This window comes from Clostridium sp., assembly GCF_026168755.1.
GTDB lineage: Bacteria > Bacillota > Clostridia > Clostridiales > Clostridiaceae > Clostridium.
The window spans coordinates 1-57671 of record NZ_JAPFDR010000009.1; the positions used below are offsets into that span (position 1 = coordinate 1).

Genomic DNA, 57671 nt, shown 5'->3' on the forward strand with positions numbered 1-57671 from the left:
TGCTTTGTCCCAGCAGCTTAGCACACTACCGTTACCAGTAATGCACCTGCTGGTAGCATTATTTCAAGCAGCTGAAATAGTCCGAAGGGCTTATTATTGCCTTAGACAGCTCCTAACACAACTTCTTGTCGCACAAATACAAAATCTACTTTGGGACTTAATATTTCTAATTTAGTCACTCTAAATCAACTCCTTATCAAGCGTAATATCTTATCTATATTATACTATTTTGATAATATAAAGTAACTTTAAAATTTTTAAGCTATATTTCTAATTAATATATAATTGACTTTTATATTGGATTAAATTAGCATATTGTAATAAGCGTAATTGTTTTAAAAAATACCATACTATTAATATAAGCAATTATATCGATTATAAATAAAAATGGGAGGATTTTATGTTTTCAAATGTTTTAGTTAAAAGATTTGTCAAAAATTATGACAATGTATCTGACATAAAAGTTAGAGGTGCTTATGCTAATCTTGCTGGAATCATTGGAATAGTTACCAACTTAATTTTATTTATAATAAAGTTATCTGTTGGTTTATTTTCTAACTCTGTTTCAATTTTAGCAGATGCATTTAATAATTTATCTGATGCTGCATCTTCAATTATAACTATAATTGGTTTTAAGATGGCAAACAAACCTGCTGATGCAGAACACCCCTTTGGACATGGCCGCATTGAGTATATAACTGCAATGATTGTTTCTTTCATGGTTATGCTTGTTGGTCTTCAATTTGTTAAAACATCTTTTCAAAAGATTATTAATCCAACCCTAGTAACTTTTGAATTATGGCCATTTATCTTATTACTTATTTCCATTGGCTTTAAATTTTGGTTATCTAAATTTAATAAGTCTATTGGAAATAAAATTAATTCATCTACTTTAAAGGCAACAGCAACTGATGCCATGGGTGATGTTTTTACTTCAACTACTGTTGTTATTTCTTTCTTAATATCTAAATTTACAACCTTTCCTATTGATGGTTATATTGGTATTGTTGTAGCTTTAGCTATTGTTTATTCTGGTTTTTCTCTTATTAAAGAAACCTTGAGTCCATTACTTGGGGAACCACCTGATCCTGTTTTAGTTAGTGATATTACTGATATGGTTATGTCTTATGATAATATAACTGGAATCCACGATTTAATTGTTCATAATTATGGTCCTGGTAGAATTATGGCTTCTATTCATGCTGAAATTCCTAGTAATATAGATATTATGGAGATACATCATATTATTGATACTGCTGAAAGAGAAATTTCTAAAAAGTTAAATATATATTTAGTTATTCATATGGATCCTATTTGTGTTGATACTGCTGAAATAATCGAAGCTAGAAACATGTTGAAAGATGTTCTTAGTAAATATGAAGAAGTTAAGTCCTTTCATGATTTTAGAGTGGTTGGGGAAAATAATAATAAAAACTTAATTTTTGATATAGAAGTTTGTCCTAGCTGTTTAGCTAATGAAATTGCTTCAGCTAATTTATTGGATAATATAGAAAAAGATATTAAGGAAAAAGCTCCTGAATATAGATGTGTTATTACTGTTGACCTAGCTATTTAAACAAAACAATAAACGACGAGACTTAAATTTAAGCTTCGTCGTTTTTTATACTTAATACGCTACTCATTCTTAACAATGTTATAATATATTGCCTCTTCTTTTAATTCATAGTATATTCTTTTATCCTGTGGATTTCTATTATCATACCATTCAATTAAATCATTAATTGCCTCATAAAACCCACTATTTATAAGATTGCTGAGCTTCTTAATAATTATTAACTCCTCAACAGTAACTATACTACCATTTTGAATCTCCTTTAGTTTATCCTTAAAAAATATATATTTACATTGGTTTATTCCTAAGTTTTTTCCTTCCATTGCAACTTCAAATGCTTCTTTATACTTATCATTTTTGTTTAAATCATTATTATACAAATAAATAGCCAGTTGTCCGTAACACTCTAAATTTCCAAGTTCTATTCCTTCCCTATATAGTTTTATAATTTCATCATTATCAATATCTATTAAGCCTTCTTCACCTAAATATCCATTAATATATTTTGCTGTTCCTAAATCTATCTCTTTTATTTCTTCAAGCAATTCATATCCTTTTTCCTTATTTTCCTCAATGCCTATTCCTTTAAAGCAATAATATACTAATTTTTCTTTTCCTTTTATTGCATCTACGTCAATAAGTTTAAACACATAATAAATAGCTTTTATATCACTTCTTCTACCACCAATTCCTCTCTCATATATCTCTATTAATTTTTCTATTGCTTCAATATCATCTTCTTTTGCTGCTTTTTCATACCATTTAATTGCTAAATCTATATTTCTATTTAAAAAAATACCTATCTTATACCAATCTCCTAGCTTAATCATAGCTTTAATATATTTAGTTTCTGCAGCTAAAGTATAATAGTAATAAGCTTTCTCATAATTTTGCTCTATTCCAATTCCTTTTTCATATATATATCCATACTTAAATATTGATTCTTTTAGTTCATTCTCTACACCAAATTTTATATAAATTACAAGTTCATTTTTATTAATATCCTTGCCTTCCTTTAATTCATTTAGCATTATACAAGCTAAATAATCTGCTGCATAAGGTGAACCTAACTCATATGCTTCTTTTAATAATGCCTTAGCAATATCACTTGTCTTATCACCAAACTTATTTAATCTATAATATGCAACTGCTAAAACATACATAGCATGTGGTTCTTTTTTAGCCGCTGCTATCTCCATATATTCTATTGCTTTTTCTAAATCTTTTTCAACACCTTCACCATTGTAATACATTATCCCTAGCCGTTGAGTACACTTTAAATTTCCCTCTTCATGGCCTTGATTATATATTGAAATGGCCTGATTCATTAATCCTTCATCTTCATATACTTTTCCAACCTTAAAATATATGCTCCTATCTCCAAACTCCAGTGCCCTATTATATAATTCTAATGCAGTATAAACATCCTTTTTTACATTAAGGCCCTTTAAATACATTTCTGCAAGGGATTCTATACAGTTAGTATCTAAAGCTAAATATCCTTTGCTTAAATAATGAAATGCTTTTTTATAATTAACCTCTACGCATATTCCTTCTAAATATGATCTACCAACAACATAATAAGCATCCTCATAATCATTTTCTGCAGCTCTTTCAACCCAATAATAAGCACTTACTAAGTTTTCCTCACAACCCTCTCCATTTTTATACATTAATGATAAGGCATATTGTGATGCTGGTAGATTGTTTTCGGCAGCTTTTTTATGCCATTTAAATGCATTTTCTTCATCTTTATCTACACCTAATCCATTATAATATGCTCGTCCTAATTGATAATATGCACCTACATAATCATTTTCTGCACTCTTTTGAAACCATATAAAGGCTTTATTATAATCCTTAATAACTCCATTACCTTCAGAATATAAAACTCCTAAAGAATATTGAGCAAATGCGTTTCCTTTTATTGCAGCTTTGTAATACCATTGATATGCAATTTCATAGTTTTTCTGTACAGCTATTCCCTTATCGTAAAATAACCCAAGATAAGTTTCTGCATATTCATCTTTATATTTTGCTGCATCTAAGAAATATTTATAAGCCTTTTTAGTATCTTTTTTAACGCCCCTACCAAAATAGTAATTTTCACCCTTTTCAAGTAGTTGTCTTATATTTTCTTCTTTTTCTATCACATCATCACTTTTACTCTCAAAAATCTTAGATATATTTTCCTCTTTACTGCTTTTAGTTATTGATAAATATTTTTTAAATATTTCTTTCTCTGAATCCATTAAGTTATTTAATATTAAGGAATAATTCTCTTCCCCATAGCTAACAACAAACCAAACTAAAACTTCATATAATATTTTCATCTCAGAAAGTTCTTCTTCGACTGTTATAGTAGTATTAGAGTAATTCACTTTAACTTTCTTTGTCCAAAGAAGAATCTTATCTAATATATCAGTAGATATTAGATTTATCTCTTTTAACATTTCTAATCTTTTATGCCATTCAATCTTTTCATCATATAATATACTATTTTTCTTATATATATAATAAATAATATCATCAATTACAGCATTAATATTTTTCTCTATATCATCATGGGTTGTCTTTTTCTTTAACTCTTCTATATCTTCATATATATATCTAAATTCTATCTTTAAAAAATCATAATTGAAGATTCTATTCATATATCCTCCAATAATACTATTACTTCTACTATTAGTTTATTATATTGACAACACCATTATTACGAGAACCCAAATATTGTAATGGCCTCCGGGGTCAATCCATTATTTGGATTGACCCCGGAGGCTGTTACATATTTTTACAATACTTTTGATAAGAAATCTATTGTTCTTGGATTTTTGGGATTTGAGAATATTTCCTCTGGAGTACCCTGTTCTACAATATTCCCATTATCCATGAATATAATTCTATCTCCAACTTCTCTTGCAAATCCCATTTCATGAGTAACAACAACCATTGTCATTCCTTCTTTTGCAAGATCCTTCATAACATTTAAAACTTCTCCAACCATTTCTGGATCTAATGCAGAAGTTGGTTCATCAAATAGCATAACATCTGGCTCCATAGCTAATGCTCTTGCTATTGCTATTCTTTGCTTTTGTCCACCAGAAAGTGATGATGGATATGATTTTGCTTTATTACTTAGACCAACTCTCTCTAGTAACTCCATCGCTTTCTTTTCTGCCTGAGCTTTACTAATACCTTTAACCTTAATAGGAGCTATTGTTAAGTTTTCTAATACAGTCTTATGTGGGAAAAGATTAAACTGTTGGAATACCATTCCCATCTTTTCTCTAATTTTATTTATATCAACTTTTTTATCTGTAATATCATTATCTTCAAATATTATTTTACCTGAAGTTGGCTCCTCTAATAGGTTCAAACATCTTAAAAATGTACTTTTACCTGATCCTGATGGTCCTATTACAACTACCACTTCACCCTTTTTTATATGTTCATCTATTCCTTTTAAAACATCATTTTTTCCAAAACTTTTATGAAGATTATTAACGCGAATCACTTTTTTTCATTCTCCTTTCTATAAGAGATATAATTCTACCTAATGTAAATGTCATAACAAAATAGAATCCTGCTGCTACTATATATGGTTCTAATCCAAGATATGTAGAACCTACAACTACTTTTCCTGCAAACATTAATTCATTAACACCTATAATTGATGCCATTGAAGATTCCTTAATTATTGCAACGAACTCATTTCCTATTGCAGGTAATATATTTTTAACTGCTTGAGGTATTACAATTAATATCATTGCAGTGCTTTTTTTCATTCCTAAACTTCTTGCTGCTTCCATTTGTCCTTTATCAACAGCTTCTATACCAGCTCTTACTATTTCTGATACATATGCCGCTGAATTTAATGCTATTGCTATTATTGCTGATGTAAATGGACTTAAATCTATTCCAAAAAACATCTTTGATCCTGCATACATAATTAATATTTGTAATAGCATTGGTGTTCCTCTAACTACTTCAATATAAACTACTGCTATTACTTTTAAAGGCTTAATCTTCCAAATATGAAAGTTTGAAGTCTTCATAAAAAATAATAAAGAACCAAATATTGCCCCAAAAAATACTGTAATTAACGAAATTAATAATGTATATTTAACACCTTCTAAATAGTAAGTCATATATTGTGGCACAAAACTAAAATCAAAATTCATTTTTTCTCCCTCTCTTTTTGTTTTATATAAAATTTACTATTTAACAGATTCTTTTAGAAATTAAGAATCTTAACTTAAAAAGTAATCACTTATAATTCCTCAATTCCTTAATTACTTACTTAATTCTTAAATTTCTAAAAGTCCCTGCTATAACTAAATTCTACACTTTAAATAATTTACTCAACTATATTAACACTACCTGCTAATTCATTAGCTTTTACTATATACTCGTCCATTTTTCCTGACTCATTTAACTCTTTAATAACTTCATTTACTTTAGCTAATAATTCTGGATTGTTTTTAGCCATACCAACTGCATTTCCACCAGTTTTATCTTCGTATATTGGATTACCTACTGCTAATTCTGGATTAGATTTAACTGCCATTTCTGCTACTGGCTTTTCCATAATTACTGCATCAACTTTTCCTGCTTTTAACTCTAAAATTAAGTTATTAACATTGTTTAATAGTTGTAAGTCAGCATTTGGAACTTCACTTCTTGCAATTTGTTCTTGAGTTGATCCTAATTGAGCTCCAACTTTTGCTCCTTCTAAATCAGCAAAAGTTTTATACTTGTCCACATCTTCTGATCTTACTAATATTCCATGTTGTGAATTATAATAAATTTCTGAGAAATCTACTACTTTAGCTCTCTCTTCTGTAGGATTCATTCCTGATACTACTAAATCTATCTTTCCTGCTGGTAATGCTGCTACTAATGCATCAAAATCCATCTCTTGAATTACTAATTCAACTCCAATAGCATTTGCTATTTCATTAGCTATATCTACATCAAATCCTCCAATAACATCTTTACCATTTTCATCTATGTAATGAAATTCGTAAGGTGCGTAATCTGCACTCATTCCAACAACAACTTTTCCGTTTTCTTGTATTGTTTCTAATAAATCTTTAGTTCCTGTTGCACTTTTATTATTAGATGCTCCACATCCAACAAACCCCATAGTCATAATTCCTAATAATGCACTTGCAACTACTTTTTTTATTAATCCTTTTTTCATATTTAAATCCCCCTTATTACTCTGTATAAAGCATTTTCCTTAACTATGGCATAATTATACACTATAAAATCATATTTATGCAATACTTTTTTATATTTTTTATATTTATGCATAAATATCATATTGTAAATGAATATTTATATCTATAGAGCATCTAAAAATTATTTATTTTATTTTGTCTATTTTTTAGTACATGTTGAATAAAATATTATGAATAACTTATATTTATTTAGGAGTGATTTAATGTCTACATCAAAAGAAAGACACCTATTCCCTGGAGGAAATACTTCAAAGGGATTTTATTCTTTTTACAGGTATGTACTTCCTCAAGATGATGCTAAACGAATCCTTTGTATAAAAGGTGGCCCTGGAACTGGTAAGTCTCAATTAATGAAAAAGGTTGCAGCTCATTTTAATAAAAAAGGATATACAATCGAATATCATCACTGTTCTTCAGATCCAAATTCTTTAGATGGAATTTTAGTAAAGGAGTTAAACATAGCTTTATTAGATGGTACTTCTCCTCATATAGTTGATCCTATTACTCCTGGTGCTGTTGATGAAATACTTAATATGGGTGATGCCCTTGATATTGATATTCTTGCTAAAAACAAAAAAGAAATAATAGCTTTAAACAAAGAAATAGGTAAAAATTTCAAAAGGGCTTATAGATTTTTAGGTTCAGCTAAATGTATTCATGATGATTGGAGTAGCTTAAACTATGATTCCTTAGATTCTAATAAAATTTATAATTTGATTGAGAATTTAAAGAATAATATTTTTAAATCTGATAAGTTTGGATATGGTAATGAACGTCATTTATTTGCAACTGCAATTACTCCTGATGGAATCATTACTTATGCTGATTCTTTAAGCACTGACTTTAAAAAGAAATATGTCTTAACTGGTGGCCCTGGATTTAGTAAAACAGATATTTTGAAATTTATAGGTAGTTGCGGTCAAAAGAAAGGTTATTTTATTGAATATATGCATGATCCTTTTATTCCTGAGCGTATTGAGCATATATTTATTCCTGAGATTTCCACTTGTATTATAACTAATAATGAAATTAACCAAGCTAATTATACTGGAATAGAATATAAGTTGTTTGATTATACTAAATCTAATTTATCTTCATCAAAAAATAATGATATAAAATATAACAGTGATTTATTCTATAATTTAGTTAATAAGAGTATTTCCTTAATTCATAATGCCCATATTTTACATGATGAATTGGAATCATATTATATTAAAGCTATGGATTTCTCTGTAGCTGATAACATATATGAAAAAGTCATTAAAAAATTTGAAAAATATGAATAGTAATAGTCAATTTCTAATATCTAAATATTTAATGTTTTAAATTATATATTGGAATAAAAAATGAGGCCTTAAAAAGCCTCATTTTTTATAAATAATTATTTTTTTGTATTTTTATTTCTTAAAGTTAATACCCCTGCTGTTGAAAGTACTCCACTTATTGCAAGTGCTACTGCTACTGATTCTACACCAGTAACAGGTAATTTCCCTGGTTTATTACTTCCACCATTATTAGGCTTTTCTGGTTTAACATTTTCACTTGGCTTATTTCCTTCATTTGGTTTATTGCCTTCACCTGGTTTACTATCTTCACCTGGTTTATTATCTTCACCCGGTTTATTATCTTCACCTGGAACTACTGGCTTCTTCTCTAAAGAATCTATTGCCTTTGATAAAACAGATACAACTTCATTAACTTCTTCTTGAGTAGCTTCTGTATTTGCCATCATCTTCTTAGCATTTTCTAATGCTTCTTGTAATACATTCCATGACTCTTCTGTATAATCATCAGCTTTAAAAGCTTCAGCTTTATTAATTAAAGCACTTAATTCTTCTTTATTAATTTCAGACTCTTCCTTAGATGTTGAAGTTCCTATTTCATGAATAGTTGGAGCAACCCCATCCCATGCAATTTTTATTTCAAATACATTATTTAAGCTAGATGTATCAAAAGTATTTATAGCTTTTGATAAAGAACCAATTTCACTCCATCCATTTTCATTTCTTACAGAAACAACAGCATCTGAAATAGTTGATGGATTTTGCATTATTGTAACTTTAGTTATATTTGTATCTTCAGAAACTTTATATACAAGGCTTCCTGTTTTAGGTGCATTTACTTGTGGTTTAAATGCTGTAGCTAATTTACCATCTATTAATTTAGTTGGTTCAAACTTAGCTTCTGCAGCTGGTCTAATATCAAATGTAACATCATTATCAGAATATTCTAAAGCTAAATTTGTTACATTAAATTTAACTGTATCTTTTTCTTTATTTATGAAACGAACATATCTTGCTGCAACAGTTTTTGTTGTATCTTCTACAGCTGTCCATTCAACACCATTAATAGAAGTTTCTAATGTTAATTTATTTCTGCTTGTAACATCTGTAGTAATGTTTGTTAATTCTCTAATCTTATCTAATTTAATACCTACATATTGACCTTCAGCTAATGTAATATCATTTAATCCTGCAAGTGTTGCATTAGTTGGATAAATATCAACTTTATTTTCTGCTAATCCTTCAACATTTGTATAAACATTTCTTATTATGTGTTCTGCATCATCTTTATTTATTGAGAATTCACGAACTGATATCCAGTTACTTAAAATTTCACCAGTTGGAATAGCTCTTACATATTTAGCTGTTACATTTAAGTTATCTATAACTATTTTTTGAAGATTTGGCCCATATGCTTCACCATTTAAATCAGTCCAATTTTCACCATCCATAGAGTATTGGAATTTAACATAGTTAAATCCATCTCCAGCCCCTGGCTCACCATGTTCAAATATTATATTATTAATTTCTGTTGGTTTATTTAATTCTACTGCAACATAGTCTCCTTCTTTAGCAGCTCCACGTACCCACATACAAGATAATCTAGCATTATCTCCATCTACTATATTTTGAATATGTCCCCAATATAATTTTTCTCCCATATTTGTGTAAGGTAAAAGTGTTAATATATCTGTATCTGGATTTATTATTTGATTAACTTTTTCACTGATTATTCTTGATAAATCTTTTGCAAATGGTATTAATTCTTTTGTACCTGGTTCTGGTCTAGTTTGTCCATCATTTATAGCTGGTACTCTATGAGATCTTGAAGCAGTATATTCATCTTCACCTTGAACATAATACTTCATTGCTTCATCATAGTTACCTTTTTCTAAAGCAACTGCTGAATTTACATATGCAATTGTTGATTCTGCTAAGTCTCTTAATGAATCAACCCAACCTTTTATTTCATTCTTTAATAATTCATTTTTAGATTTTTTTGCAAAATTATTTGTAGCATCTAAAATTTCTTGATATTCATCTAAAACAACCTTACTATGTTCTAAAATAGATTCTCCAGCAAATAATTTTTTTCTGAACTCTTCAAGTATAGGGCTTATTTCTTTAGATTCTTCTAAAGCTAAACCATGCCAGTTTGGAGATGGATCACTCATATGCTTAGCAAATGTATATAACTCATCAGCTGCATCTTCATCTATATACTTGAAAGAATCTTTCCAACTCTTATCCATGTCAAAATCTGCTCTATTCCAACCATAGTCAGCTATTGCAAATAAAGCTACTTTTGAAGCTTGTGCTTCTTGCATTGGATTAGTTACTATACCTTTAAAATTATTAACTTCTGGATCTAGCATTTCACCTTTACCCATTAATAATCTTTTTGAGTTAATATCATTAACTGGCCAGTTTAACCACATAAATGCTTGACGTCCAACAGCTTCTTCAAAGAATTCAAAAGTATCTTGAGTTACATACCCAAGAATTGAGTCACCTGTCCACATTATATCAACAGTTTCTGGCATTGTACCTATAGTTTTTAAGTAAGCATTGTTAACATCTCCACCAGCAGACTCTTTTGTGTATACTTTAGGAACGAATATTAAATTCTTTACATCCTTTTTAGATAATCTCCACGCTTCTAAGTCCTTCATAAGTTTTACTTGATTTTTTTCATCACCTTCAGCATCATCTGCAAGTACACCAAATTGACGTACTCCTATGCTATATAACTGTTCAAATTTAGCAATAATTTTTTCTAATTCAGCTTTGTAATTTTCTTCTGTTGAGAAGTCCATTCCATCCTTCAAAAATGGATGAATTGTCCATATAAATTCATTTTTTGTTGCAATCCCAACATCAACCAGCCCTTTTATTTCAGCCAATTTTTCATCTGGATATAACTCTCTCCACTTAAGACTATGATATTGATCATCCTTTGGTGCAAAAATATAAGCATTCATCTTAAAGTCTCCACCAAATTCCATTAAGCTCTTTCTATTTTCATTGCTCCATGGAATACCATAATATCCTTCAACAAATCCTCTCCATTGTCCATCTGAAAAATCTTTTATTAATAAATTTCTAATTTCAGATCCATCTAATTGCTTAAATATTAGCTTTAATGTTGTAATTCCATAAAATGCAGCATCTGTGTCTTTTCCTAAAACAGCTACTACATTATCCTTTACTGATACTATATGAGAATCAAAATTATCAAAATGAGAATTATCATTTAAATTATTTTCTGTAAAATAATTATCAACAATTCCATTTGAATTATGTAATCCAACTAAAAAGTTTGTTTTATCACTTTTTAATTCTGTACTAATATCGTATGAAATATCTTTAATAGCTAATACTTCTATTAGTCTATTTTTTGTAGCTTCATCAATTCCATCTTCAAAAACAACATTTACATCGTTACCTAAATTTAATGTCCCATCATTGTATTCTATACTTTGAGGTATTGGATAAATTTCATATCCTGCATCTTCTTTTTCCACGGCTTGTACATCTTGTAAAAATACATTTGGTAGTAATGCAACTAACATAACTAGTGTCATTACTCTAGCCACAAGTTTCCTTAAATTTTGAGCTTTTAATTTCATTCTCAAAATTCCCCCTTTGTTATATATATTAATCTATTGTATAAGCTACAACCCATTGTTTTGTAGGCTTTTACAAACTTATTTTTTAACGTTTTCACCATCAATAAATGAAATATAAATGTAATTTATGTATATCCCCTTAATTTAAAAAATAAAATAAAAAAAAGCTGAAAAGGATAAAACAATCCTTTTCAGCTAATGCTCAACATGTATTGATCGCACGCTAAATTTTAATTCCATATCATATTAATATCATATTACTACATAAATTATAACATTTCAACCACTTATATTAAATTTTATCTTTTTTAGACATATGGTTAATTATTCTCTACCAAATTTTACATACACCTCCGGGGTCAATCCAATATTTGGATTGACCCCGGAGGAAGAACCTTTTATTTACATTTACTTTCTTAAGCTTTCATTTCTAACTATTACATCATAACCTGTATAAGCCATTGCTAAAGCGGCTATTAATAATCTATCATGTGCCTTACTTGTTATTGTAGCATTGGCCATTTCAACACTATGCCCCACCATTGGACAATCTGTTATTCCTATATACGGATGTATAGTTGGCGCAACATGACTTACATTTCCTATATCACTAGATCCCCCAGTTGCCTTAGCTTCTTTTATATCTGTAATGCCTAATTCTCTTAAATTATTATTAAACATTTCTGATAATGTTTCATTTGTTTTTAAATCATCATAAGGTAATTCATATCTTTCCATTTCAAGTGTTGCTCCAGTCATTAAAGCTGCACCTTCTGCAATCTTTTTAACCTTTTCTACAACTTCAGTTACTCTCGCCTTAGTAGAAGCTCTAAAGTAAAAATCTGCAATTGCTTCATCAGGAACTATGTTAGCTGCAACTCCACCCTTAGTTATTATTCCATGCATTCTTACATCTGGTGTTACATGTTGACGAAATGCATCTATTCCATTAAATAATTGAATAACACTATTTAAAGCATTTATTCCCTTCTCTGGGCATGATGCTGCATGTGCTGTTTTTCCTTTATATATAAATCTTATTGGATATAATGCACTACTTGAGCCACTTGCTCTAGTTTCACCATCTGGATGAACTATCATAGCTGCGTCTAACTCATCAAATACACCAGCTTCTGCTAATATAACCTTTCCTCCATTAGTTTCTTCTGCTGGAGTTCCGTATACTATAACTTTTCCCCCAACTTCATGCAATACCTTACTTAAAACAACTCCTGCACCAGCAGACATAGGCCCTATCATATTATGTCCACATCCATGACCTATTTTAGGTAGGGCGTCATATTCACATAAGTAACCTATAGTCATTCCAGGTTTTCCACTATCAAAAGTTGCTTTAAAAGCAGTATCCATACCTGCTATTGAAGTCTCTACTTTAAAATCATGCTCTTTTAAGAATGTAGTTAATGCTTTAACAGCTTTATATTCTTCATTTCCTAACTCTGGATTATTGTATATGTAATCACTTATATCCGCTAACCTTTCTTTAATTAATTGACCTTCGTTATATATTTTAGTCTTCACTTTTTATTCCTCCCATACTATCTAAATTTACGCTTATACAAAAATACACTCTCTATCTATTATATAAAAATATTGTTACTAAAAATATTCTATAATAGATATTGAGCATATTTTAAACTATATTTTTATTTAAACTTAAATCTTAATCCTATGACCAACCCATCATCATAGCACAAGTTATGAATATAATACCTAATGCAAATAATATAATTTGTAATGGCATTATCCATTTGAACCATTTTGAATACGGTATTCCGGCCATTCCTAAACACGCCATTAATACTCCTGATGTTGGGAAAATAGCATTTGAGAAACCATCACCTAATTGGAATATTAATACTGTTGTTTGTCTTGATATTTCAAGTAAATCCCCTAAAGGTGCTAATATTGGCATTGTTAATGCCGCTTGTCCTGAACCTGAAATAACAAAGAAATTTATAAACATTTGAACTGGTAGCATAACACATGCAGCTAATAATGATGGTAATTTGCCTATGAATGATGATAATCCATATAATATTGTATCTATTATTTGAGCATTTTCAGCTATTATTACTATAGCTCTTGCAAATCCAATTACCATTGCTGCTCCAATCATATCTTTAGCTCCAGCTATAAATGATTCTGCCATTTCATCAGCCTTTAATCCACCAACTATTCCTGCAAATACTCCTGTTATTAAAAATACTGCTGCTATTTCTGGAATCCAGAAACCTTGCTTTAATACTCCCCATATAATAACTGCTAAACAAACACCAATTGAAGCAATAATTATTTTATGTGCAAATGTAAATTCAATTTCTTCACTTTGAGTTTCTTTTAACTTTTCACGCTTTTCTTGATCTAACTTGTACATTGGACTAAACTCAGGATTCTTCTTGACTTTTCTTGCATAAATCATTAAGAATACAATTCCTATAGCTGTTGTTATAACCCATGTAATAGTACGATATACTATACCTGAGAATAGTGGAATTTCAGCTATTGATTGTGCAATTCCTACTGTAAATGGATTAAGCATAGCTGTTGCAAATCCTACAATGCATCCTAAATAACTTATACCAACAGCTAATATACTATCAAATCCAAGTGCTAGCATTAATGGAACTAATATTGTTATAAATGGTATTGCTTCTTCTGTCATACCAAAAGTTGCTCCACCAAGAGAGAATAATGTAAATATAATAGGAATTATTAATATCTCATTTCCTTTAAAAATACTAACAACTTTAGCAATAGCTGAATCTATAGCCTTTGTTCTAGTTATTAAACTAAATGCTCCTCCAACTATGAATAAGAATGCTATAATTTCTGCTGATTGCTCAAGCCCTTGTACTGGTGCCTGCATTACTTTAAACAATCCTTGTGATTCATTCTCAACAAATGTAAATGATCCATTTAAAACTACTGTCCTACTTTGTCCATTTACTTCTTTTACTATTCTTTCATATGCTCCACCTGGAACTATATATGTTGCTATTGCCATTAAAATTATTATTGAAAAAATAATAACTAATGTATGTGGAACCTTTATCCCACCACTAAACTTCTTAAAGAAGCCTTTTCTTTCGTTACTCGCTACACTTTGCATAAGTTCTTTATCCTCCTAGATTCAATACCTTGACATGATAGTGTGAAAGAGATACTACTTTAAATCTATTTTATTAAAGTAATTCTACTTAACTAGCTCTCTTATATCTTTAAATAAAAAAAGCCTTGAGCTTATCACCCAAGACTATAGATTCAATAAAATACTAAAGAATTCAATTAAAGTATTTATTATAAAAAATATAACCATTGTGATAGCTCTTCACAAAACTTTGTGACAGTGTTATATATATTTTACATAACCCCAACATTATAGCCTTAAAGCATCAACTATACGTTTCGGCGAAACTTCCTTTCCGTTTATATCATCGCGCTTACCTCAATAAACATACTCTTAAATATCGCAACCTCTATCTACTTCATATCTACTTGTCAAATTAATACCTTTTTAATATACATTATTTATATGACTAAGTAAAGATATTTTACGCTTTTTTTGTATATTTATTTAATATTTTATAATAAATATTACTATTTATGAATTAAATTCTTCCTTTGAATACATATTTTACTTAATATCTCTTTTATTTTTATTAGATTAATAAAATCAAATCCATTATTTTATTGTTATCCAGATATTTCTACATTTATTTGAAATTTATTATCTTTAATCTATGAAGAGCTCTAGTTGCCATGATATATTTAACTAAATCATCAGTATTGTCATCAAAATTAACTATTATAACTCCATCAAATTCTAATCCTTTTGCATAATATGATGGAACTATAACCTTACCACCTCTATAAATAACATCTTCCCTATCAAAAGCTAATATCTTAGTAAACTTCTTAAGCTCTGGTGATATCTTTTTAAGATCATTTTTATCCTTAGTTATAATTGCAATATTATCATAATTTTCATCATCATACTCTTCTAATGTTTCTAATATAGTATCTATTAAATCATCTTCATCCTTAACTTCAACTTCTTCAACATCATATTTACCTTTTCTAACGAATGGTACTATTGCATTTTCATCTAACACCTTACTTGCATACTCCATAATTTGGAATGTAGATCTATAACTCTTATTTAAAGCATAGTTCTTAACAAAACCACCAAATAGTGACTTTAATTTAAGCATAGCAGGCTCTTCTTCTACTTTTATTAATCTTTGATTTGCATCTCCAACTATAGTGTAACTTCTACATCCTGTTAATTCTTTTAATACAATGAATTGTAACATACTATAATCTTGAGCTTCATCAATTACTATATGCTTAATATCTTGCTTAGTTTTCTTACCATCAAGTTTAATCATTAAATAAAGAATTGCTGGTAAATCTAAGTATGATAATTCATCAGTATTAGTAAATTCTTTATAAATATCTACTATACTTTCATTATCTATCCAAGCTTCTAAATTTTCTTTTTGCTTCATAAGTTCTCTAACTATTTCTCTAACTCTTATTCTTCTTTGGAATTCTATATTATTTTGTTCAATTACTAATTCATCCTCTGAAAGACTAGCTAGTTTATCATTAACTTCAGTATTTAAACTTCTCACTAACTCATCTCTTTTATCTTTAAGCTTTGATGTAATAACTCTCTTTATCTTTTGACTTCTTCTAAATAAAGGCATATATTTATAGTGTTTTTCAAATAATCCATTAATTTCTTCTAATCCTACAACCTCTTCATCAAAGAAGTTAACTGGCTTAAAGTTAAAGTAATTCTCTTCTAAATCTTCGCACTTTTTATCTAAGATAGATATAAACTCTTCACCAGCTTTATATTTAATTTCCTTTATAACTTCTTCATTACCTTTTAAAACTTCTTCTAAATAAGCTGTAAAGTCAACTACTGGCTCATTTAAGCCAATTTCCTTTATTGCAAAATGAGCAAAAGTTTGTTGGTTAACATTACTTTCCCCTAATGTAGGAAGTACATCCCCAATATAATCGATAAATATATCATTAGGCCCTAGTATCAATACTTTATCTCCTAATTGTTCTCTAAAATTATATAAAAGATATGCAACCCTATGAAGAGCTATTGTTGTCTTTCCTGAACCTGCTACTCCATTTACTACTACAACTTTCATTCTTTCTTCTCTTATGATTTCATCCTGCTCTTTTTGAATAGTCATAACTATATCCTTAAGCTTTTCTCCTGCATTTGATGATAAAATCATTTGAAGAATATCATCTTTAACATCAACATCTGAATCAAAGAACCCTTCTAACTTCCCTTTTTTAACCATTATTTGTCTTCTTGCTAATATATCTACTGGAATATCTCCATCTGGTGACTTATAGCTAGTTTCTCCTAATGTCCCTTTGTAGAATAATGATGCAACTGGCGCTCTCCAATCTACTATAGCAGCATCAAAACTTCCTTCTGGAGTTAATCCATATCTACCAACATAAATTTGCTCTGCATATCCATCATCTTCAAAATTAACTTTTCCAAAATAAGGTGATTCCTTTAGCTTTGTAAATTCAGCTAATTTTCTATCTATGGTTCTATACATTTCCTCTTTTACATATCTTTCATGGTCAAAGTATTCCATTACTTTATCTTCATCATCTCTATATTCTTCAATGAATTTTTTTCTATATTCTAATATGTAATCTGCAACATCTTTTCTTTTTTGTATGTAATTTAATATCTCTTTGCTTAATAGATCCAAAGTTAAATCTAGATTTTGTTCTTCTTGTAAAAATTCAAATTTATTCAAACTGCCACACCCTTCATTTAAATTAAAATTAACTACTAATTTAAAATTACTAATCTATATATAAGCCATTTAAGGAGTTAAGCTATTAAATTTTCTAGCTTAACCCCTTACTTTTATAATTTCCTATTTATCTTTTGATTCATTATCATTATTAGATACTTCTTTATCTATATCCAATATTATCCCTACATCTGCAGATGATTCTTGTATAATATTTTCCTCTTCCTTTTCAACAGCCTCAATTACTTCTTGTGCAACTTTTTTGTCTAGTAAGTCTTCATTTACTTCTACTGCTATTTCATTAGAATCTTTTTTATTATTTTCAAGCTCTTTGCTTTTCTTTTCTTCTTCTCTTTTTGCCTTTAGCTCTGGATATTTTTCATATACAAATCTAAAGAATTCATCTCCAAAGATAGTTTCTTTTTCTAATAGATATTTAGATATTTTATCTAATAAGTCTCTATTTTCTCTTAATATCTCTCTTGCCTTTTGATGACATTCTCTTATAATTGCTAAAACTTCTTTATCTACTAAAGTTGAAGTTTCTTCACTACAATTTCTAACAGCTCTACCATCTAAGTATCTGTTTTGAACTGATTCTAAAGCCATCATATCAAAATTATCAGTCATCCCATAAATAGTAACCATATTTCTTGCTGTTTGTGTTGCTCTTTCTATATCATTAGAAGCCCCTGTAGATACTAAGTTGAATACTTCCTCTTCTGCAGCTCTACCACCAAGCATAACCATGATTTGATTCATTAATTCTTCCTTAGAAACAAGATATTTTTCTTCTTCTGGCAGTTGCATTGTATATCCTAATGCTCCCATTGTTCTTGGAACTATAGTTATTTTATGAACTGGATCAGTCCCTTCTAACAATCCAGCTACTAACGCATGCCCAACTTCATGGAATGCAACAACTTCCCTTTCTCTCTTAGAAAGTATTCTGTCTTTCTTTTCTTTACCAGCGATTATTACTTCAACTGCTTCTTCTAAATCTTCTTGAATAACTAATTCTCTTCCACTTCTAACTGCTCTTAATGCTGCTTCATTTACTATATTAGCAAGATCAGCACCTACTGCACCTGGAGTTCCTTTTGCAATTGATTCTAAGTTAACTTCTGGTGACATCTTAACATCTTTAGAGTGAACATTTAATATTGCAATTCTTCCCTTTAAGTCTGGTCTATCAACAATAACTCTTCTGTCAAATCTACCTGGTCTTAAAAGTGCTTTATCTAATATTTCTGGTCTATTTGTAGCACCTAAAATAACTATTCCTTTAGATGTATCAAATCCATCCATTTCAGTAAGTAATTGATTTAAAGTTTGCTCTCTTTCATCATTACTTTGCATTTGACTATCTCTACTCTTACCTATAGAATCAATCTCATCTATAAATATGATACATGGTGCCATCTTTTCTGCTTCTTTAAATAAATCTCTTACCTTAGCTGCCCCCATACCAACAAACATTTCAACGAAAGTTGAACCTGAAACTGAAAGGAATGGTACCTTTGCTTCACCTGCAACAGCTTTTGCTATAAGAGTTTTACCTGTTCCTGGAGGCCCTACTAAAAGTGCTCCTTTAGGTAATTTAGCCCCTATTTCTGTATATCTCTTAGGGTTATGTAAAAAGTCTATTATTTCTGTTAATGATTCCTTAGCCTCATCCTGTCCTGCAACATCTTCAAAGCTTACCTTAATATCTTTTTCAACATATACTTTGGCATTACTTTTTCCCATGCCCATTCCCATTGGGCCACCGCCCATTTTTTTAGCCATCTTTCCAAATACAAATTTAATTATGAAGAACATTAATACTAATGGCAATACATTAAGTATTATAAAATCCATAAATACAGATTGTTGCTTTGTTATTTGAGGATAATATTTAACATTATTGTCTAATAACAGTTTTATTAAATCTGGATTATTTGCATTACCAGTATAAAGAACTTTTCCTTTCATATCACTTGTATCTTGTGGTGTAATTACAAGTGCTGTTCCATCAACAGTAACCTTTTTAACTTCATTATTTTCAACCATTTCAACAAATTCATTATAAGAAATTTCTTTTGTGGTTAACATTTCCTTTGCTGTTGAAAATGAATATAAAAATAAGAATGCTATAACTGCATAAATAATTAAAAACTTTTTATTATTATTATTCTTTTTTGCTCCATTTTTTCTATTATTTACATTATTATTCATACTTTTAAAATCTCCTACTAAACTCTAAAGCGTTTTATAAAACATTTACTCTATTTTCCCAAAATCTTTCCATGGATATACCTTTATTTGAGCTTTACCTTTTATTTCACTTCCATCAATATATGTATCCTCCCAATACCTAGAATCTAGAGACCAGTATCTATTGTCCCCTAAAAAGAAATACTTACCTTCTGGTACTGTAAACTCTCCACTATAATTATCAGATGTTCCTATGTAATTTTCTTCTAAGGTTTCACCATTTACAGTTACTATTCCATCATTAATTACAACTTCATCACCAGGCAAACCAATTAATCTTTTAATCATATCTTCATTCTTTTCTTCCGAATAAAAAACTACTATGTCTCCTCTTTTTAAGTTTTCTGGATTATAAACCCTAGTAACAAATAATCTATCCCCTACATTTAATGTTGGTACCATAGATTCTGATGGAATTTTAACCTTAAATATTAAAAATTTATTTATTAAGGCGGCTAATATTACCGCTATTACTATCGGCACAATCCAGTCACTAAAGAAGTTTGATTTATTTTCTTTTTTCCTCACTCTTCCCACATACCTTTCATTAGATTATTAATTTTATTTTTTTTATCCTTTGTAGATTTTTCATCTACATAAAATGAATTATTACACATTACCACTACGTCGCCATCCTTAGGTTGCTTATTAAACAAATTTATATCTATTAAGATTATATCCTTTTTCTCATCTTCTAAAACAACAGATTTATTTTCTATTCTATCTACTATAAATTTTTTATCCTTCATAACGATTAGCAATAATTGCCTAATCCACCTCTCAGTATTTAGATTAATTAAACATAAAATTTTAAAACTTTACTCAAAAGTTTTTATTAATAGAAACTCATTTTTTATTATAACTTTAATAACTGATTATAAGTATATCATAATTAATTAATAACTAATAGTGTTACTCTTCATTATATATCATTATTATGTCAATTTTGTTACAAAAAAAGCTACATCAAACTATTTTGATATAGCCCTTAATATTAAGTTTATCATATAAATATAAACTGAATCTAAACTTCTAAAGATAAAAGTTCTTCATAGCTTTGTCTCTTTGATACAACTCTAGCTAACCCATCTTTTACAAACACAACTGCTGCTTTTGGATTTTTATTATAATTGCTAGACATTGAGAACCCATATGCACCTGTTGAAAATACTGCTAGTATATCTCCTATATCAGGCTTTTGAATATAAATATCATTAACAAAAACATCTCCTGATTCACAGCATTTTCCTGCTATTGCAACTCTATCATTACATTTATCATTAATTTTGTTTGCTATAGCCATTTCATACTTAGCCCCATATAATGCCGGTCTTATATTATCTGTCATTCCTCCATCTACTGAAACATAAGTCCTAACCCCTTCAATTTCTTTAATTGCTCCAATTGTATAAAGAGTAGTTCCTGCATTTCCAACTATTGATCTACCTGGCTCTATAGTTAAAATAGGTCTTTCTATATTTAACTTTTCACATACATCATCTACCTTGTTTAATATAGAAGTACAATAATCAATTGTTTCTTTTGGTTTATCTTCATCAGTATAATGTATACCAAATCCCCCACCTAAATCTAATTCAGGTATTGTATATCCTGTTTCTTCTTTAATATCCTTTATAAATCCAAGCATAATCTCAACTGCATCTTCATAAGGCTGTATTTCAAAAATTTGTGAACCTATATGACAATGTAATCCTCTTAAATTTATATTTTCACAATCTAATGCCAATTTTACAGCATCCATTATTGTCTCTCCAACTGATGCAAATCCAAATTTAGAATCTATTTGCCCTGTTTTTATATAATCATGAGTGTGTGCTTCTATTCCTGGTGTTAATCTTAAATATATATTTTGCTTCTTATTATATTTCTTAGCTATCTCATTTAGTCTTTTCATTTCATCTAAATTATCAACTACAAATACTCCTACACCTAGCTTAACTCCTAATTCAACTTCATTTACACTCTTATTATTACCGTGGAAATATACTTTATCTAAAGGAAATTCTGCTTTATAAGCTGTGTATAACTCCCCTCCTGATACCACATCTAAATAAAGTCCCTGTTCATATATAAGCCTACACATTGCTTTTGTTAAAAATGCCTTACCTGCATAAGCTACTCTATTATTATTTTCTAAACATTTAAAATCTCTATAATACTTTTTACATGTGTCTATTAAAAGACTTTCATCCATTACATATAGTGGTGAACCAAATCTACTAACTAACTCTGTTGAACTAATTCCACCTATAAATAGCTCATTTTCTTTAATTTCCATTGCCCCAAATAATTTCATTGATATTGCCTCCACTTAATTATAAATTATTAACATAAAAAAACTACCTCTATAAAAACCTATAGTGGTAGTTTTGCTTATTAAAATGCAATTTTTATCTAAAATAAACTCAATTATTTAAGTTAAATAATTGAATAATCGCACCTTTTTAGCACTCCACTTCCGTGACAGTTATGCATATGTTATATGCATACCCAGAAACAACCCTTTACATAAGTTATTCCTTCGGCTGTTACACCTTTCATAAATAATCAATGCCTGCCGACTCCTATTTATTACTCTTTATAAACAGCACCTCTAACATAGGTATTCTATTAACTTCTATATTACTTCTATATTATATGTTAATCTTTAATAATATGATACCATATAACTAGAATTATTCAACTATATTTTCAATATTATTCCATCTTAATTATTCGCCTCTATATTTATCCATGAGACTACTCATAGTATCTCCACTTGATGGTGGTGTATAAGTAATGGCATTAGCTCCGGCTTCTATAGTTCTTCTTATGCTTTCTTCAGTTGGCCCTCCTGTTGCTATAACAGGAAAATCTGGAAATTCCTCTTTTATCTTTCTTACTATCTCAGGAGTATTCTTTCCACCAGATACATTTAATATTGTTGCTCCAGCTTCTATTCTTTCTCTTATATTTTCATTAACTGAAACTACTGTAACTATTAAAGGAATGTCTATTGTTTTTCTTATCTTTGAAACTACTTCATTGGATGTAGGTGAATTTACAACTACACCCATGGCACCTTTAAACTCTGCATCTAATGCTAGATTTACTACTCTTTTACCTTGAGTTATTCCTCCACCAACTCCACAAAAAACAGGTACATCTGCTGCCATAACCAATGCTGCTGTTATTAATGGTTGAGGAGTAAATGGATATACAGCTATTATAGCATCTGCATTAGTGTTTCTTATAATTGCAACATCAGTTGTAAATAATAGCGATTTTATTCTCTTTCCAAATATTTTTATTCCTGAGCAATCCCTAATACAAGATGGAACTTCTACTACATGGCTTCTTAAAAGCCCTTTGATCTCAGGAACAGTTTTTTGCTTTTTAATCTCCATTAAAACACCCCTATCACTAAATTTCTAAATATATTATACTATTTTAAATCAAATTTTAAATAAGTTTATAATAAATTACATTAAATTTAACACTTAGTCTATAAATTTTATTAATTACTTGATAAAATGTTCCTATATCTAACTAAATTTTATGTCAAATAGTTATCTAAATTTAACTAATAGAATATACTATTACAAAAAATTTATTAGTTGTTTTCTAAAAAATTGGATGGAGGTACTTGAATGAAGTTATTTAAAAATTATTATCCACCATATGTAATCCTTTCCACTTTGTATTTATTTTTTATTCTCTTTGCTTTTTGCTTAGATTCACCATCTGAAATTTTTCATGGTCTAAAATCTATAATACTATCATCGGATATATTAATTACTGATTATATGGAAGTTGGGGGAATTGGTGCTGCTTTAGTAAATGCCGCTCTAACAAGTTTATTGTCATTATTGCTTTTAATTATTATAGGAATTAAACCTAATGGTTCAACAATAATGTCTTTATGGTTAATGACGGGTTTTTCTTTTTTAGGTAAAAACATATTTAATATTTGGCCTATTATACTAGGTGTATATTTATTTTCTAGATATCAAAAAGAACCTTTTCTTAATTATATATTAGTTGCTTTATTAGGTACTTCTCTTTCTCCTGTAGTAAGTCAAATTAGCTTTGGAAGCAATCAATATAACCTTATTTCAATAATTTTAGGTATATTACTTGGTATTGCAGTAGGCTTTATTTTACCTCCTATAGCTTCTCATAGTATAAAAGCTCATAATGGGTATAACTTATATAATATTGGATTTGCTAGTGGATTAATTGCTACATTATTAATGTCAATACCCCGTCCTATAACAAAATATCTTATATCCAATCCATGATTAATTGCTACATTATTAATGTCAATACTAAGAGGTTTTGGTATAAACTTAGACTCTAGATTGATTTGGCATAGTGGGTCAAATAAAATTTTATCTATTTTACTTTTTATTTGCTGTATTTATTTGATTATTATTGGAATTATTTATGGTAAAAATAAAAAAACTAATCTTACCAATATTAATAAACAAACTGGTAGATTAATAAGTGATTTCTATATTCTATTTGGAGAAACTACTTATATTAATATGGGTATATTAGGTATTTTAGCCGCTTGCTTTGTTATTCTTATTGGTGGAGATTTAAATGGTGCTACTATATGTGGGATCTTTACTATAATAGGATTTGGATCATTTGGTAAAAACATAAAAAATACTATTCCTATAATTATTGGTGCTACCTTAGCTGCTATATCTAATATAAATGAAGTTACTTCACCTGCTTTATTATTGTCTATATTATTTTCAACAACACTTGCTCCTATTTGTGGTAAATTCGGATGGAAATATGGTGTTTTAGCTGGTATAATTCATGTTAATATAGTTACAAATATAGGTTATTTACATGGTGGTCTTAATCTTTATAACAACGGTTTAGCTGGCGGGTTTGTTGCAATGATATTAATTCCATTAATAACCACATTTAAAAAGGAGATCTAACTTATGAAATTTAAAGTTGAAAAAAACATTAAGATTATTAACGAATTAATAGCCTACTTTTATAAATTAGGAACTATTGATGTTCATATTGATTTAAGCTCTGATGATGGGAATTCTTATTTTAATATCTATGGACAAATCGATAATATTTCAAATGATGAATTGGAGTCTTTAGCTACGATTTTAAATACTCCAAGACAATATGAAGTTGAAAATTATTATTGGAATCTTGGTGGAGAATGTGAATTTGACTCTGAACTTACATTAGTTGGAATGATGATAAATTCAGCTAAAGTTTCATATAAAGATAATATTTTAAAAATCAGCATTATTCGTGAAGAAAATTAAATTGTTCGTTACATGTAAGCGAAAAAATGAAATATTTATTTTCCAGGAAGCGTGAAATTTTCACCTAGAATTTATATAATTGATTCCATAAAGCTGGCTAAAGTTTTTAAACTCGCTATCACTCAAACAGTAAAAACTTCTTTACGCCGCTTTACTCCATCAATTATTAAATTCTACGGCTTAATTTCAATGTTCCTTCCAAATTAATATTTCATTTTTTCTTTTTTTCACGTAACTACTTATAACATTGCACCTTATAAGTGACTTTCGAAGCTTTAGCTCTTTTTCTGGAAAAAACAATATAAATTCTTAACGCAAATTACATAATTCCTGGAGGTTATATCATTAATTTTTCGTCTCCACGTGACGAACAATAGAATTCGTTAAAGAATTATTTCAACAGGTTGGTTTATTTCTATACCATCCTCTGTTACTATGCAATTATATGCAAAAATATCTACTCCATTTTCTTTAGCAAATCTTAAGGCTTCACCAAACTCTTTATCTCTTATATCATTTGGTGAGAATTTATTTACATCTTCTAATTGTATTAAAAACATTGCACCTGCACCATAACCTTGTTTCTTCGCCTCTACTAGTTCTAATAGATGTCTCGCTCCTCTTTCTGTTGGTGCATCTGGAAATCTAGCATATCCATCTTCCTCTAAAGTAACACCTTTAACCTCTAGAAAATATTCATCTCCCTCTTCTGTAGATATTTTAAAATCAAATCTACTTTTACCAAATGTCTTTTCTCTTAAAATATTAGTATATTCCTCAAGGCCTTTTATCTTTTTATTTCTTAGTGCCTCATCAATTACTTTATTAGGTATTTGTGAATCTATGCTTATAAGCTTTTCTCCCTTATATACTGCTATTAAATCATAGGGGGTCTTCCTTGTAGGATTAAGTTCTTCTCTTAAAAATACAGTACATCCTGGTACTAATATCTCTCTACATCTACCTGTATTAGGTACATGAACCTTTATCTCTTCTTCATTAAGTTTTACAATTGCATTAAACCTATTAGGTCTACTTATAAATTCTGCTTTAAATATTTCTTTATTATATTTCATGTTATCTCCTTAAAATATTACATTTTATATTAATATTCTTCATTTATTTACTTAATATTATATCTCTTAATAATAGTTATCCACAACTTTTAACTTAAAAACTACTCCTCTTATTTCTATATTTAATAAAAAGACATGTTATCCACAGATTTTGTCCACAATTATGTTAATATTGTTGATAACTTTCCAGAAGAATGCTTGTTCGATTTTTTTATTTCAACATTGTATGTGTTTTTTCTACAATACCCCCTATCTTGTTATATTTTTTTTTGATACCCTAATATATTGTGTCAATAGTTTTTAAAAAGTTTTCAACAGTTTTTTAAAGTTATCCACATTTTGTGGATAACTTTTAACATTATTAAGAACTTTTACACACACCTTTTAAATAACTTATATTAGAAAAATAACATTGCTATTAATAATACATATAAAACTATATATACCACTTGGTCATCCCCCTAATATTTTTATTATTTTATAAAATTTTAAAATCCAAGTATAAACAATATAATTTTACTTATTGTTCATAAAATTTAAATTTAAAAATTTTTTCAAAAAACCTTTACAGTTTTTTTTTGCTATGCTATTATATTTTTTGTAATTGAATAAACAAGCGTGTTACTGGTGATGCAGGCAAGGCTTAAATATGTATAAATTATTTTTTATCTCAAATAATAATAAGGGATAGGTTTATAATTTATAGATATTTGAGCCTTTTTTGTTTTTTTATAAATATTTTAGGTTCATGCTATTATCTTATAATTTTAAATTATTAGTTTTAGGAGGAATAATAAAATGATGCAATTTTTACAAAGAATCGGTAAAGCAATCATGCTTCCAATTGCAGCTCTTCCAATTGCTGGTATATTACTAGGTGTTGGTGGAGCATTGTTAGGAATAGCGGGATTAAGTAATGCACCTGCTATTTACGAACCACTAATAGCATTTGTTAATATTCCAGCTGTTACAGCTGTTTTAACTGTTATGAAAAATATAGGTGATATAGTTTTTGGTAACTTACCTGTATTGTTCGCTGTTGGTGTTGCTGTTGGTTTAGCTAAAAAAGATAAAGGTACTGCTGCTTTAGCTTCAGTATTCGGATTTATAGTAATGAACCAAGTTGTTTCTACCCTTTTAGCTTTAGGTGCTACTCAATTAGGAGTTCTTACTCCAGATGCAGTTGGGGACTATGGAACTTATGTAACTACTAACTTAGGTATATTTACATTAAATATGTCTGTATTTGGTGGTATTATAACTGGTATAGTTACTGCATTATTACACAATAGATTTTGTACAATTCAATTACCACCAGTTATTGGATTCTTCTCAGGAGCCAGATTTGTTCCAATAATAACTTCACTTACAATGGCTTTAGTTGGTGCATTACTTGCATTTGCATGGCCAGTTGTTCAAGATGGTATTGGTATGTTATCTACATTTGTTAAAAATGCTGGAGCTTTAGGTACTTTCTTATATGGTCTTATTGAAAGAGCTTTAATTCCATTTGGATTACACCATGTATTCTATACTCCATTCTGGTATGGATCTTTCGTTGAAGCTAATGTATTAGTTAATGGTTCAGTTCAAACAGTTGCTGGTGCAAATACTGCTTACTTCGTTCAATTATCAAGCATGACTGATTTAGTTGGCGCTTCTGCTTCAACTATGAGTGAAATTGTTAGTGGAACAACTAGATTCATGGCTGGTAAATTCCCATTAATGATGTTTGGTCTACCTGGTGCTGCACTTGCTATGTATAAAGCTGCTAATCCAAGTAAAAGAAAAGTTGTTGGTTCATTATTAGCAACAGCTGCATTAACTTCATTCTTAACAGGTATTACTGAACCATTAGAATTTACATTCTTATTCGTTGCTCCAATATTATACGTAATTCACTGTGTATTTGCAGGTTTAGCTTATATGTTAATGGGTGTATTAAATGTATTCATAGGTATGACATTCTCTGGTGGATTCATTGATTATGCTCTATTTGGATTACTTCCTGCAGGTGCTGGAGTTCCAACTAAATGGTTAACAGTTATTCTTGTTGGTATTGTATACTTTGTAGTTTACTACTTCGTATTCTATTTCATGATTACTAAATTAAACTTAAAAACTCCTGGTAGAGATGAAAATGAAGAAGAAACTAAACTTTACACTAAAGCTGACTTCCAAAACTCTAAAGGTGGTGCTACAGAATCTGCTGCTCCAAAGACTGCTGGTAAAGGTGAAATAGCTGAAAAAGCTCCTTTAGTATTAGCTGCTTTAGGTGGAGAAGAAAACATAGTATCTGTTGATGCTTGTATCACAAGATTAAGAGTTGAAGTAAAAGATAAAGCAAATGTTAACAAGGACGAATTAAAGAACCTTGGTGCTGCTGGTGTTGTTGAAGTTGGTAACGGAATTCAAGCAATATTCGGTGCAAAAGCAGATGGTTACAAAAATGCTATAAACGAAATTCTTGGTGAATAATTTTATTATAAAATTTGATGTATTTAAAATATTAGAGTTAGAAAAGTGGCCTAAGGCCACTTTTTTAGTTCATATATTTAATTATTTTAATCCATTAAAACTATTTATACATATACTCTTGTCATAGGTAAGTTATTGCTATCCACTCTTCTAAGTTTATAAAATAAATTAACCATTGTTATTAATTTATATTTATGGCGCTATATGAGAATTTAATAAATATATAATTAATAACAATGGTTTAAAGCTTTATAAGCTTCTATATTAAATTATTCCAATATTTATAAATTATATTCAATAATACATTAATTTACTGATTATTAATTTTATTTTTTATTAATTCTTGCTCTTTTTTATTTTGCTTTTCTTCCTTATTATGTTGTTTTTTGTCTAGGTTCTCTTCCCATAATGGTTCTGCTCTTTTCGCCCAAGTTAATCCATAGTTAATAGTCTTCTTACATAAATCATCCACATCCTCTGGATCTATATATTCTGTAGATTTTGCCCCTGAATTTTTAACCATTTCTGCAATCTTAGGTGCATTATCCAATATTGGACATGGTCTAAATTGATTTTCATTAAATGGTTGATTCTTTTGATACTCCATAAATAATGGTTGTCCTAAAGCTTCTATTAAAGATACATCTTTAATGTTTGCATTTGAATAATGGCAGAATACACATGGTTCTACATCTCCATTTGCATTAATATGACAGTACCTTCTTCCTCCAGCAACACAACCTCCAACATATTCAGCATCATGCCAGAAGTCCATATTAAATATAGATTTTGTACTACGCCAAGCCCTAATAGTTCTATATAATTTTTCTCTTTGATCTGGATTTGCCATTAATGATGTATCTGTATTGCATCCTATTGGCATAAATGTGAAATACCAAGAGAAATATGCTCCCTTATCTATCATTAAATCTATAAATTCTTCAGATAAAACGCTATCACAATTAGCTGTAGTAAAACAAGTTGAGAATCCAAATGGAATTTTATTAGATTTCATAAGATCCATAGCTCTCATAATATCTTTCCAAGAACCATCCCCCCTTCTTCCATCTGTTGCATCACCAAATCCTTCAACACTTATAGTTGGTACTAAATTCCCTGCTTCAATTAAATCATCACAAAACTTTTGATCTATTAATGTTCCATTTGTAAATAACATAAATACACAATCATTATGTTTTTTAGTTAACTTCAATATGTCATTCTTTCTAACTAATGGTTCTCCACCCGTCATTATATAAAAGTAAATTCCTAACTCTTTTCCTTCAGTGAATAACTTATCTAATTTATCGTAACTTAAATTTAATGATTTATTATAATCAGCTGCCCAACAACCTATACAATGCTTATTGCAAGCTGTAGTTGGGTCTACAAGGATTGTGAATGGTATTTCATGACCATACTTATCTTTATTTTTTTGTATTTCAGTCCAGCCTCTAATAGATGCATTCAATAAGAAGTTCGTAAATACAGTTTGAACAATATTAGGATGAACGTTATTAATTATATTACACATTAACTTAGTCCAATTATTTTCTGGATCTTTTAAATATTCATCTATAATATCATATTGATCCACATATATTTTTTCCGTATCAAACTTTCTTAGCCATCCCATAATCTTTGGTAAATTATTCTCTGGATCTTTTTTTAAGTATTCTAAAACTTGTTTTAAAGCAAACTGTTGAATTTTATACTTTGGACTTAACATTTATATATCGCTCCCCTTCAAATAACATTAAAATAATTACTCTAATGATAATCCAAGTGATACTATAAGCACTTTATATAAATTTATTCATCTATTTTTATTCTATTAATATAACTTTAGTAATTAAATTGTCTTTTTATTCTTTATAATTGATTTAATAATATTATTTTAAAATAAAAAAACACAATATATATTAACTTATTAATAATATATATTGTGTAAAAGCTCCTGTTTTACTATTAATTTATTAAATCATGTTAAAACTTTCTTGTGATTTTGTATGCATATCTTCTTTTTTATTATTCATAATTCATATACAATTGTTTTATACCAAAGCTATTAATTAAATATTGATTTTATATACCTTGCATAGAACGTGCTAAATACTTATCTTCGTCACTATCGTTCCTTGATAAGTAAAGCTACGTTCTCAATATGCGCAGTTTGTGGGAACATATCTACTGGTTGTACTTCTAGTGTTTTATATCCATTTTCCTCTAAAATAGCTAGGTCTCTAGCTAGGGTACTTGGATCACAACTTACATATACAATTCTCTCAGCATCAATATTAGTTATAGCATTTAATAACTTAACATCGCAGCCTTTTCTTGGTGGATCTACAACAACTACATCAGCTTTTACACCTTTATTTATTAAATCTGGTATAACAACTTCTGATTCTCCAACAAAGAATTCAACATTTTCAACGTTGTTTTCCTTAGCATTTATATTTGCATTTTCAATAGCTTGTGGAATTATTTCTACACCATAAACCTTCTTTGCTTTTTGTGATAAGAATAAAGTTATTGTTCCAGTTCCACAATATGCATCAAATACAGTTTCATCCCCTGTTAATTTAGCATATTCCAAAGCTTTACCATATAAAACTTCAGTTTGAGTAGGATTAACTTGGAAGAATGATAATGGAGATATATTAAACTTGAAATCACCTATATAATCACTTATAGTAGGTTCCCCCCATAAAGTTATACATTCTTGCCCTAATATCACATTTGTTGGTTTAGAATTAACATTTTGAACGATACTCTTTATTCCTGGTATATTATTAACTAGTAATTCTACAAACTCATCTTTATTCGGTAGTTTACTTCCATTAGTGACTAGAACAACCATTACCTCATTAGTGGTAAATCCACGTCTAATCATTATGTGTCTAAGAATTCCAGTTTCATCATAGTTTCCATCAATATTATATGGCTTTATATTATTCTTTTTTATCCATTGTCTTGTTAACTCAACAACCTTATCAGCCACTCCCTCTTGAATTAAACAAGTTTCCATATCTATTATTTCATGACTTCTTGGTGCAAAGAAGCCTATTTTCAACTCTCCATTTATCATACCTATAGGTAATTGAACTTTATTTCTATATCTCCAAGGCTCTTCCATACCTAATGGAAATTTAACTATGCTATCATCTAATTTTCCTATTTTAGTTATACAATCTTTTACTCTTTCAAATTTAAAATTTAATTGTTCCTTATATGTAGAGTGCTGTAGTTTGCATCCACCACACCTTTTATTTATATTACACTTTGCTTCACATCTTTCATTTGATGCTTCTAATACATCAATTAACTTAGCATAAGCAAAATTCTTTTTAGATTTTACTATTCTCGCTTTAACTTTTTCACCTTTTAATGCACCTTCTATAAATATAGGAAATGTTTCATTAATTTTAGCTATCCCTTCTCCTTCGTATCCTTGAGAAATAATATCAAGTATATATTCCTTATTTTTTTCTATCAAATCTATCACCTATCAATCTTTTTATGTTATTCTAACAAACTATTAATATTATATACCAAAGTACTAATCTAATAAACATGCCATATCTTTTTCGATAAAAAAAGTCACAGATATAGGTGTTATACTCAAATTATTTATCAATATTGGTCTTTCCTTTTTTCTTATCTTACAGAATTTTATAACAATAAATAATCACTTCTTTATAAATTTTCCCCATATTACTTTTTATCATTTCTGAAAAGAAACATTGGAAGAAAAATTATTTCCAATATTTTTTTAAAATGCTCTGTGTTTTTCAGAACAAACGAAATTGAATTCTATTCTTGTATCTTCATAAATTGTTAGTAATTACAATTGCTTTTTTCTTCGTATCCACCAGAAATCTGTCACATAAGCTTTTCGCCTCAGCTGAACAATCCATACAATTCAAATCTGTAGCAGTTTTATAATCTAATTAACTTTCATGCAATTATAAAACTGTGATTCTGAAGGCGTGTAACCTATTTTGCTCAAAACCTTATTATTGTTTTTTGTAGCATCATTTCAAAAAATAAGGGCCTTCCCCACTGTTGGCTTAATTATACCAATCAGAACTCTGATCGTTGTAGACATTCCCAAACAATTAAGGCCTATAAAACCCCAAATGCCACTTTTGATTGTTTTCAAATTTAAATCAACATACCTCTTACTTTACCATACTATTTCGTTAGGTTGTTAGTTTCTATTGCATACATTTGTCGTCCTCAACTCTACACATCAATTCTACGACACCACTACTGCATTCACACTCTGAATCTATACGCAAAAATATAATTACTATAAAAAATAAAAAGATATCCTTCCTAATATCATTATAAATCTAAATAGTAATCACCATCTTTTATTTTCCCATTTCTTCGAAGAATATAGTCGAAGAATAAGGATAAAGTAATCGGCATAGCAAAATGCAGCAACAGAACCCCAAATACTGTAATGGTATTTAGCCCCATATCAGTAAAAGTAAAAATCTGTCCTACAAACCCACATGTACCCATACCTGCTCCGGCAGGTGTATTCGTCATTTTAAAAATACATGTCCCTATAGGTGCAATAATTGCAGATGATAATATGGTTGGCAATAATATCCAAGGATTCTTAATAATATTAGGCATCTGAAACATTGATGATCCCAGTCCCATTGCCATGACCCCACTCATTTTGCAGTCTCTATAGCTGATTGTTGCAAAACCAACCATTTGCACACAGCATCCAATTGCTGCCGCACCTGCAGATATTCCTGATAATTTTAACATAATGCATAGAGCTGTACTTGATAATGGGGAAGTTAAAACCAATCCTAAAATAATTGAAACAATAATACCCATAAAGAATGGCTGCAGTTCTGTAGCCTCCATAATAACTGTGCCTATGCCTGTCATTAGTGCCTTAGCCAAAGGTCCTGCAAAAGTTGCAGCAATACTTCCTACTAAAAGGGTAACTCCAGGTGTTACCAAAATATCTACCTTGGTTTCTTTAAAAACCATTTTACCAAACTCGGCACCAATCAGAGCTGATATTAAAGCCGCAGCTTCACCACCAACATTTGCTCCCAAAGCACCTGTAGCTATGCTTGTAAATAAAACTAATGGTGGAGCTTCCAGTGCCCATGCCACAGCAACTCCAATAGCTGGTCCAACCAGTTTCATCGCTAATGCACCAATATCAACAAGATATATAAAAACATCATGTTTTCCTAGCAAAGCCTGCCCCTGCTCGCCAATTGTTTTAAAAATCAATCCAATTATTAATGAAGCAAACACAGCCTGTGCCATTTGAGATAAAACATCTAATAAATACCGTTGTGGTGTAATTACAATATTTTTTCTCTCTAAAAATCCTGAAATTCTCTTCCCTTGTTCACTGAATTTTCCCATTATTTCTTCCTCCAATCAAAAAATCTGCAGAATAGACAGCTCCATATCCCTATCTATCCCACAGATTATTTTAAAGGATAAAACATTTCCAAGGTCAATCACAAATTTAAAGATAATTTTTAATAGTATTATGTAGTCAGCAAAGCTGGATAATCTATATTTTTTTCAATTACCTGATTAAGATAATTATTATATTTCTAATATTTTCTTTTGTAAAACCTTTAAATTATTTCAGGGTTTATTTCAACAGGAATTTGAATCTCAAAATAACGGCAGAACTCCTGATTTAAATAACCTCTTCCCACCAGCATTCCACTGACAGCTCCACTAATTTTATAACCCTTGTTAAGAGCATAATTAATTGCAGTATAAAAACATTCTTTATTCAGATTTTTCAAAGACCCTACACGAACAATTGTACATAAACAAAACTGCTCTCCATAAATAAAATTCTCTAAATTATCAGGAATATTTAATTTATCATAATACTCCTCATCAGTTGTAAATCCCCATTTAAGACAATTCTCTTTCAGTTCTACGCAAACATCAAAATAGAAAATATAATCATCAGAAAAAATTGTTTTACCTACATTTTTATCAGCAGTTATTTTATCAAAATTCTCACCGTAACTGGAAACAAACTCAAATACACGTTTTCTTTTTATCTTTTTCACCCAATAATTTCCAATATTATATTTAATAATTTTCTGATTTTCAATAATTTCATTTATTCGCTGACGTTTCAGCAAAAGATAATCAATTTCATTATTCAATTTATTTTGATAGATGATCATGTTTCTCATCGACCGGTTGTGAAAATCATTATAAATTGTGTCTTTGATATCCTTGATTTTGATGCCCCAACTCTTATAGTGCAAACATTCAATTAGTGAAAAAATGTCAAAAATACTGTAGATTCTGTACTTACTTTTTTCATCTCTTACAGGAGCAATCGCACCGTACTTTTCATAATATCTTATCATTTCATTTGATAGATTTAATATTTCGGATACATCGCCTATTTTATATTGTTCATCCATCATATCTCTCCATTTATATATTTTGTAATTTATGACTAAATTGGTTTATCCAACATCACGTTAACAAAATTATAAACCATTAGCCACTTGCTTATCCACAATCTCCAACTTTTTCCATTTATATATCTGCCAGATAAATTGGAATTTATCAATCTTTTGATACATGAATATTATAGCATTGCCATATCGTCATTCCTTTTCTGGTTTGTAAATAATACTTTTATCCCATGATTTATCAAAAGTTCAAGCATTACTTATACAACAGGTTGTTGACAAATCTTGTTCTAAAAAATGTAAAGTAATCAATCAAGAAAACTACCTATTGTATATTATATATAAGAAAATGCACCTCATATTTGAAGTATTAATATCACTTAAATTGTTATTTATAGTTTTTTTATATTGAGTCGCTTTAGTTCGTAGTAAATTAACTCTTAAAATCTCTTGTTATAGTCATTAAGCATAATGTTTATAAGAATAATCTTAATTTATATTAATTTTTATGTAAAAAAAGACACCTTTCGGTGCCAAGTAATGAAATCAGTTGCCTTTACCATTTTAATTCTTTCGAACTATTATGATATTATCAATTATAACCTACTTTTTCAATATTAATTGTTAAGTTTTTGTTAACTTTTTATTTTTTATTATTTTTTGCTAGTCTATCTTGCATTTTTACTGTCCTTTTCATTATCTAACGAATAATTTTATTCATTTTTGCAATTTATGACCAATATATGGGTGTGCCTCCGGGGATAATCCATATATTGGATTATCCCCGGAGGCACACCCATAAAAAAAAGAAGTGTAATATTTACACTTCTTTTTTTATGTCAAATTATTCTACTACGCTTACTTTTAAAAGGTTAGTTGATCCAACTTGATCTAATCCAGCAGCTATTACAACTGTATCTCCAGATTTAGCGAATCCATTTTCAACAGCTATCTTAGTAGCGTTAGCCATCATAGCATCTGTTGAATTTTGGTCTTCAGCAACTACTGGGTAAACTCCGAAGCAGAATGCTAAGCTCTTAGCAACTTTTTCACATGGAGTTACAGCTACGATTGGGCATTCTGGTCTGCATTGAGAAATTCTTCTTGCAGTTGATCCACTCTTAGTTGAAGAAACTATTGCAGCAGCCTTTAATTCGTTAGCAGCATTGCAAGCAGCTCTTGAGATAACTCCTGATACAGCTGGAGTATGAGATTTAGCTTTAGAAACTGCAGTTTCATAGTTTAATTTCTTTTCAGTTTCAGTAGCTATTTTAGCCATTGTTTGAACTGATTCTACTGGCCAATCTCCGTTAGCTGATTCTCCAGATAACATGATTGCATCTGTTCCATCTAATATAGCGTTAGCTACGTCAGAAACTTCTGCTCTTGTTGGTCTTGGGTTTCTCATCATTGAGTCTAACATTTGAGTTGCAGTTACAACTGGTTTTCCAGCAGCGTTACATTTTTCGATCATCATCTTTTGAACAGCTGGTAATTTTTCAAATGGAATTTCAACTCCTAAATCTCCTCTAGCAACCATTAATCCATCAGAAACTGCTAATATTGAATCTATGTTATCAACACCTTCTTGGTTTTCGATTTTAGAAATGATTTGGATATGTTCTCCACCATTTTCGTTTAATATTTGTCTGATTGTTTCAACGTCTGAAGCTTTTCTTATGAATGAAGCAGCAACAGCATTAACTCCGATTTCACAACCAAATTTTAAGTCAGCTATATCTTTTTCAGTTAAAGCTGGTAATTTGATTGAAACTCCTGGAACGTTAACGCCTTTGTGAGTTGCAACAAATCCAGTGTTTTGAACTGTACAGTGAATTTTGTTTCCGTCAATTGATTCAACAGTTAATCCAACTAAACCGTCATCTATAAGGATAGTATCTCCTGGTTTAACATCATTAGCTAATCCAGCATAAGTTACTGAGCACTCTTCAGTATTACCAATAACATCCCCACCTGCATGAACAGTGAATTTAGCACCTGCTTGTAATTCAACTTTCTTTGGATCAAATTTACCAGTTCTTATTTCTGGTCCTTTTGTATCTAACATAACAGCGATTTCTTTATTATGTTTCTTAGCTAATTCTTTAACTAAGTTTATTCTTCCTGCATGCTCTTCGTGATCTCCGTGAGAGAAATTGTGTCTTGAAACATTCATTCCTGCTTCAATTATTTGTGATAATATTTCTGGGTTTTCACTAGCTGGACCGATAGTGCAAATGATTTTAGTCTTTCTCATTTAAAACTCTCCTTTAATCTCTAAATTTAATGTATTTAAAATAAATTATTAGCCTATTTATTAAAATTACTTAGAAATTTCTTCTGAAATTTCATATAGCTTTTGATCAAAAGTTCTTTCTAAAGCTAAAGCTTCATCTATATCTTGATCGAATATTTCATTATTTTTGATACCAACAACTCTTGAAGTCTTACCTTCCATTAATAGTTCGATTGCTCTTGAACCCATTCTTGAAGCTAATACTCTATCGAAAGCACTTGGAGCCCCACCTCTTTGGATATGTCCTAAAACTGTTGCTCTTGTTTCGATTCCTGTTTGAGCTTCTACATATTTAGCTAATTCTGAAGCTCCACCAACACCTTCTGCAAGTAAAACTAAGTTATGCATCTTTCCAGCTTTTTTACCTTCTAAGATAACTCTGCATAATTCATCTTTATCATAACCTTTTTCTGGTGTGATTATATATTCAGCTCCACAAGCTACACCTGTATGAACAGCTATATCTCCACAATCTCTTCCCATAACTTCTACGATAGATACTCTTTCGTGAGAAGTTGAAGTATCTCTAATTTTATCTATAGCATCAACTACAGTATTTAATGCTGTATCAAATCCTATTGTATAATCAGTGTAAGTTAAATCATTATCAATAGTTCCTGGTAAACCTACTGTTTTTACTCCTAATTTAGATAATAATTTAGCACCAGTGAAAGATCCATCTCCCCCGATAACTACTAAAGCATCTACACCATTATCTGCAAGAATTTTTGCAGCTTCTTTTCTTACTTCTTCTTGTTTAAATTCTACACATCTAGCAGTTCTTAAAATTGTACCGCCTCTTTGAATTATATCTGAAACTGATGATCTATTCATTGGGAATAATTCACCATTAATTAATCCAGCATATCCTCTTTGTACTCCCATAACTTCAATACCATTATGTATTGCAGTTCTTACTACTGCTCTTATTGCAGCGTTCATTCCTGGAGCATCTCCACCACTTGTTAAAACAGCTATTTTCTTCATAAAATATTCCTCCTCGATACTACTAAGGACTCTGCATGTCCACTCACTTTGAAATATTTGTTATCATATTACTATTTTGTTTATTATTAAACTTTTTACCACCTTATTTATTTTACTTGTAAACTGATAGTAATGCAACTAAAATAAATCTACTTCTGTCTAAAATTATCGTCTATTCATAAATTTATATATATATTTTACCCTAAATTTATCGAAATTATATACATATTATTAATTATAATTTTATTCTTTGTAACTTTTTACATATGCTATTTTATTATATTTTTTCTGAAAACTCCGCAAATTCAAGAATTTTTTATTATTGTTACTTAATTACCATTCATTTTCTTGAAATTTTTTTATTTTTAAAAAAAATTTATTTTATAAAATATTCTTTCAATTTATTTTTTTGTGAAATCTTACAAATTTTATAAAAAATATCTTCACAAATTCTTTTTTTGTGAAGATATTAAAACATTTTTGATTATTTTTATTCAACTACTTTTACATTATCGTCCCCAAAAAATTTTTTTAATTCAAGAACAACATCTGTATTTAAATCTATCCACATTTCTCTTGGCATTCTATAATTTTTTCTATCCCTTGAAGTAAATATATAAAGGGCAGAATCACCTCTATATTCTCTTATAGTCTCTATTAACTTAGGTTTCATTTCCTTTGCTTTTTGCAAATCATCAACTCTTATATATAGTTTACTACTATTTACCTTTTCTAAAGCTTCTATACTCTCACAAATAAGCTTAGGTTCTTCATCTTCCTTTATACTAACTCTTCCACTAATAACAACCATTGAATCTAAATTAATTAAATTTCGTACTTTATCTAAAGTTTTAGGGAATACTACAACCTCAATAACTCCTGTTAAATCTTCTAATTTTAAAAATGCCATTATTGAATTATTTCTAGTTACCTTTTGGTTTACTTCTGCTAATATTCCTCCAAGTATTACTCTTTGATTATCTTGAATTAAATGTTCATCATCACTTAATCCATCCATAATGGCTTCATATGATTGAAATATTTTTTCTACTGTAGTTGATGTCATCATCTTTAAGCTTTTTTCATATTCATCTAAAGGATGACCTGATATATAAAGACCAGTCATTTCTTTTTCCATTGATAATAAATTATTTTTTGCAAATTCTTTTATATCTGGATATTTTACTTCTGGTACATTTATACTTTCATCTGCCATACCAAAAAGACTAATTTGACCATCTATATTTCTTTTTTTATCACTAGCTACACTATCCATTAGTTTTTCATAAACAGCTAATAATTTTGATCTAAATATTTTAAACTCATCAAAAGCTCCTGCTTTTATTAAACTTTCCACAGCTCTTTTGTTTATTGTTGATAAGTCAATTTTATTTATAAAATCAACTAATGACTCGAATTTACCTTTATTTTTTCTAGCTTCAACTATTCCATCAACAACATTTAAACCAACATTTTTTATTGCTGCTAAACCAAATCTTATACTATTTCCTTTAACAGTAAACTTTGAATAGCTTTCATTTATGTCTGGTGGTAACACTTGTATACCTAAGCTTTCTGCAAACTTAGTATAGTGTGCTACTTTTTCACTTATACCCATAACAGAATTAACCATTGCTGCTATTGTTTCTACTGGATAGTAATGCATTAAGTATGCTGTTTGATAGCCTATTACTGCATAGGCTGCCGCATGTGATTTATTAAAAGCATACGAAGCAAAGTCCATCATCTGATCGAAAATTTCATTTGCCGCTTTTTCGCTTATACCATTTCTCAAACAACCTGGTACTTCTACATTACCATCTTCATCTACTATTCCATATATAAAATTCTTTCTTTCTTGTTCCATAACACTGTGCTTTTTCTTTGACATGGCTCTTCTAACCATATCACTTCTACCTAAGGAATATCCCCCTAAATCTCTAACTATTTGCATAACCTGTTCTTGATATACCATTACCCCATATGTGACATCCAATATACTTTCAAGTTCTGGCGTCTCATAATGCACACTGTCTTTATTTCTTTTACCCTCTATATATCTTGGAATTTCTGACATTGGTCCCGGTCTATATAATGATATTCCGGCTATAATATCTTCCAAGCAGTCAGGTTTAAGCTCCTTCATGAATGATGTCATTCCTGGAGATTCTAACTGGAATACACCAGCTGTTTTTCCTTCACCAATCATGTTATAAACATTTTTATCTTCAAAATCTATTTTATCTAAATCGATGTCTATTCCTCTATTTTCTTTAATCATTTTAACAGCATCACTCATAACTGTTAAAGTTCTTAAGCCAAGGAAATCCATCTTTAAAAGTCCAAGCTCTTCTAATGTTGTCATATCAAATTGGGTTACTATCATATCTTCATTTCTTTGAAGTGGTACATATTCAACTAATGGTTTTGATGCTATAACTACACCAGCCGCATGAGTTGATGAATGCCTTGGTAACCCTTCTAGAGTCTTACTAACATCTATTAATATTTTTACTCTATCTTCATTATCATATGCTGCCTTAAGCTCAGGATTTAAATCTAATGCCTTTTCTATGGTTATTCCAAGCATTGTAGGAATCATTTTAGCTATTCTATCAACTTCTGCATATGAGTAATTCATAGCTCTTCCTACATCTCTTAAACACAATCTAGCGGCCATTGTACCAAAGGTAATTATCTGTGATACATTTTTAACTCCATATTTTTCAACAACATAATCAATTACTTCCTGTCTTCTTTCATAACAAAAATCCGAATCTATCTATTACTACCCTCTCTTTCGAGATACTTAAACACTACTTCTGTAGTGGGTATAGACTATATCTTCACCCACCGACCTTTATACGGTTTGGGCTGCCCCACTTCGCTACCATTTATAATGAAACTCGACTCCTTTCAGTCGCTGAGTAAGTTCAATTTACAAAATTAAAATTTGGAATTTCACTTAAAGATAGCTACGTCCCCTCGGACTAGTCGTTGAACGTTTCCCTATTCAGGACTTCGCTGCTTATTACCCAATCTATTAATTTTTTAGCTTTCACGCTTAAGCTTATTTCATCTTTACGTTGTAGCATTAATAACTCTAAGGGCTTTCAAGCAATTCGAGGCTCTTTAAGCATATTATTTCTAATATGCACGACTATAAAGTTTAAAATGTAGATTTTAACTCAATATATTTATTATATTTTCTACTTAAATAAGTTTGCTATTTTACTGCATGACATATTTTTATTTATATATAAATTAATAATTTTACTTTTATAATTATCTAATTCATTTCTTTTCAAAACTCTACACCCCTAAGAAAATTTACATATTCTTAGTTTAAACTTTTTTATAATCTGGCATACTTACTCTTTCAGGATTTAAGAAACGCTCAAAAAGCAAGCTGTACTTTATCGGATTTATTTTTGTTATTCCCAGAGTATATGCAACTATGGAACCAGCAGCACTATTATGAACTGCCATAGAATTTGCTATATAAGATGTATCCCCTGGAACAGATAAATCATATACCTTTCCTATATACTCTTCTTCAGTTTTACTCTTAATTTTTATATAAAAATAATCATCATCCATATAAAAACTATCATTTCTAAAGAACTTCTGCTGCCTAACTGGAATCTGATAATTTTCAAAATCATCATTCCACTTTAATAACTGCATTCCAGATACACAAACTGAATACTCATCATGCATCTTTTCTTCAGGCTTTACTCTAACCTTAAAAGTACTCCAATATCCTAATCTTGCGAGTATCATTCTAAGCTGTCTAGTTAATTCAATTGATGTTGTAGTGTATTTAATTCTAAATGATGAACTCTCACAGTTAATATCACTATGACTTCCATCACCCCTAAACATATTTGCCACTAACAGCTTTAAATCACTATTGCTAGCATCATTAACAACATCATATGGTATCCTTTTATTATTAGCTCCTTCACCGCATTGAATTCTTAAAAACTCTGATATAATCTTTGAATTAAATTCAATCGATGTACTCTGCTTAATTTTATGTTCTCTCACATATCCTTCTAAACCAAATACAGACTTAACTAAATTTAATACATCTTCTATATATTCAGTTTCTTTCTTATTGAATCCAAAACCAACTTTATATTCTCTTATATCTTCATTAATAGTAGTCCATCCTTCTGATATAAAGTATCCATACAATTTGCATAGATTAGTATTTAGCTCTATAAATCTATTAACTTTTTTAGATTGTAATTTATTACTCCCTATTTCATACCAAATATGTTCATTATCATATCTTAGATGATCCTCATGCTTACAATAATCCAATAAATCATACTTAACATCCTTAATTTCTTCTTTAACTCTTGGATAAACTACAAAGTCATTCTTTTCTAATTTATTAGCTTCTATCCATTCTAACTTATAATCTTTATATGCTGGATTTTTACATTTCTCTTTTAAAGAACAGCTTTCTTTGCAAACTATTGGTAGCTTGCTTCTATCCTTCCAGACCTTAGTACACTTTGAAGCTTTTATGGCTAACATTTTATGATCACTTGTAAGCTTAACCTTTTCATTAGCACTTTCAATAATTACTATTTTTTCTTTAATATCATACCTTAATAGATTTTCAACTAACTGCATATTACCATAAGCAGTAATAACTTCATCACCTATCCTAATATTTTCTATGTTTTTAATTGAGCCATTACTTAAAAGTATTTCTGTCCCTGGTAAGAAACATCCTCTTCCTGGTCCAGTTGGTATCCCATGATCATTCGAATACTTAATAAAGTCCCAAGTAATCAAGAAATAATCAACATATCCCATTTGATTAATTACACCAAGTTCATAATTTAATCTATCAACATACTCCTTTGCTTCCTCATTAGTTTCTGCAAAGTCCTTTATCTGTTGAACATTGATTAATTTATCCTTAAACTTTTCAAATACATCATATCTTTCAACTAACCCTTCAAAACACACCTCTTCAAGATAATCAAAGTGAGTTTTATATTCCTGTGGAACTGGGAAGTTTGGTAACTTAGAAACATGAAACTGATAATCAAAATTACATTCATCAGCAATCTTAATTGTATTCTCCAATGCTTCAGGAACATAAGAGAACATATCCCACATTTCCTCTGGCGACTTTAAATAGAACTGATCTGAAGGATATCTTCTTCTATTTTGATCCTCTACAGTCTTCCCTGTTTGAATACACATTAAAATATCATGTGCTTTTGAATCTTCCTGATTAATATAATGGACATCATTAGTAGCAATCAAAGGAATACCAGTTTCTCTAGATAACTTAATATTCCCCTCTGTAACCTTTCTTTGCTCCTCTATTCCATGGTCTTGTATTTCTAAGTAAAAACCATCTTTAAAGATATCCTTATACATTAAGGCAACTTCTTTTGCCTTTTCATAGTCTTCTCTTAATAAATTCTTTTGTACTTCTCCACCTAAGCAAGCACTTAAAGCTATTAAACCTTCACTATGTTTTCTTAAGAAATCATGGTCAACTCTCGGCTTATAGTAAAACCCATCAATAGATGCTGCTGATACTATTTCCATTAAATTTTCATAACCAACCTCATTTTTTACTAATAAAACTAAGTGATATGTACCATTATCCTTATCATTAATTTTAATATTCATAGACTTTCCTGCTACATATACTTCACAACCAAGTATAGGTTTAATACCTTGTGCTATAGCTTCCTTATAGAAAGCTACACATCCATACATAACACCATGATCAGTAATGGCTATGCTATCCATTCCAAGCTCTTTTGCCCTACTAACAACTTTCTTAACTTTAGCTGAGCTATCAAGCAAACTATATTCAGTATGTAGGTGAAGATGACAGAACTTTTTATTTTCCAATAAGACACCTCCTTATTTTGACTATTTAGTAGTTTCCACTCCTAATTTCTTCAGCTATCTTCTCTATTTTTCTTAATCTATGGTTTATTCCTGATTTACCTACTGGTGGATCTAGCATTTCCCCTAGCTCCTTAAGTGATTCATCTGGATAACTTAATCTAAGCTCTGCAACCTCTTGAAGATTTTTAGGTAATCTTTGAAGCCCTATACTATTTTGTATAAGCTTTATACTTTCAACTTGCCTTACTGCAGCATTAACTGTCTTACTTAAATTTGCTGTTTCACAATTAACAAGTCTATTTACGTTGTTTCTCATTTCCTTCATTATTCTTATATTCTCAAGTTCAAGTAATGAAGTATGCGCTCCAACAATATTTAGAAGATCGACTATTTGCTCACCTTCTTTTATATATATTATAAAGCTATTTTTTCTTTGAATAACTTTTGAATTTAATCCAAAAGAATTAATAAGCTTAGATAAATCTTTTGCATATTCTTCACTATGAGTTACAAACTCCAAATGATATGTCTTTTCAGGATTAGTTACACTTCCTCCACCAATAAAGGCTCCTCTTATATAAGCCTTCTTATACTCTTCCTCTTTAACCATCTCAGAATCTATTTTATAATCAATAGTTAATACCCCATCTATTTCTCTAAAGATCCCTGTTTCTTGAAGTAAGTCCCTAACTCCCATATCTTCTTCAATTAAAACCATATATATATTGTTTTTCTTTAAAGAGTTACTCTTTTTAACCATTAATTTAGAATGTATATTAAAGTGTTCCTTTAGTATAGTGAATATATGTCTTGCTGAAGCTGGATTTTCTGTTGTAATTCTAAAGCTAAGACCCTTCCCACTAAATCCTATTGTTCCACTACCTTTCATTATTGCTGAAAGCTCTGCTAATGCTTCCTCTTTAGATATATCAGTATATCTACATATTTCTCCTTTTACTTTCGCTGAAAACGACATAAATTCTTCTCCTAACTAACTATAAATGTATACTTCATTATACCATAAACTGTGCCTTATGTATCATATTATAATATTGGAAAATTAGGATATACCTAAAAAACTTTGAACTGCCTCCAGTCTACTTGACAGGGGGCAGTTCAAACTTCAATACAGCCTAATATTTTTACTTTTTGCTTCTTATCTTTCTGGATAAATACATATACTCTATAATTTTCTTTTTATCATAAAGTAACTTTTTATCTAAAATAGTTGTCATTAAAATCTGTGCTAAATGCTCTGCATCATGCTTTACATAACCTTTAGTTATCTTAACTAAATCAGTTTCAACTACTTTTACGTTTAAGTCCTCTATGTTTTCATAATCTAATTTTACTAATTTAGAATCTTGACTTAAATATCTTTCTTCTATCTCCTTAGGAATTGTCCCATTATTTGCAATAACATATTGAACACTATTTTTCCCACTATACTTCATTAATGTCTTTATATGATCAGATACCGCAAAATCATCAGTTTCACCTGGTTGAGTCATTACATTAGATATATATATCTTTATTGCATCACTCTTATTTATCCCTTCAACTATATCTTCAACTAATAAATTTGGTATTATACTAGTATAAAGACTACCAGGTCCCATAACAATAGCATCAGCTTCTTTAATAGCTATAAGTGCGTCCATTAAAGGCTTAGCTCTTTCTGGATTAATTCTTAATTCTTTTATCTTACTTTTTTGTTTTATAACCTCTTCTGGTATTATAGATTCACCCTCTACTACACTTCCATTTTCAAGCTCTGCTATAAGCTTCATATCATCAAGCGTAACGGGTAATACCTTTCCTGTTACTGCAAGTACTGAGCTCATTTTTTGTACAGCATCTTCAAAATTATCACTTATTCCTGCCATTGCAGCTAAGAATAAATTACCAAAGTTCTGTCCTTTTAATGAACCTTCTTTAAATCTATATTGAAGTAAATCCTCCATAATAGGCTCAGTATCTGCTAATGCTAAAATACAGTTACGTATATCACCTGGAGGAAGCATTCCAAGGTCTGCTCTAAGCTTTCCTGACCCCCCTCCATCATCTCCAACTGTTACTATTGCTGTTATATTGTTCGTATATAATTTTAATCCTCTCAACATTGTAGATAATCCTGTTCCTCCACCAATAACAACTACTTTAGGACCACCTACATGAACTCTCTTCTCATCTACAAGTTCTTCTATATTCTTATCATTTATTGTTATTTTAACCTTTTCAGAATTTATTAAAGAAATAAATGACTTAACAAACTCAGAAAATGCTATATACATTATTACAATTCCAATTAAACTTAAAAATAAATATAAAACTCTTATAGTGCTGTTATAATCTTTATTTGAAAAAGTTTCAACAATACCTAGTACAAGTATAACTACCCCAACGAACCCAAGGAATATCCATCTTTTCATTCTTATTCCCGGTTTCATTAAAAACTCCATTATCATAGTTTTTTATCCCCTTTATGAACATCTTCTTTAATATCCCTATGTTCAATATATACATTATAGTTCTTATCATATAAATTTTCATAAATTTGATTTGCTATAGCTACTGATCTATGTCTTCCACCTGTACATCCTATTGAAATAATAAGCTGTCTCTTTCCTTCTTTTTGGTAGTTAGGAATTAAAAACTCCAGCATGTCATTTATTTTTTCTAAGAATACTTTAGTTTCCTCTTGATTTAATACATAATCTCTAACTGGTGTATCTAAGCCAGAAAATGGTTTTAAATCTGGTATATAAAATGGATTTGGTATAAATCTAACATCAAATACTAAATCAGAATCAACTGGTATACCATATTTAAATCCAAAGCTTAATACAGTAATTGATAATTGCTTTTCTGGCAATGTTTCATCTCCAAAATACTTAGTCATTTCCTCTCTTAAATCACCTATTTTATATTTTGAAGTATCTATTATAATATCTGATTTATCTTTAACTTCTCTTAATTTTTTTCTTTCTAGTTCTATTCCAGTTATTACTCTTCCTCCCCCCGATAATGGATGACTTCTTCTCTTTTCTTTAAATCTCTTTACTAGCACTTCATCAGTTGCATCTAAGAATAATATTTCATATTTAAATTGCTCTTTTTCTAATTCTCTTAAGCTTTGGAATAGATCATTAAAGAATATTCCACCTCTTATATCTATAACTAATGCAACCTTATCTATTTTCCCATCACTTTGTCTGCATACTTCTGCAAATTTTGTTATTAATGTTGGTGGAAGATTGTCTACACAAAAATATCCCATATCCTCTAAACTTTTAGTAGCTTCTGATTTACCTGCCCCTGATAATCCTGTAACTATAATAAATCTCATGTCATACCTCCAAAAATCTATTTATTAATGTCGAAAGCACCTTCTCAATTTATATTGAATTTGAAAAGTCCAATAACTAAATTAAAGCTTATAAATTTACTTTAAAATAACTTATTTCAATTATATCATATATATAAAAAAAGAAGCTACCAATTGGTAACTTCTTATTTTTCACCTATTATTCTTACTTCCGTATGAAGGTCAACTCCAAACTGCTTTTTAACTTCATCTTGAATATGCTCTATTAAGTCAGTAATATCTTTAGCTGTAGCATTTCCCTTGTTAATTACAAATCCTGAATGCTTTTCTGATACAGCAGCTCCACCTATAGAATATCCCTTTAGTCCAGAATCTTGAATAAGTTTACCAGCAAAGTACCCTGTTGGTCTCTTAAATGTACTTCCTGCTGATGGATATTCAAGTGGTTGTTTAGACTCTCTTTTATTAGTTAAATCATCAACTAATTCCTTAATAGTTTTTGCTTGGCCCTTTTTTAATTTAAATACAGCTGATAATACTATATATCCTTTTTTCATAACTAAAGAAGATCTATATCCGAAATCTAATTCCTCATTTGTAAGGTTTATTATATTACAATTTTCATCAATTACTTCAACACTTTCAACAACATGTGAAATTTCTCCATCATAAGCACCAGCATTCATAAATACTGCTCCACCAATAGTTCCCGGTATTCCACATGCAAATTCAAATCCAGTTAATGAATTTTCCATAGCTTTATCAGAAACTTCTTTTAACATTGCACCACACTCTGCTTCAATTCTCTCATCATTTACAGTTACATTGTGAACGCCTTTTAGTGATATAACAACACCCCTAAATCCACCATCTCTAACCAATATGTTAGATCCATTACCAATAACATAAACAGGAATATTATTTTCTCTACAAATACAAATGCTCTTCTTTAATTCTTCCTTTGAATTTGGAATTAATAATATATCTGCTGGTCCTCCAACTTTAAAATTAACATAACTACTTAATTTCTCATCTATTTTAATATTATCTTCATTGTAAAATTCCCTAAATAGCTCTACAAATTTACCGTATTTATTCATAATAAGCTCCTTAAAATATAAAATATTTACAGTTTAATAGTATAAAGTATATTATAATATTAAACAAGTAATTTCCTCTTAATTATTACCATTAAAGTAAATATAAATACTTTCTGCCGATTTTTTATCTATAGATGGCACTTCTAGCAATTCTTCAACTGTTGCTTTTTTAATATTATCTACACTACCAAACTTCATTAATAGAGCTCTTCTTCTCTTTTCTCCAACATTAGGTATATCATCTAAAATAGAATGTAAAGTTCTCTTATCTCTTAAACTTCTATGATATGTTATTGCAAATCTATGAACTTCATCTTGTATTCTTCTTATTAGCTGCATTAAATTTGAGCTTCTATTAATTATTAACTCTTTATTATTATATACTATACCCCTAGTTTGGTGTTTATCATCTTTAACTAAACCACATACTGGAATATTTATATTTAAACTTTCTAATACCTCTAGAGCTATATTTACTTGTCCCTTACCACCGTCCATCATTATTAAATCCGGGAAGTTAGAAAATTTACCTGCTGATAACTTTAAATCTCTCTCTTGAATCGCTTTTATCTCTTCAAGTCCATGATTAAATCTTCTAGTTAGAATTTCTCTCATACTATCATAATCATTAGCACCTTTTACAGTTTTTATTTTAAATCTTCTATAATCACTATTTTTTGATCTTCCTTCTTCAAATACAACCATTGTTCCTACTGAATCTACACCCTGAATATTAGATATATCATATGCCTCTATTCTAGCTGGCCACTCATCAAGCTGTAATAAATTTTGAAGTTCTTGTAATGCTATTCTATTTATTTCTTTATCCTTTAAATATTTATCCTTAAATTTCTCTAAAGTTATCTTAGCATTATTCTTAACCATTTCTAGCATATCCTTTTTTTGTCCTTTTTGTGGAACTTTAAGCCATACTTTGGAACCTCTTTTTATAGTCAAATATTCTTCCATTAACTCTACTTCATTAACCTCAGGAACATATATTGTTTTAGGAACTTTAGCTGTACCACCATAAAATGATGCTATAAACTCTTCTAATATTTCTGCTATGCTTTCATTTGCTGTATTTTCAAATATAAAATGTTCTCTTCCAAGTATCTTTCCATCTCTAGAGAAGAATACTTGAATGCAACTATCCTTTTCATCTTGATCAATATTGATAAAATCTTCATCACCTTCCATAGTCTTAAATATTTTTTGTTTTTCAACTATGGCTTCTATTGCTAATATCTTATCTCTTAATGATGCAGCTTTTTCAAACTCTAAATTTTCTGCTGCATTCTCCATTTCTGTTTTAAGCATTTTAGTAACATAAGTTTCTTTTCCACTTAAAATATCAATTATGTCACTTATCATCTTTCCATATTCCTCTTTACCTATATGTCCTCCACAAGGTCCAAAACATTTCTTTATATGATAATTTAAACATGGTCTCACAAGTTCGCCATTTTCCTTTATTGCTAATTTGCATGTTCTTAAAGGAAATATTTTATATATCAAATTTATAGTTTCATATACTGCTGCTCCATTAGTATATGGCCCGAAATACTTACTCCCATCCTTTGCAAAATTTCTAGTTACAAAAACTCTAGGGAAATCATCCTTTGTAGTTATTTTTATAAAAGGATAGAATTTATCATCTTTTAACAAGATATTATACTTAGGACTATATTTCTTTATTAAATTACACTCCAAAATGAGTGCTTCCATCTCTGAATCTGTAACTATATATTCAAATTCAGCAATATTCTTTACCATAACCCTTACTTTTTCAGAATGATTCTTTGAATTTTGAAAATAACTTTTTACTCTATTTTTTAAAATTTTTGCTTTTCCAACATAAATAACTTCACCTAATGAATTCTTCATTAGATAAACTCCAGGTTTATCTGGTAAATTTTTTAGATGATACTCAAAATCAAACATCTTACTCCCCTTTCTTATGTAAAAAAGTTAAGAGTTAAGATTTAATAGTTAAAAGCTAAAGGATAAACTCCACAAGGAATTTCTTAGATACTCTTCTTTATAAATTCAGCTAAATCTGAATTTAATCCTAAACTCTTAACTCTCTTTCTTAACTCTTAACTGCTCTAAATTAACATTTATCTATTAAGTCTATTTATTATATATTCTTAAACTATTAACTTTAATATCCTAAAACTGCTTGCCTAACAACTTTACTAGCTACTGTTGCTGCTGCTCCTGAACCAGTGCCACCATTTTCAACGATTACTGCAACTGCTATTTGCGGATCATCCATTGGTGCTGCTGCTATAAACCAACTGTGTGGAGTTGCTTCACTTCCATCTGATAAAGTATAGTCTGCTGTACCAGTTTTTCCTCCAGCATTAGTTCCTTTAAATGCTGGCCACTTACTTAAATTGCTATCAACTAAATTAGTCATATAATCTTGAATTGTCTCTGCAATATCACTAGACATAACTTGCTTCAATTCTTTACCATCTATAGTTTTTATTACATTTTGATCTTTATCAACAATTGAATTAACTAATTTAGGTTGCATCATAACTCCATCATTAGCCACTGTAGCTGATACTAAAGCCATTTGCATAGGTGTAGTTAAAACACTTCCTTGCCCTATTCCACTTTGAGCTATATTACCAACCTCTGAACTATCTAATGAAGGGAATCTACTTGCTGTTATAGATACTCCAGGTCCAGTTATTACTGAATTAAATCCATACTCTTCTGCTGTAGCTTTTAATGCATCATTTCCAAGTTCCATTGCTAATGTACCAAATACAACGTTACTTGATACCTTATATGCTTGTTTTAAATCTATTGATCCATATACATTATTACCAAAGTTGCTTAATGTTCTTCCATCTTGGAATTTTATCTTACCTTCATCCTGAAATGTTCTATTAGATACTGATTGCATATTTTCTAAAGCACTTGTTAACGTGACAGTCTTAAATACAGAACCTGGAGGATAAAGTCCATTTATAGCCCTATTAATTAATGGTGTATCATCTGCACTACCACTATTAGCTTTATTCATTTCATCAGCTAAATTATTAGGATTAAATGTAGGTTTTGATACCATTGCTAATATTTCTCCTGTTTTAGGATTTAATGCAACAACAGCGCCCTTATTATCTCCTAATGCATCCGATGCTACTTGCTGTAATGTTGTATCTAAAGTTGTTACAACACCATTTCCAACTTTATCAGCTTCCTTTGTTAATTCATCAAAATTAATTCCATCCATAAAAGCTTTAAAATTACTTGAAAAATTAAAACTTCCTGTATTAGCTTTATCATTTTTTATATTTTCTATAAGACCTTTTACATCAATGCTGCTTAAGAACTGTCTGAAATTATTTCCAAAAGCATTATAAGTTGTTAATTCACTATCATACTCTTCCTCTAAACCAGTTGTTCCATAAACATTACTAGTATATCCTAATGCATGAACATATAAATCACTATATAAGTAATCTCTTTTTTGAGATGTTTCATTTAATCTTTCACTAGTTGTTAGCGCTATACCATTTCTATCATATATAGTTCCTCTTAAAACTTCATTTTTTACAGCAATAACTCTTGTATTACCTGACATTTCGTTAATCTTAGGACTCTTAATTAATTGAAAATAAGCAATATAGGATATTAATGCTATAAAGAAAACTAAAAATACAGTCATTACATTTTTAACGCTTTTTGCTAAATCATTCATATCCTTATGCCTCCTCTGATATCTTTTGCAATATTCCTAAAGCAAAAAATATTGTTAATACTGACGAACCACCATAGCTTATAATAGGTAATGTTATTCCTGTTAATGGAATAACTGCAAAAATTCCTCCTATTATAACTAATGTTTGGCAAGCTATCATTGTACTAAAGCCAACAGCTATTAATTGTGAATACTTATCATCTGTAACAAATGCTGCTCTTATACCTCTATAGAATAGTAAGAAATATATTATCATTAATCCAATTGCAAATATTACTCCAAACTCTTCACAAATAATTGCATAAATCATATCACTTTCTTTAACTGGCAAGTTTTGAAAATGACCTTGACCTACTCCAACACCAAATAATCCTCCAGCAGCAATTGAATACATTCCTTCAACTATTTGATAGGATTCTCCTAAAGCATATTTCCATGGATCTAACCAAATCTTAACTCTTTCTCTTACATGTCCAAACATTGAATATCCAGCAACTGATCCAATTGCAGCTAAACCTAATGCTGTAAACACATACTTCTTCTTAGCTGTTGCAACATATAATAACGTTATTGAAATACCAAAAAATATTAATGCACTTCCTAAATCCCTTTGAAGTACCATACATCCCATAGAAAATCCAGCTACTAATGCTGGTTGCCATAATTCTTTAAAATCTTGTTTGAAATTCTGCTTATTTTCATATGTAGCTAAAGCCGAAGCTAAATATAATACAAGAGCTATTTTTCCAAACTCTGATGGTTGAAAAGAAATGACCTTTCCTATTATAATCCAGTTTTTTGCACCGTATAATTCTGTACCAAATATTAATGCTAATGGCATTAATACTAACGTTATTATCATATATACCTTTTTATATTTTGCAAAACTCCTTAAATCAGGCAAAATTACTACAATTAAAATATAACCTACTACACCTATAGCAATCCATACTAGTTGCTTAATTGCAGTTACTCTATTTATTCTATATAATGTTGCTACTCCTACTACAGCCAATATACTTGCAAAAATTAGTATAAATTTATCTCCATCCGGGTAAAATCTTCTAACTACAAAGTGGGAATAGCCTATTAGAACACATAAGACTACTCCCATTATTAATGCAAAGGTATCAAAAGGCTTTTGTAAAAAACCTAAGGTTGTAAAAAGTAGTAAGCATAGCAGATATACTAGTCTAAGTAATCTTTTTTCACGCTTTAATGATTTCATAAATCCACCTCTACTCTTTAAATGAAACATCTTTTCTATGGTCAAAGATATAACTTTAACCAAACTAAATCATAAATTTAGAGTTTTACTTACCTGATTTTAAAACTTTAAAAATAGCACTTCCTATTTTAATTTCATCATCAGCAATAAGCTTGAACTTTTCTTCTATTTTTTCGCTATTAACATATACACCATTTGTACTATTTAAATCTTCAATATATAAATTATTATTTTTAGTATATATCTTTGCATGATTTCCTGATACAAAGGGCTCTGTTAAAACAATTGTATTATCTGGCTTTCTTCCTAAAGTAGTTATTCCTCTAATAGGTACTACCGAACCCTGCTCTAATGTCGAGTTAACACCTGTTTGAATAACTTCTATACCATATCTTATACCTGAATTGTTATTTTTTTGCTTTCCACCAGTCTTAACATCCTTATACATTATCTTTAATGAGTAATATATAATGACATATAACAAAATTATAAAAATTATTCCAGCTATAAACGTGGCTACCTTCCCAAAACTCATATTTTCACCTCAAATTAATGTATGCTTACCATTATATATTAAATCCTATTGTAAAAAATAACAAGCCATCTTAATTATCTTAATAACTTCTTAAGATATTTTCCAGTATATGATTTATCTTTTTTAACTATTTCCTCTGGCGTACCTTGTGCTACTAAAGTACCACCTTTATCTCCACCTTCTGGTCCTAAATCTATTATATAATCAGCACACTTAATCATATCTAAATTATGTTCAATAACTACAACAGTGTTTCCAGCATCAACTAATCTTTGTAATATATATACTAATCTATTAACATCATCAACATGAAGCCCTGTTGTTGGTTCGTCTAAAATATATAATGTTTTTCCTGTACTTCTCTTAGATAATTCGAATGCAAGTTTAATTCTTTGAGCTTCACCACCTGATAATTGTGTTGATGGTTGACCTAATCTTATATAACCTAATCCTACATCTTTTAATGTTTGAATTTTATTCTTTATTCTTGGTATATTTTCAAAGAACTCCAATGCTTCTTCTACAGTCATATTTAAAATATCATCAATATTTTTTCCTTTATATTTAACTTCAAGAGTTTCTCTGTTATATCTCTTACCCTTACAAACCTCACAAGGTACATAAACATCAGATAAAAATTGCATTTCTATCTTTATAATTCCATCTCCTGAACATGCTTCACATCTTCCACCTTTTACATTGAAACTAAATCTTCCTGGTTTATATCCTCTCATTTTAGCTTCTGGTGTTTGAGAGAATAATTCTCTTATTATATCAAAAGTTCCTGTATAAGTTGCTGGATTTGAACGTGGTGTTCTTCCTATTGGACTTTGATCTATATCTATAATCTTGTCTATACTTTCATAACCAGTTATTTCTTTGTAGGCTCCAGTTGGATTCTTACTCTTATTTATTATTTTATTTAGTCCCTTATAAAGAATTTCATTTACCAATGTACTCTTACCAGAACCAGAAACACCAGTAACCATTGTTAATACTCCTAATGGGAATTTAACAGTTAAGTTTTTAAGATTATTTTCCTTTGCTCCTACAACAGTAATAAATTGTCCATTTCCTTCTCTTCTTGTCTCTGGAACTTTAACCTCTTTTTCTCCTGTTAAATACTGACCAGTAATAGATTCCTTGCATGCCTTAATTTCATCTACAGTTCCTGCAGCAATAATTTGTCCTCCATGCTCTCCTGCCCTAGGTCCAATATCTACTATAAAATCTGCTTCCCTCATAGTGTCTTCATCATGTTCAACAACTATAACAGTATTTCCAACATCTCTTAGATTCTTTAAAGTTTGAATTAACTTATCATTATCTCTTTGATGTAATCCAATACTAGGTTCATCTAAAATATATAAAACTCCCATTAAAGCAGATCCAATTTGAGTAGCAAGTCTAATTCTTTGAGCTTCTCCTCCTGAAAGAGTTCCTGAGCTTCTTGATAAGTTTAAGTAATCTAATCCAACATCAACTAAGAATTTTAATCTACTTTTAATCTCCTTAACTATTTGATCACTTATTATTCTTTCCTTTTCACTGAAGTTTAATGAATTAATAAAATCTAATTCTTCTTTAATAGGCATTTGTGTAAACTCATATATGTTTTTATCACCAACTGTAACTGCTAAAACCTCTTTGTTAAGTCTAGCTCCTTTACATTTTGGACAATACTTATTACTCATATATTGTTCAATTTCGCCTTTAATTACATCTGAATTTGTTTCTTTATATCTTCTTACAAGTGAATTTATTTCTCCATCATATGAATATGAATATTTACCTTTTACCCCATCCTTAGTGTAAGTAACTATTAACTTATGTCCATTTGTTCCATATAATAATAAATCCACATGTTCTTTTGATAATTCCTTTATAGGTCTATTTAAATCTAGATCATATTCTTCACTTAATGCTTTTAAAATTGCATAAGTCCATGAATCATCTTTTAATCTTCCTTCTCCCCAAGTTGCAATAGCTCCTTCCATTACACTTAGATTCTTATTTGGAATAACTAAGTCTGGATCTATTTCCATCAATGTTCCTAAACCATCACATTTTTCACATTTTCCAAAGGGAGCATTAAATGAGAACATTCTTGGCTCAAATTCTTGTATATTAATTCCACAATCAGGGCAAGCAAAATTTTCACTAAATAATATATCCTTATCTCCAATTATATTTATAATTACTAACCCTTCACCTAACTTTAATGCAGCTTCTAAAGAATCACTTAATCTTCCTTCAATTCCTTCCTTAATAACAAGTCTATCTACTACAGCCTCTATATTATGCTTTTTAGTTTTTTCTAACTTTATTTCTTCTTCTGCTAGTTCGTATATTTCACCATCAACTCTGGCTCTTACGTATCCATTTTTCTTAATACTATCTAATACTTTTTCATGTGTTCCTTTTTTTCCTCTTATAACTGGAGCTAAAACTTGAATCTTAGTTCTATCCCCAATAGCTATTATTTGATCCACAATTTGATCCACAGATTGCTGACTTATTACTTTCCCACACTTAGGACAATGTGGAATACCTATTCTTGCATATAATAGTCTTAGATAATCATATATCTCTGTTATTGTTCCTACTGTAGATCTTGGGTTTTTACTAGTTGTTTTTTGGTCTATTGATATTGCTGGTGATAACCCTTCAATATAATCAACATCAGGCTTATTCATTTGTCCTAAAAATTGTCTCGCATATGATGATAAAGATTCAACATATCTTCTTTGTCCTTCTGCATATAGCGTATCAAATGCTAAAGAAGATTTACCTGAACCTGATAACCCTGTAAATACTATTAATTTATCTCTTGGTATTTCTAATGATACATTTTTTAAGTTATGTACTCTTGCACCTTTTACTATAATCTTATCTTTCATTTTTTTAACCTCTTCAATATACTTCAATTTTATTTTTGTCAGAAATAGTATATTTTACTCTCGAACAAACATTCTTTATTTAATTTTAGATTTATTGATTTTTATTGTCAATGAATTTTATACCTTATTACCATATTTTTTATACAACAAAAGGTGGCTGTCGTACTAAATAATTAGTGCGAGAGCCACCTAATAATTAAACTTTATTAATCTTGTTTAAAGGATATTATAGCTCTAGTAATAAACTAAACATTAACTCCAAACTGATAAGAGACCTTTTTTATAAAACTTTTTAGCTACAACTATTTTTTCTTTCTAGTTAATAAACCACCTACAAACATTAATAATCCACCAACTATTCCTGGGTTAACTGGAACACCTGTCTGTGGTAATTCGTTATTATTGTTATTATTGTTATTATTGTTGTTATTGTTGTTATTATTGTTGTTATTATTATTTGAGTTAGACTCTTCTTTCTTATCTTCGTTAGAATCTACAATATTACCGTTATTAATATCTCCACCTGGTAGATTTGAATCTTCTCCAACAACATTTAAAGCAAT

37 protein-coding genes, 2 pseudogenes and 2 riboswitches (1 of these 41 running past the window's edge) are annotated in these 57671 nt (G+C 29.5%); of the genes and pseudogenes, 6 read left to right on the forward strand and 33 right to left on the reverse strand.

Going from position 1 to position 57671, the window contains the following annotated elements:
* Positions 1-400: 400 nt before the first annotated feature.
* The gene (locus Q0Y03_RS05260; protein ID WP_297712796.1) at positions 401-1576 is read left to right on the forward strand and encodes a cation diffusion facilitator family transporter; all 1176 of its coding nucleotides are present in this window, start codon (positions 401-403) and stop codon (positions 1574-1576) included.
* Between the two features lie 59 nt (positions 1577-1635).
* On the opposite strand, the gene Q0Y03_RS05265 is transcribed toward Q0Y03_RS05260, so the two are convergent.
* The 4 genes from Q0Y03_RS05265 to Q0Y03_RS05280 form a co-directional block, all read right to left on the reverse strand.
* Positions 1636-4227 carry a tetratricopeptide repeat protein gene (locus Q0Y03_RS05265; protein WP_297712797.1) on the reverse strand — a complete coding sequence of 864 codons (2592 nt, stop codon included), beginning with the start codon at positions 4225-4227 and terminating at the stop codon, positions 1636-1638.
* A 137-nt stretch (positions 4228-4364) separates the two neighbouring features.
* The gene (locus Q0Y03_RS05270; RefSeq protein ID WP_297712798.1) at positions 4365-5087 is read right to left on the reverse strand and encodes an amino acid ABC transporter ATP-binding protein; all 723 of its coding nucleotides are present in this window, start codon (positions 5085-5087) and stop codon (positions 4365-4367) included.
* Positions 5074-5754, reverse strand: coding sequence for an amino acid ABC transporter permease (locus tag Q0Y03_RS05275; RefSeq protein ID WP_297712799.1), 681 nt, complete (start codon positions 5752-5754; stop codon positions 5074-5076). The genes Q0Y03_RS05270 and Q0Y03_RS05275 overlap by 14 nt, the downstream gene beginning before the upstream one ends.
* Positions 5755-5930: 176 nt before the next feature.
* Complete coding sequence (locus tag Q0Y03_RS05280) at positions 5931-6776, reverse strand: transporter substrate-binding domain-containing protein (RefSeq protein WP_297712800.1); 846 nt, start codon at positions 6774-6776, stop codon at positions 5931-5933.
* Positions 6777-7019: 243 nt separating this feature from the next.
* Between Q0Y03_RS05280 and Q0Y03_RS05285 the strand changes: the two genes are divergently transcribed.
* On the forward strand, positions 7020-8102 hold the full coding sequence (locus Q0Y03_RS05285) for a PRK06851 family protein (RefSeq protein WP_297712801.1): 1083 nt from the start codon (positions 7020-7022) through the stop codon (positions 8100-8102).
* Positions 8103-8197: 95 nt separating this feature from the next.
* Here the strand turns inward: Q0Y03_RS05285 and Q0Y03_RS05290 are convergent, their stop codons facing one another.
* From Q0Y03_RS05290 to Q0Y03_RS05330, 9 genes are all read right to left on the reverse strand, one after another.
* Positions 8198-11728: a beta-N-acetylglucosaminidase domain-containing protein gene (locus Q0Y03_RS05290; protein WP_297712802.1), complete on the reverse strand. Its 3531-nt coding sequence runs from the start codon at positions 11726-11728 to the stop codon at positions 8198-8200.
* A 408-nt stretch (positions 11729-12136) separates the two neighbouring features.
* Positions 12137-13270 carry a M20 family metallopeptidase gene (locus tag Q0Y03_RS05295; protein WP_297712803.1) on the reverse strand — a complete coding sequence of 378 codons (1134 nt, stop codon included), beginning with the start codon at positions 13268-13270 and terminating at the stop codon, positions 12137-12139.
* A gap of 148 nt (positions 13271-13418) precedes the next feature.
* On the reverse strand, positions 13419-14861 hold the full coding sequence (locus Q0Y03_RS05300) for a YfcC family protein (RefSeq protein WP_297712804.1): 1443 nt from the start codon (positions 14859-14861) through the stop codon (positions 13419-13421).
* A 204-nt stretch (positions 14862-15065) separates the two neighbouring features.
* Positions 15066-15239, reverse strand: a riboswitch (Lysine riboswitch).
* Between the two features lie 226 nt (positions 15240-15465).
* A complete protein-coding gene (locus Q0Y03_RS05305; RefSeq protein ID WP_297712805.1) occupies positions 15466-17559 on the reverse strand; it encodes a UvrD-helicase domain-containing protein in 2094 nt (697 codons plus the stop codon).
* Between the two features lie 123 nt (positions 17560-17682).
* Positions 17683-19776, reverse strand: a complete 2094-nt coding sequence (ftsH, locus tag Q0Y03_RS05310; protein WP_297712807.1) for an ATP-dependent zinc metalloprotease FtsH — start codon at positions 19774-19776, stop codon at positions 17683-17685.
* 45 nt (positions 19777-19821) lie between these two features.
* Positions 19822-20343, reverse strand: coding sequence for a signal peptidase I (gene lepB / locus Q0Y03_RS05315; protein ID WP_297712808.1), 522 nt, complete (start codon positions 20341-20343; stop codon positions 19822-19824).
* Positions 20340-20576 (reverse strand): DUF3006 domain-containing protein, encoded by a 237-nt coding sequence (locus tag Q0Y03_RS05320; protein WP_297712809.1) that lies wholly within the window; start codon positions 20574-20576, stop codon positions 20340-20342. Before Q0Y03_RS05320 ends, lepB begins: the two co-directional genes overlap by 4 nt.
* Positions 20577-20839: 263 nt before the next feature.
* Positions 20840-22132, reverse strand: a complete 1293-nt coding sequence (gene lysA, locus Q0Y03_RS05325; RefSeq protein WP_297712810.1) for a diaminopimelate decarboxylase — start codon at positions 22130-22132, stop codon at positions 20840-20842.
* 141 nt (positions 22133-22273) lie between these two features.
* Positions 22274-22440: riboswitch (Lysine riboswitch) on the reverse strand.
* A 107-nt stretch (positions 22441-22547) separates the two neighbouring features.
* On the reverse strand, positions 22548-23222 hold the full coding sequence (locus tag Q0Y03_RS05330) for a hydrolase (protein ID WP_297712811.1): 675 nt from the start codon (positions 23220-23222) through the stop codon (positions 22548-22550).
* A gap of 243 nt (positions 23223-23465) precedes the next feature.
* Between Q0Y03_RS05330 and Q0Y03_RS15525 the strand changes: the two genes are divergently transcribed.
* The 3 genes from Q0Y03_RS15525 (at position 23466) to Q0Y03_RS05340 (ending at position 25121) form a co-directional block, all read left to right on the forward strand.
* Positions 23466-24116 (forward strand): DUF1576 domain-containing protein, encoded by a 651-nt coding sequence (locus Q0Y03_RS15525; protein ID WP_363318716.1) that lies wholly within the window; start codon positions 23466-23468, stop codon positions 24114-24116.
* 123 nt (positions 24117-24239) lie between these two features.
* Entirely contained in the window at positions 24240-24773 is a 534-nt protein-coding gene (locus tag Q0Y03_RS15530; protein WP_363318718.1) for a DUF1576 domain-containing protein, read from the forward strand.
* Between the two features lie 3 nt (positions 24774-24776).
* Positions 24777-25121: a hypothetical protein gene (locus tag Q0Y03_RS05340; protein ID WP_297712812.1), complete on the forward strand. Its 345-nt coding sequence runs from the start codon at positions 24777-24779 to the stop codon at positions 25119-25121.
* A gap of 383 nt (positions 25122-25504) precedes the next feature.
* Here the strand turns inward: Q0Y03_RS05340 and sfsA are convergent, their stop codons facing one another.
* Entirely contained in the window at positions 25505-26197 is a 693-nt protein-coding gene (gene sfsA / locus Q0Y03_RS05345; protein WP_297712813.1) for a DNA/RNA nuclease SfsA, read from the reverse strand.
* Positions 26198-26995: 798 nt separating this feature from the next.
* On the opposite strand from sfsA, the gene Q0Y03_RS05350 reads away from it, so the two are divergent.
* Positions 26996-28675 carry a PTS transporter subunit EIIC gene (locus tag Q0Y03_RS05350; RefSeq protein ID WP_297712814.1) on the forward strand — a complete coding sequence of 560 codons (1680 nt, stop codon included), beginning with the start codon at positions 26996-26998 and terminating at the stop codon, positions 28673-28675.
* A 310-nt stretch (positions 28676-28985) separates the two neighbouring features.
* Here the strand turns inward: Q0Y03_RS05350 and Q0Y03_RS05355 are convergent, their stop codons facing one another.
* The 19 genes and pseudogenes from Q0Y03_RS05355 to Q0Y03_RS05445 form a co-directional block, all read right to left on the reverse strand.
* Positions 28986-30404 (reverse strand): radical SAM protein, encoded by a 1419-nt coding sequence (locus tag Q0Y03_RS05355; protein ID WP_297712815.1) that lies wholly within the window; start codon positions 30402-30404, stop codon positions 28986-28988.
* Positions 30405-30803: 399 nt separating this feature from the next.
* Entirely contained in the window at positions 30804-32174 is a 1371-nt protein-coding gene (gene rlmD / locus Q0Y03_RS05360) for a 23S rRNA (uracil(1939)-C(5))-methyltransferase RlmD (protein WP_297712816.1), read from the reverse strand.
* Positions 32175-33025: 851 nt separating this feature from the next.
* The gene (locus Q0Y03_RS05365; RefSeq protein WP_297712817.1) at positions 33026-34087 is read right to left on the reverse strand and encodes a PTS sugar transporter subunit IIC; all 1062 of its coding nucleotides are present in this window, start codon (positions 34085-34087) and stop codon (positions 33026-33028) included.
* Positions 34088-34308: 221 nt separating this feature from the next.
* Positions 34309-35127 carry a MerR family transcriptional regulator gene (locus tag Q0Y03_RS05370; RefSeq protein ID WP_297712818.1) on the reverse strand — a complete coding sequence of 273 codons (819 nt, stop codon included), beginning with the start codon at positions 35125-35127 and terminating at the stop codon, positions 34309-34311.
* A gap of 838 nt (positions 35128-35965) precedes the next feature.
* The gene (gene pyk, locus Q0Y03_RS05375) at positions 35966-37378 is read right to left on the reverse strand and encodes a pyruvate kinase (RefSeq protein ID WP_297712819.1); all 1413 of its coding nucleotides are present in this window, start codon (positions 37376-37378) and stop codon (positions 35966-35968) included.
* A gap of 66 nt (positions 37379-37444) precedes the next feature.
* Complete coding sequence (gene pfkA, locus Q0Y03_RS05380; RefSeq protein WP_297712820.1) at positions 37445-38404, reverse strand: 6-phosphofructokinase; 960 nt, start codon at positions 38402-38404, stop codon at positions 37445-37447.
* Between the two features lie 490 nt (positions 38405-38894).
* Positions 38895-41186: pseudogene (gene dnaE, locus Q0Y03_RS05385) on the reverse strand (DNA polymerase III subunit alpha); the annotation flags it as partial.
* Between the two features lie 563 nt (positions 41187-41749).
* On the reverse strand, positions 41750-43174 hold the full coding sequence (locus Q0Y03_RS05390) for an LAGLIDADG family homing endonuclease (protein WP_297712865.1): 1425 nt from the start codon (positions 43172-43174) through the stop codon (positions 41750-41752).
* Positions 43151-44299 (reverse strand): annotated as a pseudogene (dnaE, locus tag Q0Y03_RS05395) (DNA polymerase III subunit alpha); the annotation flags it as partial. The pseudogene dnaE (Q0Y03_RS05395) and the gene Q0Y03_RS05390, both read right to left, overlap by 24 nt.
* Before the next feature lie 25 nt (positions 44300-44324).
* A complete protein-coding gene (gene whiA, locus Q0Y03_RS05400) occupies positions 44325-45275 on the reverse strand; it encodes a DNA-binding protein WhiA (protein ID WP_297712821.1) in 951 nt (316 codons plus the stop codon).
* A gap of 166 nt (positions 45276-45441) precedes the next feature.
* The gene (locus Q0Y03_RS05405; protein WP_297712822.1) at positions 45442-46767 is read right to left on the reverse strand and encodes a gluconeogenesis factor YvcK family protein; all 1326 of its coding nucleotides are present in this window, start codon (positions 46765-46767) and stop codon (positions 45442-45444) included.
* Positions 46764-47648 carry an RNase adapter RapZ gene (gene rapZ, locus Q0Y03_RS05410; RefSeq protein WP_297712823.1) on the reverse strand — a complete coding sequence of 295 codons (885 nt, stop codon included), beginning with the start codon at positions 47646-47648 and terminating at the stop codon, positions 46764-46766. The genes Q0Y03_RS05405 and rapZ overlap by 4 nt, the downstream gene beginning before the upstream one ends.
* A gap of 164 nt (positions 47649-47812) precedes the next feature.
* Positions 47813-48727, reverse strand: a complete 915-nt coding sequence (gene murB / locus Q0Y03_RS05415) for a UDP-N-acetylmuramate dehydrogenase (RefSeq protein WP_297712824.1) — start codon at positions 48725-48727, stop codon at positions 47813-47815.
* 78 nt (positions 48728-48805) lie between these two features.
* On the reverse strand, positions 48806-50671 hold the full coding sequence (gene uvrC, locus Q0Y03_RS05420; protein ID WP_297712825.1) for an excinuclease ABC subunit UvrC: 1866 nt from the start codon (positions 50669-50671) through the stop codon (positions 48806-48808).
* A 220-nt stretch (positions 50672-50891) separates the two neighbouring features.
* The gene (locus Q0Y03_RS05425) at positions 50892-52445 is read right to left on the reverse strand and encodes a penicillin-binding transpeptidase domain-containing protein (RefSeq protein WP_297712826.1); all 1554 of its coding nucleotides are present in this window, start codon (positions 52443-52445) and stop codon (positions 50892-50894) included.
* 4 nt (positions 52446-52449) lie between these two features.
* Positions 52450-53673, reverse strand: a complete 1224-nt coding sequence (locus Q0Y03_RS05430; RefSeq protein ID WP_297712827.1) for an FtsW/RodA/SpoVE family cell cycle protein — start codon at positions 53671-53673, stop codon at positions 52450-52452.
* A gap of 85 nt (positions 53674-53758) precedes the next feature.
* Positions 53759-54208: an FHA domain-containing protein gene (locus tag Q0Y03_RS05435; RefSeq protein WP_297712828.1), complete on the reverse strand. Its 450-nt coding sequence runs from the start codon at positions 54206-54208 to the stop codon at positions 53759-53761.
* A 74-nt stretch (positions 54209-54282) separates the two neighbouring features.
* Positions 54283-57108 (reverse strand): excinuclease ABC subunit UvrA, encoded by a 2826-nt coding sequence (gene uvrA / locus Q0Y03_RS05440; RefSeq protein WP_297712829.1) that lies wholly within the window; start codon positions 57106-57108, stop codon positions 54283-54285.
* 302 nt (positions 57109-57410) lie between these two features.
* Positions 57411-57671 carry the final stretch of a hypothetical protein gene (locus tag Q0Y03_RS05445; RefSeq protein WP_297712830.1) on the reverse strand. It continues 2487 nt past the right edge of the window, so the window shows 261 of its 2748 coding nt (coding positions 2488-2748); the start codon falls outside the window, past its right edge; its stop codon occupies positions 57411-57413.

Coding starts and splice junctions, on each gene's coding strand:
- Q0Y03_RS05260 (WP_297712796.1), top strand. CDS start 401: ATGTTTTCAAATGTTTTAGTTAAAAGATTTGTCAAAAATTATGACAAT.
- Q0Y03_RS05265 (WP_297712797.1), bottom strand. CDS start 4,227: ATGAATAGAATCTTCAATTATGATTTTTTAAAGATAGAATTTAGATAT.
- Q0Y03_RS05275 (WP_297712799.1), bottom strand. CDS start 5,754: ATGAATTTTGATTTTAGTTTTGTGCCACAATATATGACTTACTATTTA.
- Q0Y03_RS05280 (WP_297712800.1), bottom strand. CDS start 6,776: ATGAAAAAAGGATTAATAAAAAAAGTAGTTGCAAGTGCATTATTAGGA.
- Q0Y03_RS05285 (WP_297712801.1), top strand. CDS start 7,020: ATGTCTACATCAAAAGAAAGACACCTATTCCCTGGAGGAAATACTTCA.
- Q0Y03_RS05290 (WP_297712802.1), bottom strand. CDS start 11,728: ATGAAATTAAAAGCTCAAAATTTAAGGAAACTTGTGGCTAGAGTAATG.
- Q0Y03_RS05300 (WP_297712804.1), bottom strand. CDS start 14,861: ATGCAAAGTGTAGCGAGTAACGAAAGAAAAGGCTTCTTTAAGAAGTTT.
- ftsH (WP_297712807.1), bottom strand. CDS start 19,776: ATGAATAATAATGTAAATAATAGAAAAAATGGAGCAAAAAAGAATAAT.
- lysA (WP_297712810.1), bottom strand. CDS start 22,132: ATGAAATTATTTGGGGCAATGGAAATTAAAGAAAATGAGCTATTTATA.
- Q0Y03_RS05330 (WP_297712811.1), bottom strand. CDS start 23,222: ATGGAGATTAAAAAGCAAAAAACTGTTCCTGAGATCAAAGGGCTTTTA.
- Q0Y03_RS15525 (WP_363318716.1), top strand. CDS start 23,466: ATGAAGTTATTTAAAAATTATTATCCACCATATGTAATCCTTTCCACT.
- Q0Y03_RS05340 (WP_297712812.1), top strand. CDS start 24,777: ATGAAATTTAAAGTTGAAAAAAACATTAAGATTATTAACGAATTAATA.
- sfsA (WP_297712813.1), bottom strand. CDS start 26,197: ATGAAATATAATAAAGAAATATTTAAAGCAGAATTTATAAGTAGACCT.
- Q0Y03_RS05350 (WP_297712814.1), top strand. CDS start 26,996: ATGATGCAATTTTTACAAAGAATCGGTAAAGCAATCATGCTTCCAATT.
- Q0Y03_RS05355 (WP_297712815.1), bottom strand. CDS start 30,404: ATGTTAAGTCCAAAGTATAAAATTCAACAGTTTGCTTTAAAACAAGTT.
- Q0Y03_RS05365 (WP_297712817.1), bottom strand. CDS start 34,087: ATGGGAAAATTCAGTGAACAAGGGAAGAGAATTTCAGGATTTTTAGAG.
- Q0Y03_RS05370 (WP_297712818.1), bottom strand. CDS start 35,127: ATGGATGAACAATATAAAATAGGCGATGTATCCGAAATATTAAATCTA.
- pyk (WP_297712819.1), bottom strand. CDS start 37,378: ATGAGAAAGACTAAAATCATTTGCACTATCGGTCCAGCTAGTGAAAAC.
- pfkA (WP_297712820.1), bottom strand. CDS start 38,404: ATGAAGAAAATAGCTGTTTTAACAAGTGGTGGAGATGCTCCAGGAATG.
- whiA (WP_297712821.1), bottom strand. CDS start 45,275: ATGTCGTTTTCAGCGAAAGTAAAAGGAGAAATATGTAGATATACTGAT.
- Q0Y03_RS05405 (WP_297712822.1), bottom strand. CDS start 46,767: ATGATAATGGAGTTTTTAATGAAACCGGGAATAAGAATGAAAAGATGG.
- rapZ (WP_297712823.1), bottom strand. CDS start 47,648: ATGAGATTTATTATAGTTACAGGATTATCAGGGGCAGGTAAATCAGAA.
- murB (WP_297712824.1), bottom strand. CDS start 48,727: ATGAATAAATACGGTAAATTTGTAGAGCTATTTAGGGAATTTTACAAT.
- uvrC (WP_297712825.1), bottom strand. CDS start 50,671: ATGTTTGATTTTGAGTATCATCTAAAAAATTTACCAGATAAACCTGGA.
- Q0Y03_RS05425 (WP_297712826.1), bottom strand. CDS start 52,445: ATGAATGATTTAGCAAAAAGCGTTAAAAATGTAATGACTGTATTTTTA.
- Q0Y03_RS05430 (WP_297712827.1), bottom strand. CDS start 53,673: ATGAAATCATTAAAGCGTGAAAAAAGATTACTTAGACTAGTATATCTG.
- Q0Y03_RS05435 (WP_297712828.1), bottom strand. CDS start 54,208: ATGAGTTTTGGGAAGGTAGCCACGTTTATAGCTGGAATAATTTTTATA.
- uvrA (WP_297712829.1), bottom strand. CDS start 57,108: ATGAAAGATAAGATTATAGTAAAAGGTGCAAGAGTACATAACTTAAAA.